Consider the following 53,676-nt stretch of genomic DNA (forward strand, 5'->3'; position numbering starts at 1 on the left):
AGAACGGCCGCCCCCACGCCGTCTTCGTGGACGAGCCCGAGCTCAAGGTGGCCCGCATGAACGTCAGCCGCCAGGAGGGGCGCGAGAGCGTGCTCGAGTTCCACTACCTCCTCGCCCGCCCCCAGGGCGTCGAGTACTTCACCGAGGAACTGCGCCTGTTCCTGTTCACCCACGAGGAGTACATCAACGCCTTCCAGCAGGCCAGTCTGAGCGTCGATTTCGACCCCCAGGGCCTTACCGGGCGGGGGCTTTACGTGGGGGTGAAGGGAGAGTAGGGGGAAGCTTTGAGCCCTCAGCTATCAGCTATCAGCCGTTAGCGGTTAGCTTGTGGCTCGTGGTTTACCCCTCCCCGCACGCGGGGAGGGGGTATCCCCCCAGCCCCCCTTGCTAAGGGGGGTAAAGAAAGGGCGTTTGGCGTCGGGCGTTCGGCTATCAGCTATCGACCCCCGACCCCCGCTAATCCGTCGGCCCCACCACCGAATCCAGTTGCTGCAACCGCAGGAACAGCCGCACCAGGTCCTGGTCGAGGTGGCCCGTGCGGGCGCTCTGCCACAGCTCGAGCGCAGCCGCCTCCCGGCCCAGCGCCGACTTGTAGGGGCGCTCGGAGGTGAGGGCGTCGAAGACGTCGCACACCGCGAAGATGCGGGCGGGGAGGGGGATGGCCTCGCCCTTGAGGCCGTCGGGGTAGCCGCGGCCGTCCCAGCGCTCGTGGTGGTGGCGCACCACCTGGCGGGCGGCGAGGGGCACGAAGGGGAGGTTGCGCACCAGGTCGTCGCCCATGGGGGCGTGGGTCTTCATCAGGGCGAACTCCTCGGGGCTGAGGCGGCCGGGCTTGAGCAGGATGGCGTCGGGGATGGTGAGCTTGCCGATGTCGTGCAGGTAGGCCCCCCAGCGCAGGTCGCGGATGGCGGTGGGGTCGAGGCTGAGGGCCTGGCCCATCTGCGTGGCCATGGCCGCCACGCGGTCGGTGTGCCCCGCCGTCTCGCGGTCGCGGGCCTCGAGCGCCACGCCGATGGCGCGCAGGGCCCGTTCGTAGGCGTCCTCCAGGCGTTGGGTGCGCTCCAGGCGCGCCACCAAGGCCCCGATCAGCCGCGCCCCGCCGTCCATCAGGCGGCGCTCGCTCTCGCTCCAGCCGCCCTTGACCCGGCGGCAGAAGGTCAGGCCGCTTTCCGCGCCGCTCTCGCGGCTGGCCATGGTGACGTAGAAGCTGTAGACCCCTAGGCGGGCGTAGGGCTCCAGCGCCGGGTGGTGGCTGCTGTCGGGGATGTGGGCGTGGCCGCGCTCGAAGAGCCCCAGCTCGCTCAGGGTCTTCACGCTCACCTCGGCGGCCAGCGGCCAGGGCAGCTCGAGCTCCCCCGCCACGCTGCGGGCGTGGACCGTCTCGCCCCGCCGCCGCCCCAGGATCACCAGCTCGGCCCCAGCCAACTGGCGGATGCGCTCGATGGCGCGGTCGAGCACCTGGGGGTAGGTCTCCTCGATGAGGTGGGAGAGGTCGAGGAGGGCCTGCTTCTCCTGGATCTGGGTCTGGAGGCTCTCGCTCACCTGCACCCGCTCGAAGGCGCTGCCCGCCACGTTGCCCACCAGGCTCAGCAGGTGCAGGTCCCGCTCGCCCAGCGCGCCGGCGGCCTGGCGGGCCACGTGCAGCACCCCCACCGGCGTGCCCGCGGAGTCCAGCAGGGGCAGGATCACCAGCGAGCGCGGCCAGCGCTCGCTGGCCCCGTTGCGGTAGATGCGCGGGTCGCTCCAGGCGTCGCGGACGAGGTAGGGCTGCCCGCTCTCCAGCGCGGCCCAGGCCAGGCCGGGGTTGTGGGGGGCCTCGAAGTCGGCGGCGGGGGGTAGCTCGGCCACCAGGTGCAGCCGGTCGCGGGCGCTCACCCGGTACAGGGCCACCCAGTCGGCGTGGCTGAGGTCGCGGGCCACCGCCAGCAGGGTCTGGGCCACCTCCTGGCCGCTGCGGGCGTCGCTGAGCGCGCGGGTCAGGCTGCCGATGACCTCCAGCTCGTGCACCCGCTCGAGCAGGCCCTCGGTGGTGCGCACGCGCTCGAGGGCGTTGGCGGTGAGGTTGCCGATGAGCTCGACGAGCTGGACCTCCTGGGGGGTGTAGCCGTCGAAGGCGTTGCGCCCGCAGATGAGCGCGCCCAGCGGCAGCCCGGCCGAGTCGAAGAGGGGGAGGGTGATCTGCGAGCGGTTGAGACCGCCCTCGCGGGCGGCTTCAGGGGTGAAGCCGTGGGGGTCGTCGGCCACGTCGGGGCTGTAGACGGTCTGGCGCGACTCGAGCGCGTACCAGGCCAGTCCCATGCCGCGCGGCACCCAGAAGGCCTCGACCTGGCTGAACCAGCCCGCCCCCGCCACCACCTCCAGCTCCTGGCGCGAAGGCGTCAGCGTCAGCAGCGCGGCGTGCTCGGACTGCAGCAGCCGGGCGGTCTCGCTCACCACCCGCTCCCCGATCTCCTGCCGGGTCGCGGCGTCCTTGAGGGCCTGGGAGATGTCGGCGATGGTCTGGAGCTCGCGCAGCCGCGCCTGCAGGCCCTCGCTCGAGCGCACCCGCTCCAGCGCGGAGGCGGTGACGTTGGCGATGACCTGCAGCACCCCCACGTCCTTGGGCGAGAAGGCGTTGGGCTCGTTGCGCGAGGCCACCAGCGTGCCCAGCACCTGGCCGTGTGAGTCGTACATGGGCACCACCGCCCTCGAGCGCGGCAGCTCCTGCTGGCGGAAGGCCGTATAGACCCGGGGGTCGTTGAGGGCGTCGGCGCTGAGCACGGGCTGGCCGCTTGTCACCGCCACCCAGCTCAGGCCATGGCCCTTGGGCACGCCCACCCCCAAGTAGGCGGTGAAGCTGCCGCGGGCCGCGGCCATGCGCAGCTCCTGCCCGTCGGGGCTGAGCAGGAAGATGCCCGAGCTCACCGAGCCCATCAGCTTGGTGATCTGGCCGGCCACGGTCTCGAGCACGTCCTGGGCGGCGAGAGCGTCGTTGAGGGCCTTGGAGACCTGCTCGAGCACCTCCAGCTCGTGCAGGCGCTGGCGCAGGGCCTCGGTCTCGCGCACGCGCTCGAGGGCGGTGGCGGCCACGTTGGCCACCACCTGCAGCAGCCGCACGTCGAGGGGGCTGTAGCGCCCGGGGTGGCGGCGCCCCGAGCCCAGCACCCCCAGCGGGCTGCCGTCGGAGGCGAAGAAGGGCACCACGAGCTGCTCGTGCGGCGGGACCTTGTGGCGCCGGCGCGCCGGCGGGAGGTAGGCCCGGGGGTCCTGGGTGGCGTCGGGGGTGTGCACGGGCTGGCGCTGCTCGAGCGCCCGCCAGGCCAGCCCCCTGCCCTGGGGCACCTCCGCCCCCAGGAAGACCTCGAACAGCCCCTGGGCCGCTTCCAGGCGCAACGCGGCGTCCTTGGGGTCGAGCAGCCCGACGACCACGTGCTCGGAGTTCATCAGCCGGGCGATCTCCACCTGCAGGCGCTCGGCGATGCCCCGGCTCGAGGTCGCCCCCCGCAGGGCCTCGGTCGCCGCCTCGATGACCTCGAACTCGCGCGCGCGGGCCTCGAGCTCCTCGCGGTCGCGCCGGGCCACCAGCAGCGCGGTGATCTGCAGCGCGTAGTCGCGGGCGATGTGCACCGAGTCGGCGTCGAAGGCGGCGGGGTCGCTGAGGGAGTCGAGGTTGATCTCGGCCACCGTCTCGCCGCGCAGCACGATGGGCACCGAGAGGTTGGCCTGGATCTGGGTCATGTGCTTGCCGATGCGCTCGACGAGGTGCTGGTTGTTGGGGTCGAGCTCGATGGTGGGGTGGAGCTGTTCGCGGCTGAGGATGCGCGGCTCGCCCCGCCGCCAGCCCTCGGGGTCGCCGTACCACTGCACGGCGGCCTCCTCGCTGGTCTCGATCCCCAGCACCTCCTCGCCGAAGCCCACCTGGGCCACGAAGCGGTAGCGCTCGCCCTGGCGCAGCCGCAGGCTGCCCGCCTCGGCCCCCGGCACCACCGCCACCGCCGACTCGAGGATGCTCTGCCACGCCTCGGCCTCGCTGCGGGTGGCCAGGGCTTCGACGGTGCGCAACAAGGTGGCGTAAGGGGGCTCCGCCTTGGACTCGGCAGGACGTGCCCCGGCGCTGCGGGGGTCGGGGGCCGGGGCCATATCTCTAAATGGTAGTGCATCTTGCATCGGCCGGCGGTGTACTCGGTACAAAAGCCGAGCGAAAGCGCCGGCCACGGGCGCGGGCGTGGCCTGGCCCACGGGGGGCTTGCGCGGGAGATGGGGGGGCGTGCTACACTCTCTGCATTGCACCACTCCGAAAGGAGGTGACCACGATGATGATGAGCCACTGCTTCCTTCCCCAAGCCGTCACTGGCGTCTCTTCCGTGGTTTGCCTCCGTGCCGTTATGTCGGCAGCATAGACAGAACCGATTATCTGTCCGGGGGCACGCCAAAGGCCCCCGGACTTCCGTTTGTGTTTGCTATTCGAGGTTGAATCCATGCTCCACGACACCAAAAGCTGGCTGGACGAAGAGCTCGAGGCCGAGACGGGTCTCGAGGACGACCCCGAGACCCGGCAGCACTTCGCCGGGCGCGCCCACCGCTTAGCCCGCAAGCCCCCCCGCCGCCGCTCGGTCAAGAAGCTGTTGGAAGAGGGCCTCAAAGACCCCCGCGCCCCCAAGTTCGGCGACCCGGGCCTGCAGAGCCTTTACGAGAAAGAACAGTTCAGCGAGCTGCTGTGGGAGCTGCGCAGCGGCAAGGAGGCCACCGTCTACGTGGTGCGGGCCACCGAGAAGTCCTGGCCCGATAACCCCGAGGCCCTGCTGGCGGCCAAGCTCTACGTCGACAGCCGGGTGCGCTCGTTCAAGAACGACGCGCTCTACCGCCAGGGCCGCTTCATCGGCAACCAGCGGATGGAGAAGGCCATCGACCAGCGCAGCCAGTTCGGCATCAGCGCCCAGAACGTGCTGTGGGTGGAGGAGGAGTACCGCCAGCTCCACGCGCTGCACCAACTGGGCGTGCCCGTACCCAAGCCCGTCGCCCACGCGGGCAACGTGATCCTGATGGAGTTCGTGGGCGACGAGGACGGCCCCGCCCCGCGCCTCTCGGAGGCGGGCCTGAGCCGGGAGGAGGCCCAGGAGGCGCTCGAGCAGGCCGTTCGCAACCTGGGCCTGATCCTCTCGGCGGGCAAGATCCACGGTGACTACTCGACCTTCAACCTGCTGTGGCACGAGGGCCGGGTGGTGGTCATCGACTTCCCGCAGATGGTGGAGTGGGACAAGAACCCCCTGGCGATGCAGATTTTGCAGCGCGACGTGCGGGGCCTGTGTCGTACGTTCGGCCACCTGGGCCTCCACCCAAAGCCCGAGGCGGTGCTGCGCCAGGTCTGGCAAATTGCCCATGCCAACCCCACCCGCTTCACCCCCATGGAGGTGAGTTACCTGTGAACATCCGGCCTTTCGACTTCAGCGACGGCGACTACGCGCTCTACGTGCGGCTCAACAACGCGGTGTACCCCGACCGGCCCCGCACCCTGGAGGCCCTTCGCCACTTCGACGCCACCAAGGGCCCCGACGAGATCGCCCAGACCTTCTTCGTGGAGCACGGCGGTGAGGCGGTGGGCTGGTTCGCCTTCATGACCCCCCGCTTCAACCCGGTGCCGGGGCAGCTCGAGGTGGAGTGGGGCCTGCTGGCGGGCCACGAGGGCTTGGCCGAGGCGCTGTGGGGGGTGCTCGAGCGCGAGATCGCCCCCCACCGCCCCGAGGCGCTGGTGAGCCGGGTGCGCGAGGACTGGCCCCAGGCCGCCTTCTACGCCGCGCAGGGCTTCGAAATCTACGACCGGATGTGGGCCAGTACGCTTGACCTCGAGCGCTTCGACCCCGCCCCCTTCCGGCGGCCCCTGCCCGAGCCCGTCAGGATCGGCACCCTGGCCGACCTCGACTACCGCAGCGAGGCGGTGCAGCGGTGCTACTACGCCCTGATCGCGGCCCTGCTGCGCGACGTGCCCTCGGCCCAGCCGGTGGAGGTGTGGCCCTTCGAGGTGTGGCAGGAGCGGGTCATGAGCGACCGGAACATGATCCCCGAGGCCAACTTCATCGCCTTCGAGGGGGAGGCTATGGTGGGGGTGTCGCAGTTGTGGAGGTCGCCGCGCCCGCAGACCCTCCAGACCGGCCTCACCGGGGTGCTGCCCTCGCACCGGCGCCTGGGCATCGCCCTCGCCCTCAAGCTGCGGGCCCTCGAGCACGCCCGGCAGCAGGGCTACCGCTACGTGCGCACCAACAACCACCAGGTCAACCGCCCCATGCTCGCCATCAACGAGGCGCTGGGCTTCGAGAAAGAACCCGCCCAGCTCCACCTCAAGAAAAACCTGCTCGTCCGGGAGGAAACGTGAAAAGCACCGTGAACCCGACCAACCTGACCATCCGCCCCTTCGCCGAGGCCGACTACGCCGCCGCGGTGGAGGTCAACAACGCGGTCTACCCCGATTACCCCGCCTCGGTGGAGGAGTGGCGGCACACCGACCGCAACCGCGACCCCAAGTACCGCTTCGCCCGCTTCGTGGCCGAGGCGGGGGGCCGGGTGGTGGGGGTGAGCCAGTACGGGCAGAGCGCCAGCAACTACCACCCGCGCAAGTTCTGGCTCGAGGTCTTGGTCCATCCCCAGCAGCAGGGCCAGGGCATCGGCAAGGCCCTGTACCAGCGGGTGCTGGACGCGGTGATCGCCTTCGACCCCCTCACGGTGCGGGCCGGGGTGCGCGAGGACCTGCAGCGCGGGGTGCGCTTCCTGCAAGAGCGCGGCTTCGCCGAGGAGCGGCGGGCCTGGGAGTCGCGGCTGGACGTGCAGGCCTTCGACCCCGCCCCCTACCTCCCCCTCCTCGAGCGCCTGGAGGCCGAGGGCTTCGAGTTCAAGAGCATCCGCGAGCTGGAGGCCGACCCCGAGCGCGACCGCAAGCTCTACGAGCTCGAGCTCGCCGCCGAGCGCGACATGCCCGCCCCCGACGCCTACACCGGCTACGACTTCGAGCACTTCGTCAGGCACTACCTGCAAAGCCCCGACCTCTCGCCCGATAGCTGGCTGGTGGCGCTCAAGGACGGGGAGTACCTGGCGGTGAGCACCATCTGGAAGGCGCAGGAGGGCGGCGAGCTCTACAACGGGGCCACCGGCACCCGCCCCGAGTGGCGCCGCCGGGGGCTGGCCCTGGCGCTCAAGGTGAGGAACCTGCTGTGGGCCAAGCGCGAGGGCTACGCCCAGATCAAGACCTGGAACGACTCGAGCAACCGGCCCATGCTCGCCATCAACGAGCGGCTGGGCTTCTGGAAGATGCCCGCCTGGATCACCTTCCGCAAGGACTTCGGGGACGGCGCATGAGCCCCGCCTTCCGGCCCTACCAGCCCCACGACCGCGAAGCCTGCCTCGCCGTCTTCCGCTCCAACGTGCCGCGCTACTTCGCCCCGCACGAGGAGGCCGAGTTCGCCGAGTTCCTGGACGAGCTGCCCTGCACCTACTTCGTGCTCGAGGCCGCGGGCGAGGTGCTGGGCTGCGGGGGCTACTACGTGGCCCCCGAGCGCGGGGAGGGCGGGCTGTGCTGGGGCATGGTGCACCGGCGCCACCACGGCGGCGGGCTGGGCCGGCAGCTGCTGCTGGAGCGCCTGTACCGCCTGGTCCAGCACCCCGAGGTGGCCTTCATCCGCCTGGACACCAGCCAGCACACCTGCGGCTTCTTCGAGAAGCTGGGTTTCGCCACCATCAAAACCGAGTCTAACGGTTATGCTCCAGGCCTAGACCGCTACGACATGCAGCTATGGCTCGAGCCCGCCGCCCGCGCCCGCATCATGGCGGCCTGGCTCGAGGCGCAAGCCCTGCAAGGAGAACCTTCATGATCAAGATTCGCCCCGTACATAAGCCCGCCGATTTCGCCGTGATCGCCCAGGTCCTCACCGCCGCCGAGCCCGAGTGGCCGGTCACCCCCGAGATGGTGGCGCGCTGGGACCAGCAGCGCAACCCCAAGTACCACAGCGCCGACTTCGTGGCCGAGTACCCCGACGCCGGGGTGGTGGCGGTGGCCGGGCTGGGCGAGGACGACTGGGCCTGGGAAGAGGGCAAGTACTGGGTCAACGTGCGCGTACACCCCGGCTTCCGCGGCAAGGGCATCGGCCGCGCCCTCTACGAGCACCTGATGGCCCACCTCCAGACCCAAGCCCCCGTGGTGCCCAAGAAGGTGCTGTGCATGTTCGGGGAGGACAAGCCCGAGACCCGGGCCTTCGTGGAGCGGCGGGGCTTCGTGCTCGAGTGGAAGCGCTACGAGTCGCGCCTGCAGACCCAGGGCTTCGACTTCGCCCCCTACGCCCACATCGAGCAGCAGGTGGCGGAGGCGGGGCTGGAGATCAGGAGCCTGGCCGAGCTGATGGCCGCCGACCCCCAGGCCGCGCGCAAGCTGTGGGAGCTCGACTGGATCCTCTTCCAGGACGTGCCCATGGGCGTGACCTTCACCAAGCGCGAGTTCGAGCAGTGGATGAAGGAGGAGCTCGACGACCCCCACTTCATCAAGGAGGCCAGCTTCGTCGCCCTCGACCCCCGGCGCGACGACCCCCTCACCGGCAGCTTCGTGGGCTACACCAGCCTGATGAAGAACCCCGGCGGCTTCTGGGTGATCGGCATGACCGGGGTGCTGCGCGAGTACCGCGGCAAGGGCTTGGCCAAGGCGCTCAAGCTGCGGGGGATGCGCTACGTGCAGGAGCACGGCGGCGGCGAGATCCGCACCTTCAACGACCCGCCCAACTTCGTGATGTACGGCATGAACCTCGCCATCGGCTTCCAGCCCTACCCCTCGAGGCTGCGCTACATGAAGCGCCTCGACGACCAGCCGGTCGAGCCCTTCGACGAGAGCAAGTACCGGCGGGGCCGCGAGGAGCCCGACTACGAGAAGGCCGAGGGCTAGTCCCGCAGGCCGAACAGGCGGCTGACCATGTAGTCGATGAGCAGGAAGAGCACCACCAGCAACAGCAGCAGCCCCCACCAGGGCATCTGCACCCAGACCACCACGAACAGCCGCTCGAGCACCTTGTAGAGGATGAATCCGAAGATCAGCGTGGTGACCAGGCTGGCCAGAAAACGGCGGGCTTTGTCCACGCCCTAAGAATAGCCGACCGCCGGAGAAAGTATGAAAACGCTCAACCTGACCGTTCGCCCTTTTGAAGAACGCGACTACGCCGCCATCGCCGAGGTGTTCAAGGCGGCCTGGCCCGACGAGGCCCACACCGAGGCCCGCTTGCGCGAGGACGACGACCACGCCCCCGAGGTCAAGTGGGGGCGCTTCGTGGCCGAGCTCGACGGGCGCATGGTGGGCCACGCCGAATACACCCAGTTCGAGGGGATGTACCACCCCCAGAAGTTCGCGGCCTGGGTCACGGTGCGGCCCGAGTTCCGCGGCCAGGGCATCGGCAAGGCCCTCTATGCCCGGCTGATGGAGGCCCTCGAGCCCCACGACCCGATTTCCATCCTGAGCACGGCCCGCGAGGACCAGGCCGCAGCCCTCGCCTGGCTGCAAAAGCTGGGCTACGAGGAGAAGATGCGCTACTGGGAGTCGCGCCTCGACCTGGCCGCCTTCGACTTCGCCCCCTGGGCGGGCCGCATCGAGGCCGTGGAGGGGGCGGGCTTCGAGCTCAGGAGCCTGAAGGAGCTCGAGCCTGATCCCGAGCACCGGCGCAAGCTGTACGACCTCTGGCTCGAGGCCCGCCTCGACGTGCCCCGCCCCGACGCCATGAGCGAGGTGTCGTTCGAGGAGTACTGCCGGTGGGTCTTCGAGAGCCAATACTACCTGCCCGAGGCCCACTTCGTGGCGGTGGAGGGCTCGAGCGGCCGGTACGTCGCGCTGAGCACCCTGTGGAAGACCGACGGCGACTACCTGGCCACCGGCCTGACCGGGACCCGCCGGGCCTACCGGCGCAAGGGGCTGGCGCTGGCCCTCAAGCTCAAGGGCATCCGCTTCGCCAAGGAGCACGGGGCCCGCGAGATCCGCACCGGCAACGAGGCGGGCAACCGGCCCATGCTCGCCATCAACGAGGCGCTGGGCTTCGTCAAGCAGCCCGCCTGGATCGACTTCGTCAAGGTCTTCCGCGAGGGCTGAACGCCCCGGCACCCCCATCAAGGAGCACCCGTCATGCAATTGCAATCGCTGGGTTACCGCACCGACCTGATGTTCCGCCGCTTCGAGGGGGAGGTGGTGGGGCGCGAGCGCTACCTGGCCGTGCGCACCCCCCGCAACCCCGGCTACCGCTGGGGCAACTTCCTGATCTTCGACCGCCCCCCGCAGGCGGGCGACCTCGAGCGCTGGAAGGCGCTCTTCGCCCGCGAGATCGGGACCCCGCCCGCCTACGCCCACTTCGCCTTCGGCTGGGACGGCGCGGAGCCGGGCGAGGTGGGGCCTTTCCTCGAAGCCGGCTTCCGCCTGGAGCAAAGCGCGGTGCTCAGCGCCCGCAGCGTGGTCCAGCCGCCCAAGCTCAATACGGCCTGCGAGGTGCGCCCCCTGCTCAGCGACGCCGACTGGGAAGAGCGCGTCGAGCTGGCGCTGGCCGTCAACGCCGCCGAGCCCCCCGAGAAGCGCGAGGGGGAGGGCTACCGCGACTTCGTGGCTCGCAAGGCCGAGGAGTACCGCCGCATGGTCGCGGCCGGGCTGGGGCAGTGGTTCGGGGCCTACCTCGAGGGCCGCCTGGCCGCCACGCTGGGCCTGTTCGTGTGGGAGGGGCTGGGGCGCTTCCAGACCGTCGAGACCCACCCCGCTTTTCGCCGCCGGGGCCTGTGCGGCACCCTGGTCTACCACACCGCCCGCATCGGCCTGCACGAGATGGGCGCCCAGACCCTGGTGATGGTGGCCGACCCCGGCTACGTCGCCATCCGGATCTACGAGTCGGTGGGCTTCCGCGTCAGCGAGCCCATGTGGGGGCTCGAGTGGCACCCCACCAACGGCTAGAGGAACACCCTATGAGCTTTCGCATCCGCCCTTTCGAGCCCGCCGATTACCCGGCCATGGTCGAACTCTGGAACCTCCACAACCCCGACTGGTCCCGCACCGTGGCCGAGGAGCAGAACAGCGACGCCAAGCGCGACCCCAAGTACCGCTTCGCCCGCTTCGTGGCCGAGGCGGGGGGCCGGGTGGTGGGGGTGGCGCAGCACGACCAGAGCCCCGGCTCCTACCACCCCCAGCGCTTCTCGCTCGAGCTCTACCTGCACCCCGACTTCCTGGGCCGGGGCCTGGGCAAGGCCCTCTACGCCCGCCTGATGGAAGCCCTCGAGCCCTACCGGCCCCAGCACCTGCTGGCCCAGGTGCGCGAGTCCAGCGAGCGCGGGCTGCGCTTCGCGCGGGAGCGGGGCTTCCGCGAACTCAAGCGCGACTTCGTGAGCACCCTCGACCTGCGCTGCGCCGACCTGAGCCCCTACGCGGGCCTGGAGGAGAAGCTGGCCGCCGAGGGCATCCGGCTGGCGTCGTTCGCCCGGTTGCTCGAGGCCGACCCCGACGCCGCCTGCAAGCTCCACGAGCTCTTCTCCGACTTCCGCCTCGACATCCCCCGCGCCGCCCCGCCCACCCCCATCACCCTCGACTTCTTCGTGCGCAACATCCTGCAAGGCCCCGACTACGACCCCCGGCTCTTCCTGGTGGCCCTCGAGGGCGAGCGCTGGGTGGGCATGAGCGGCTTGTTCCGCGTGGGCGACTCCAAGGATCTCGACCTGTGGATCACCGGCGTGCGGCGGGAGTACCGGGGCCGCAAGATCGCGCTGGCGCTGAAGGTGGCGGGGGTCCGGCTGGCGCGGGAGCTGGGCTTCGAGAGCATCCGCACCGACAACGACTCGCGCAACGCCCCCATGCTGGCGATCAACCGAAAGCTGGGCTTCGTGCCCGGCCCCGCCAGCCTGACGCTGCAAAAGGAGCTGTGAGCATGGGCCTCCGCTTCCGGGAAGCGAGTTTCCCCGCCGACTACGCGGCCATGGCGGCGGTGCTGAGCGCGGTCTACCCCGAGTGGCCCCGCAGCGCCCAGGACCTCGAGCGCGACGACGCCACCCGCGACCCCCGCTACTACTGGAAGGTCTTCCTGGCCGAAGAGGACGGGGAGGTGGTGGGGGTGGCGAGCGCCGGCCACCTGAGCGCGATGCACCGGGAAGGCCGTTTCGGGGTGCGGCTGAGCGTGCTCCCGCACGAGCGCAACCGGGGCATCGGCGGCCTGATGTACGAGCGGCTGCTCGAGCACCTGCGCTCCCTGGGCGCCCGCGAGCTGCTCTGCTCGCTCGACGAGCGGCGCGGCGAGGCCCTGGCCTTCGCCCGGCACCGGGGCTTCGAGGAGTTCTGGCGGATGTTCGAATCGCGGCTCGACCCCAAGGCCTTCGACTTCACGCCCTACGCCCTTCTCGAGCAGCGCCTGGGGGCCGAAGGTTACGCCCTGCGCACCTATGCCGAACTCGCCGACCCTCAGGGCGAGCAGAAGTTCTACGAGTTGCATTGGCAGCTCATGCAGGACATCCCCATGGACGAGCCCCCCCAGCGCGAGCCCCTCGAGCAGTGGCGCAAGCAGTGGACCCAAAACCCCCGCGCCCTGCCCGAGGCCTGCTACGTCGCCCTCAAGGACGGGCGGTGGGTGGGCATCTCTAACCTGTGGGCCTACGACGGCTACTACCTCATCGCCCTCACCGGGGTGCTGCGCGAGCACCGGGGCAGGTCGCTGGCGCTGGCGCTCAAGCTGGCCGGGATCCGCTACGCCCTGGAGCACGGGGGCCTCGAGATCCGCACCTTCAACGACTCGCCCAACCGGGCCATGCTGGGCCTCAACCGCAAGCTGGGCTTCGTGCCCCAGGCCGCCACCATCCAGATGCGCAAGACGCTGGCCGCCGAGCTCTGAAGCCGGCCCCTGCCCAGAGGTAAGGACGTGCTATCCCCAAAGCAGGCTGACCGACAAGCCCAGCACGCCCCCGCCCAGCATCACCGCCAGGATGTTGGCCCCGCGGTAGATCAGGAGGGTCGCCAGCGCCATCACCGCGAAGCTCCAGGGCTTGTCCATCCCCAGCTCGATCAGCACCAGCAGCATGCTCAGCGAGAGACCCATGCTCACCGGGACCAGCGCCTTGCGCAGGGCGCGGCTCCAGCGGGCGCGGGCCATCCACCGCCAGCCGTGCACCAGCACGACGGCCCCGGCGGCCCCCGGCAGGAACATGCCCAGCAGCGCGGCCAGCGCCCCCAGCGGCCCGGCGGCGCTCAGGCCGTAGAACACCACCGCCAGCATGTTGGGCCCCGGCACGAACTGGCCCAGCGCGAAGCCGTCGGCGAACTGCTGCGGCGTGACCCAGCCCTGGGCGATGAGGGTGCGGGCCATCTCGGGCAGGTTGGCCATCCCGCCCCCGAAGCTGATGAGCCCCAGCCGCAGGAAGGTGAGGAAGACCTCGAGCCCCTCGCTCACCCCGCCTCGGCCTCCCGCCAGTACAGCGCCACCCCCACCGGCACGGTGAGCAGCAGCACCAGGAGCAGCGACCAGTGCAGCAACCCGTAGGTCACGAACACCACCAGCGCCAGCAGCACCGCCTTGAGCGAGTCCAGCCCGATCCGGGCCTGGCGCAGCACGGTAGCCAGGATCAGCCCGATGGCCGCCGCCGCCACCCCGCTCAGCGCACCCTCGACGCTCGAGCCCGGCAGCGCCCCGAAGCGGAAGTAGGCCAGGCTCAGGAGCAGCATCAGGCTCACGCCGGGCAAGAGCACCCCCGCCAGGGCCGCGACCCCGCCCAAAGCCCCGCCCAGCCGCGCGCCCAGGTGGGCGGCCAGGTTGGCGAACACCGGCCCCGGCAGCACCCGGCACAGGGCAGTGGTTTCGAGGAACTCCCGCTCGCTCAGCCAGCCCCGCCGCACCACCATGAGCTCGTAGATGTGGGCGGTGCCCCCGCCGCCGAAGGCGGTGAGGCCGACGTAGAGAAAAGCGGTAAACAATTGAGGCAACGGCACGCGCACGCTGGAAGTGAGGATACTATGCTCAGGCCCGCCCATCCCGCCGATTACCCGGCCATCGCCCGCATCCACAACACGCTGTGGCCCGAGCACTTCCGCAGCCTGGAGGACTTCGCCCACCTCGACCGCCACAACCCCGTGCGGCGCTTCCTGCTCGAGCTCGACGGGCCGGTGGCGGTGGCCGGCCTGCGTGACCGGGGTGCTTTCTACGAGTTCGAAGTCGGCGTGCTCCCCGAGTTCGAGGGCCGGGGCCTGGGGCGCGAACTCTACGCCCGCTTGCTGCGCGAGCTCGAGGCCCTGCCCCCCAAGCGCACCCTGGCCTTCGTGAAGGAGAGCCACCCCTACGCCCTGGCCTTCGCCGCCCGGCGGGGCTGGCGGGAGTCGCTGCGCGGCTACCACCAGCACCTCGACCTCGCCGCCTTCGACCCGGCGCCCTTCGAGGGCCTGAGGCGGCGGCTCGAGGCCGAGGGCTACGCCTTCCACAGCTACGCCGTCCTCCCCGACCCCGAGCGCCTGTACCCCCTGCTGCGGCAGACCTACCTGGACGTGCCCCGCTCCGGCGAGGCCGAGCCGCTAAGCCTGGAGGAGTTCCGCCGCCGCTTCGTCCTGCACCCCGCCTTCCACCCTCAGACCAGCTTCGTCGCCGTGCGGGAGGGGGAGTGGGCGGGCCTGAGCCTGGTCCGGCGGCGCGGCGAGAGCGGGCTGCACTCGGCCATGACCGGCGTGCTCCCCGCGCACCGGGGCCGGGGCCTGGCGACGGCGCTCAAGGTTTGCTCGATCCTCGAGGCCCGCCGCCTGGGTTTCGCCGAACTCCACACCAACAACGCCGCCGGCAACGCCCCCATGCTGGCGGTCAACGCCCGGCTGGGCTTCGTCCGCGAGCCCGCCCAGATCGAACTCGAACTCACCAAGGAGTCGCTATGGACCTGATCATCCGGCCCTTCACCCCCGAGGACCACCTGCCCGCCCTCGAGATCCACAACGCCATCTGGCCCGATACCCCCCAGACCCTCGAGGACCGGCTCGAGGCCGACGGGCGCCGCCGCGCCGACCTGGTGTTCCGCCGCTACGCCGCCGAGGTGGGCGGCCAGGTGGTGGCGACGGGCTCCTTCCAGCACATGGAGTGGTTCTTCCACCCCCGCAAGTTCGCCATCGGCATGCAGGTCCACCCCCGGTGGCAGGGCCGGGGCGTCGGCGGGCGGCTCTGGCGCCACCTGCTGGCCGAGCTCGAGGCCTTCGAGCCCCTCAGCCTGCACGCCTCGGTGCGCGAGGACAAGAACGGCTGGGCCGTGGCCCGGCACTACGGCTTCGCCGAGGAGAGCCGGGCCTGGGAGTCGCTGCTCGACCTCAGCACCTTCGACCCCGCGCCCTTCGGCGACGCGGTGGAGCGGGTGCGGGCGGCGGGCTACCGCATCCTGAGCTGGGCCGAGCTGGGCGACACTCCCGAGAATCGCCGCAGGCTGTGGGAGCTCGACGTCGAGGTCTCCGAGGACGTGCCCCACACCCACCCCTTCACCATGCCCACCCTCGAGCGCTACGAGCAACAGGTCTTCGGCAGCCGCGACTTCCAGCCCGAGACCCTGCTCGTCGCGCTGTCCCCGGACGGGGAGTTCGCCGGGGTCAGCCAGCTCTGGAAAACCCAGCCCGAGCACCGCCTGCACAACGGCCTCACCGGCGTGCGCCGCGCCCACCGCCGCAAGGGGCTGGCCCTGGCGATGAAGCTGGAGAACGTGGCGCGGGCCAGGGCCCTGGGCAAGCGCGAGATCCGCACCTTCAACGACCAGACCAACCGGCCCATGCTCGCCATCAACGAGGCCATGGGCTTCGTCAAGCAGCCCGCCTGGATCGACGTGGTGCGGGTGCTGCGCTCGGAGTAGACTCCCTGCGGGAGTCGCCGATAGCCGACAGCCACGCCGGGCACGCCCTTCGGTTAATGGCGGGTGCTTCCGCGGGAGGTTAAATACAGGCATGGATTACGTGGTGGGGGATGTTCACGGCTGCTTGCCCGCGCTGGTGGCGCTGCTCCAGCGGGCGGGGCTGCTGGGGCCGCGCGCGGAGTGGACCGGCGGCGAGGCCCGGTTGTGGCTGCTGGGCGACTACACCGACCGCGGCCCCGACGGGGTGGGGGTGATCGAGCTGCTGATGCGCCTGGAGGAGCAGGCCTACCGCGCCGGGGGTGCGGTGCACGCCCTGCTGGGCAACCACGACGTGCTGCTGCTGGAGGCCTACCACTTCCCCGACGAGCCCAGCGGCTTCCGCCACGACGGCATCACCCTCACCTTCCGCGAGCTGTGGCTGCGGGCGCGGGGCCAGCCCGCCGACCTCGAGCGCCTGCGCCCCGAGCACGCCGAGTGGCTGGCCCACCGCCCCGCCCTGGCCCGGGTGGAGGGCACCCTGCTGATGCACGCCGACAGCGACTTCTACCTCGAGTACGGCTCGAGCCTCGGCGAGATCAACGCCAACATCCGCGCGGTGCTCCACTCGCGCGACCCCGTGCGCTGGGACAGGCTCGAGGAGCGCTTCGCCTCGAGGATGGCCTTCTGGAACGGCGGGGCCCCCAAGGCCCGTGGGTTGCTGGCCCTGCTGGGCGCGGGCCGCCTGGTCCACGGCCACACCCCCATCTACAGCGTGCTCGAGCGCCACCCCGAGGAGGTCCGCGAGCCGCTGGTCTACGCCGAGGGGCTGTGCGTCAACCTCGACCACTGCCTGTACCAGGGGGGACCGGGGTTCGTGTACCGGTTGGACTAGGGCGCGGGGGGTAGAACATGTGAGGCGCCGGATGCCGGAAGATGCCCAACGCCGAACGCCCAACGCCCGGCGATGGACCATGGCTGGGGCGAGAACTTTCCCCGAGCGAGGCGTCACCCAGGGTCCTGTGGCCGCTTTTGCTGAGGTCTGATAGCTGATAGCTGCTAGCTTTTCCAACGGAGATTCCATGAGCCTGCCTTACGTCAAACTTTCCGGTTCGCCCTACGACCAGGGCCTTACCCAGGGCCGCGCCCTGGCCGACGCCATCGCGCACAACCTCGAGGTCTACTTCCGCCGCTTCGAGGTCGAGGGCAAGCTGCCCCCTGCCGAAGCCCGGCGGCGTGGGGAGGTCTACCTGGGGGCCATCCGAGGGCAGAGCCCGGCCTATGCCCAGGGCATCGAGGGGATCGCGGCGGGCTCGGGGCAGAGCCTCGTCGACATCGCCACCCTCAACGTGCGCTACGAGATCCTCTACTACCAGTTCGCCCAGGACGACACCGTCGTCTACCACGGCCACGAGGCCCCCAACGGCTGCACCGCCTTCGCCCTGCTGCCCGCCCACAGCGCCGACGGGGCGTTGTGGATGGGCCAGAACTGGGACTGGATCGAGGACGCCAAGGGCGCCCTCCAGCACGTCACCGAGCCCGACGGGACGCGGGTGCTGGCCTTCACCGAGGCCGGGATCTTCGGCGGCAAGATCGGGCTGAACTCGCACGGGCTGGGCCTGTGCATCAACGGGCTGGTGGCGGTGGGCGACAACTGGGCGGGGCTGGGCAAGCCCTTCCACCTGCGCACCTACGAGGCCCTGCGCTCGCGCACGCTGGCCGAGGCCGAGGCCAAGGTGAGCGCCGCCCCGCGCACCGCCTCCGGCAACTTCCTGCTGGGGCAGGGGGAGGTGGCCGTAGACCTCGAGGTTTCCCCCGCCAAGGTGGTGCGCTGGCAGGACGAGCGCCAACTCGTCCACGCCAACCACTTCCTCGACCCCCAGGCCCACGGCATCGAGGTGCCGCCCATCGAGTGGCTCGACCGCTCCGACCACCGCCACCAGCGGCTCGAGGAGCGCCTGCGGCAGGTGGAAAAGCCGGGCCTGGCCGACCTTCAGGAAGCCCTGCGCGACCGCGACGGCGCGCCCTACGCCGTCTGCCGCACCGCCAGCGCCGAGGAGTACGAGCTGGGCGAGCCCTACCGCACCGTGGCCTCGGTGATCCTGAACCTCCGCACCCTCGAGCTATGGATCTCCGACGGCCCGCCCCACGAGAACCCGTACGAGCACTACGCTCTGTGAACCCTTATGGTCATTGACCTCGAACTCGCCCGACGCCTCGAGCGCGTGGACGCGCTCAACTCCGCCGACTACGCCCTCACCCTCGCCCGCCTCGAGCCCGGCAGCCGCGCCGCCCTGGTCCCGCTGGGGCCGGGCTACGCCTTCGGCATGGGGCCCGACTACCCCATCAACAAGATGGCCTGCCTCGAGTTCACCGAGCCCGACGAGGCCCTGCTCGAGCAGGGCGAGGCCTTCCTGGCCGAACTCGGCGTGCCCGCCCGCATCTCCTTCTGCCCGCTAGGCCGCAGCGCCGTGCTGGAGCTGCTGGCGCGGCGGGGCTACCAACCGAGGCACTTCATCAACCTGTACGTGCGCCGGGTCGAGCCGCCCGCCGAGGCCCCCTTGCCCAGAGGCCTCGAGATCGGCCCGCCCCGCGACCTCGAGGAGTGGCTGGCCGCGAGCCGGGCGGCCTGGGAGCTGAGGGGCACCCTGCAGGAGGCGCGCTTCGGGCAGGTCGCGCTCGAGCGCCCCGAGGCGGTGAGCCTGGTGGGCCGCGTGGAAGGCCAGGCCGTAGCGGTGGGGGCCATGCGCGTGCGCGAGGGGATCGCCTTCCTCAACGGCGCGGCCACCGCGCCCGCCCACCGCGGGCGCGGCATCCAGGCCGCCCTGCTGCGCGAGCGGCTGCGCCGGGCCTGGGAGGGGGGGTGCGAGTACGCGGCGATCTCCGCCACCCCCGGCAGCACCTCGGCCCGCAACATCGAGCGCCAGGGCTTCCGCCTGGCCTACACCCGCCTCTCCCTCGAGAAACCGCGGTGAGGGTCCGGGCCAGCCTCGAGGTGCGCCTGCTCAAGGCCCTCGACCCCGAGCGCTTCAGCAAGGTGGTGGGCCTGTGGCCCACCCGCGCCCGCCGCAAGGGCGAGGAGGGGGCCGAGGCCGCGCTTTGGGCGCTGGAAACCCCCTGGCTCGAGGCCCCCGACCCCCGAGCCGCCCTGCGAACCCTCCTCGAGCCCCTGAAAGCCAAGGCTCCCCTGCTGGCCGTGCTGGTCGAGCAAAAGGCCATCCGGGTCGGGTTCTCCTGCACCGTCGAGGCGGCGGGGGCCGCCTCCCTCGAGCTCGACCCCGACACCCTCGCCCTCCTCGCCCGGCTCGAGGCGGCGGTGCGGCTCGAGCTGCGCCCCTCGCCGGTCCCCGACCCCCCGGGCCGGCCCCTGAACTAACCCGCTGGCCTACACTCTAGCTATGGCCCGCATCCACGTCGCCCAGGGCGACATCACCGACTTCGCAGGGGACGCCATCGTCAACGCGGCGAACAACCACCTCGTCCTCGGCTCCGGGGTGGCCGGGGCCATCGCCCGCAAGGGCGGCCCCGAGATCCAGGAGGAGTGCTACCGCCACGGCAAGATCCGCGTCGGGGAGGCCGCCATCACCGGCGCGGGCCGCCTGAGGGCCCGGCACGTCATCCACGCGGCGGCCATGGGCGACGAGCCCGCCACCCTCCAAACCGTCCGCTCCGCCACCCGCCACGCCCTGCGCCTGGCGCTCGAGCACGGCCTCAAAACCGTCGCCTTCCCCCTCCTGGGCACCGGCGTCGCCGGCCTCCCCCGCGACGGCGTGATCGGCGTGATGCTCGAGGAACTCCGCTCCGCCCACGAAAGCCTGGAAGTAACCCTCTACGGCTACTCCCAAGCCGACGCAGACGCGATAAGGGCACAGCTTTAGGGCAGAGGAAGCCAGTGATACCGGATTCAAAAAGATAATCACCCAAACGAAAGACCTTCAGAGGCTATCTTTTTGAATCCTAGAGCACACCCCTCCCTGACGGCCGGCGAAGAAAGCGTATCCCTTCGGTCGGGTCAGGTCGTCCCCATTCGGGAACGAACTGACCGAATCTGGTATGACGTATGGCTCGTGGCCCGTGGTTCGTCAAGGGTCTAGGGCCAAGGCGTCTGGCGTCTTGCGTTTTGCGTTTTGCGTACGACGTACGACCGGCGTTAGGCGTTGGGCGTTCGGCTATCAGCTATCAGCTATCGACCATCGACCCTCGACCTCCCTCACACACGCTCCGCCACCGGCGCCGCAACCGGCACCCCTTCCGCCTCCCCTGGGGGCACCCGGCGGAAGGTCAGCCAGGTGTTGAGGAAGCCCAGCCCGTACAGGAGGGCGCCCACGAAGAAGGGCGTCCCCACCAGCCAGGAGGGCACCTCGGGGCGGGCCACCTGACCCAGCAGGAAGCCGCCGAAGAGCGGGCCCACCATGCCGGTGAGGCTCACCAGGGCGCTCAACGCGCCCTGCACGGCGCCCTGCTCGCGGGCCGAGACCGACCTCGAGATCAGCGCCTGGCTGGCGGGCTGGCTCACGTTGCCGATGGAGCCCAGCAGGATGGTGGCGTACATCATCCAGCCCTGGGTGGCCAGGCCGTAGAGGGTAAAGCTCACGATCCCCGCGCTCTGCCCCAGCAGCACCGAGCGCCGCTCGCCCAGCCGCCCCACCACCACCCGCACCAGCCCGCCCTGCACCAGCATGGCGGTGATGCCCACCAGCACCAGCGAGAGGCTGGTCTGGAGGATGCTCCACTCGAAGCGGTAGGTGGTGTACTGCACCCACACCGTCTGCAGGATCTGGAAGGCCAGGTTGATCAGCAGCACGCTCCCGCTCAGGCCCAGCAGCAGCGGGGTGCGGGTCAGGATGCCCAGCGCCGCGAAGGGGTTGTTGGAGGTGCGGCTCAGGTTGCGGTTCTCCGGCTTGAGCGACTCCGGCAGCACGAACCAGCCGTAGAGCCCGTTGAGGAAGGCCAGCAGCGCGGCGAAGTAGAAGGGCAGCCGCAGGTCGATCTGGCCCAGCACCCCCCCGATGCCCGGCCCCAGGATGAAGCCCAGCCCGAACACCGCCCCGATGAGGCCGAAGTTCTTGGCCCGATCCTCGGGCTTAGAGACGTCGGCGATGTAGGCGTTGGCGGTGCTGAAGCTCGCCCCCAGGATGCCCGCGACCAGCCGGGCCACGAACAGCAGCCAAAGCGCGGGGGTGAGGGCGGCGATGAGGTAGTCGAGTGCGGTGCCGAAGGAGGCCGCCAGCAGCACCGGCCGGCGGCCGTAGCGGTCGCTCAGCCGCCCCAGGACGGGGGCGAAGACGAACTGCATGGCGGCATAGACGGCGATGAAAATGCCGTTGAAATAGGCCCCCGCCTGCACGCTCCCGGCCAACGCCTCGATGAGCTTGGGCAGGACCGGGATCACCAGCCCCAAGCCCATCACGTTGATGAGCACGCTGACGAGGATGAAAACCATGCTGGCCTGACGTTTCACTCAATTCCTCCCGCGAGGCGCGGCAATTCCGGCGCCGCGCGCATGACGTTGTAGGATACCTCGAGCGCGCGGTATGTTCCAGACCCATTCCGGTGCTTGGATCATGTATAAAGCGTAACGGTGGGCGGGCCTTACGCCGGGGCCTTAGCGAGGCCGGAGCGCCGGGGGCCGCCGCGCTCGGGCAGGCTCTCCAGGGCGCGGGCGAGCTGCTCGAGGCTGTAGAGGTTGTGCACGGGTAGGAAGTCGTCCACGAAGGGCAGCGCGGCCACCAGGCCCCGCGTGAGCGGCTGGTAGCCGGGGGTGCCCAGCAGGGGGTTGAGCCAGATCAGGCGGTGGCAGGACTTCTGCAGCCGCTCGATCTCGAAGGCCAGCAGCTCGGGGTCGCCCTGGTCCCAGCCGTCGGAGATCAACAGCACCACCGCGCCGCGCCCCAGCACCCGCTTGGCCCAGGTGCGGTTGAACTCGCGCAGGCTGCCGCCGATGCGCGTACCCCCCGACCAGTCCTTCACCAGCCGACCCACCTCGAGCAAGGCCGCGTCCACGCTGCGCTTTTTCATGGGGCGGGTGATGCGGGTGAGGCGGGTGCCGAAGGCGAAGGCCTCCACCGTGCGCACCCCCTGGCGGTTCTGGGCCTGGGCGAAGGCGTGCAGGAAGTGCAGCAGCATGCGGGCGTAGCGCTCCATCGAGCCCGAGACGTCGGCCAGCACCACCAGGGGGCGGGGCTTGGTCTTGCGCCCCTGCCAGGCCAGCCGCACGAACTCGCCCTGGTGCTTCAGCGCCTTGCGGAAGCTGCGGCGCAGGTCGAGCAAAGCTCCCGAGCCGGCGGGCTGGAGCCTTCGGGTAGGACGTTCGGAGATACGCCAGTCGAAGTCCTGCAGCAGGCGGCGGGCGACCTCGATTTCTTCCGCGCTCATGGCCTCGAAGGAGCGCTGCTTGAGGGTTTCGTCGGTGCTGTAGGTGAGGCTGCGGTCTACCAGGGGAACGGGCGGCTTATCGGATTGCGCTTCGCCCGAGCGGGGCACCGACGCCACCTCCAGCGGGCGGGGCCGGGGTTTGGCGGGCAGCAGCCCCAGCGCGTCCTTGAACAACTCGCTCAGGCTGTTCTCGCTATCGAACTCCCGCCAGAAGCGCACAAACAGCGCGTGGAAGCGGTCGTAGTCCTCTCGCCGGGTGAGCAGGCTGGTCCTGGCGGCGTAGTAGAAGCTGCCGGCGTCGAGGAGGGAAATCTGCTCCAGAGCACGGACGAAGGTCATGGTCTGGCCCGGAGTCACCACCACCCCCCCTTCGCGCAGGAGCCGGGTGAAGCGCACCACGTGGGCCAGCAGGTGACCGCTGGGGAGGGAAGGGGTCATGCGGGGCTGACTGCGTTGCTCTCGGCCCGCTCGAGCAGGTCGTGGGCCATGCTCTTGGTCTTGATCACGTCGTCCTGGTACTTCAGCAGCGCACCCAGGGTCTCCTCGACCACCTGGGGCTCGAGCGCCACCGCGTCCAGCGCCATCAGCGAGGCGGCCCAGTCGAGGGTCTCGGCCACGCCGGGGGCCTTGTAGAGGTCTTCCTTGCGCAGCTCCTGCACGAAGGCCACCACCTGCCTCGCCAGCTTTTCCGGCACGCCGGGCACCTTCTCCCGCACGATGCGGTACTCCTTCTCGAAGGAGGGGTAGTCGATCCAGAAGTACAGGCAGCGGCGCTTGAGCGCGTCGTGGATCTCGCGGGTGCGGTTGGAGGTGATCACCACCACCGGGGGACGCTCGGCCCGCACCGTGCCCACTTCGGGGATGGTGATCTGCCAGTCGGAGAGGAACTCGAGCAAGAAGGCCTCGAACTCCTCGTCGGCGCGGTCGAGCTCGTCGATGAGCAGCACCGGGGCCTTGCCGTCCACGCTCTTGAGGGCCTGCAGCAGGGGGCGCTCGAGCAGGAACTCCCGCCCGAAGACCTCGTGGCGCACCCGCTCGGCCTGGCGCTCGCCGGAGGCCTCGAGCAGCCGGATCTGCATCATCTGGCGGGCGTAGTCCCACTCGTAGACCGCGTTGTTCACGTCCAGGCCCTCGTAGCACTGCAGCCGGATCAGGCGGGTGGAAAGCATGTCGGCCAGCACCTTCACGATCTCGGTCTTGCCCACGCCGGGCTCGCCCTCCAGCAGCAGGGGCCGCCCCAGCTTGAGGGCTAAGAACACCGAGACCGCCAGCCCCTTGTCGGCGATGTAGCGGTGGGCCTCGAGGGCGGCGAGGGTCTCCTCGACGGTGGAGGGCGTCATGGCTCCATTTTCGCCGAATGCCGAGGGCCAAACGCAAGGCGAGCGACACTTAGCTTTCAGCCATCAGCGGTCAGCCGTCAGCTAGTGGCCTGTGGTTACCCCCACCCCGACCCTCCCCGCACGCGGGGAGGGTTTATCCCCCCAGCCCCCCTTGCTAAGGGGGGAACAAGGCGTTTGGCGTTTGGCGTACGGCGTAGGACGTACGACGTCCGACCCGCGCCCGGCATTCAGCACTCGATCCCGAGCGCTAAACCAGCCGCAGCAGCGCCCGCTTGGCCAGCACGTCGATGAGGTGGGCGCGGTACTCGGCGGAGTGGTTGTGGTCGCCCATGAGCTGCGCCGGGTCCACCAAGTTCTGGCAGGCGGCCTCGACGGTCTGGGGGTCGAGGGGTTTGCCGGAGAGGGCCTGCTCGAGCTTGCTCAGGCGCATGGCGTGCTCGCCCGCGCCGGTGAAGGCGGCCCGGACGCCGCTCACCCCGATCACCACCGCCACCCCGGCTACGGCGTAGCGGGAAGCAGGGTGGGGGAACTTCTCGTACGCCATCCGGACAGCCTGTGTGGGGGCATGGGCCGATGGGCTGGCCGAGCTGAGCGGAATGTGGATCTCGGTGAGGATTTCGTCCTGTCCAACAGCGGTGGTGAACATGCCCTGGAAAAACGAGTCTACGTCTACTACCTTGGCTCCACTGGGCCCCTGAATTTTCAGCCTGGCATCCAGGGCCAGCACCACGGCGGGAAGGTCGGCGGCAGGGTCAGCGTGGGCCAGCGAGCCGCCGATGGTGCCCTTATTGCGTACCATCGGATCACCGATCTGCTCGATGGCCTCGGGCAGGGCGGGTATGGTTTGCCTGATCAAGTCCGAGGTTTCAATCTCGTAGTAGGTGGTCGCCGCGCCGATCACCAGGGTGTTGCCTTCACGGCGGATACCCTTCAGCTCGGGCACCCTCGAGATGTCGATGAGGGCCGGGGGAGTCGCCAGCCGCAGTTTCATGGCCGGGATCAGCGAGTGGCCTCCTGCCAGCAGCTTGGCCTCGGGGTTTTGCTGAAGCATCTGCAGGGCCTCGGAGAGGCTTTTGGCCCGGTGGTAGGTGAATTCAGCGGTGTACATGGAACCTCCGTTTGGGTCGTACGTCGTACGCTATACGTCTTACGCCGGATGCTCTTGACATGGGACGTACGGCGTGGCGTATGACGCGCGACTCTAATCAGCGGCCTGGCCCATCTGCCGGCTGTTCTGGATGGCCCGCCAGACTTTTTCCGGGGTGGCCGGCATCTGCAGGTGCTTGATGCCAAAGGGTGAAAGCGCGTCGATCACGGCGTTCATCACCGCCTGCGCGCTGGCGATGGTTCCAGCCTCCCCCGCGCCCTTCACGCCCATGGGGTTCACGGGGGAAGGGGTGACGGTGTGGCCCAACTCGTACCTGGGCAGCATGGCGGCAGTGGGCACGGCGTACTCGAGCAGGTTGGAGCTGCGAAGCTCGCCGTCTTCGTCGTAGTAGCCGTGCTCGTAGAGGGCCTGGGCTACGCCCTGAGCGATGCCGCCATGAAGCTGGCCCTCCACGATCAGCGGGTTGATGATGTTGCCCACGTCGTCCACCGCCACGTAGCGCTTGAGGTCTACCTTGCCCGTGTCCGTGTCCACCTCCACGATGGCGATGTGGGTGCCGAAGGGGAAGGTGCAGTTGGGCGGGTCGTAGTAGGTGGTCTCGTCGAGGAAGGGCTCCACCCCCGACGGCAGGCTGTAGGCCAGCGAGGCTTGCAGGGCGACTTCGGCCAGGGTCTTGGCCTTGTCGGGTGAGCCTTTGACGTAGGCCTTGCCGTTTTCGAAGACCATGTCTTCGGGAGCGGCCTCGAGCATGTGCGCGGCGATGATCTTGGCCTTCTCCTTGATCTTCTGCACGCTCTTGTGCACCGCCGTTCCGCCCACCGCCAGGCTGCGGCTGCCGTAGGTGCCGTAGCCGAAGGGGGCCGCCAGGGTGTCGCCCCACTCAATGGTCACGTCTTCGTAGGGCACGCCCAGCTCGTCGGCCACGATCTGGGCGAAGGTGGTCTCTACCCCCTGTCCGTGCGGCAGCGAGCCGGTGGTCACCACCACCTTGCCGGTGAGGTGGACCCGCACGTTGGCGCTTTCGAACAGGCCCGCGCCCCAACCCTGGCCCACCGCGCCGATCCAGGCGCTGGGGGCCACCCCGCAGATCTCCACGTAGGAACTGATGCCCAGCCCCAGGTAGCGCCCTTGCTTGCGAGCCTCGGCCTGTTCTTTGCGGAAGTTCTCGTAATCCACCATTTGCAGGGCCTTATTCAGCGCGGGTTCGTAGTTGCCGCTGTCGTAAGGCAGCATGCCCAGGCCGTTGTCGTAGGGGAAGTCCTGGGGCTGGATGAAGTTTCTCCGCCGCACCTCGGCTGGGTCCATGCCGATCTCGGCGGCGAAGCGGTCCATCATCCGCTCGATGAGGTAACTGGCCTCGGGACGGCCCGCGCCCCGGTAGGCGTCCACCATCGCAGTGTTGGTGTACACGCCCCAGACCTTGACGTGTGCGGCGGGAATCTTGTACACCCCGGTGGTGATGCGCCCGTAGAGGGTGGTGGGAATCCCTCCGGCGATGGTGGAGAAGTAGCCGCCCAGGTTGGCCCAGGTTTTCACGCGCAGCCCCGTGACCTTGCCGTCACGGGTCCCGGCGATCTCCACCTCGGTGACGTGGTCGCGCCCGTGAGTCGAGGCCTTGTAGTTCTCCGAGCGGTCCTCGACGTACTTGACCGGGCGACCCAGCTTGCGCGCGGCCCACATGGTGAAGGCGTAGTCGGCGTAGCAGAAAATCTTCTGCCCGAAGCCGCCTCCCACGTTGGGCGCGATGCAGCGCAGCTTGGTCTCGGGGATGCCGAAGACGAAGGCGGTCAGCAGCAGGCGGTGAACGTGCGGTGCCTGCGAGGTCATCCACAGCGTGAACTCACCCGTCGCCACGTCGTAGCGGGCCACGCAGCCCCGCGTTTCCATGGGGGTGGGGATCAGGCGCTGGTTGATGATCTCTTCCTTGACCACCACCTCGGCACCGGCGATGGCGGCATCGGCTTTCTCCTTGCTGCCGCACTCCCACTCCATGCAGATGTTGTTAGGGGCTACCTCGTGCAGCAGCGGCGCACCGGGTTCGGTGGCCTTGCGAGCATCCACCACTGCCGGCAGGGGCTCGTACTCCACCTCGACCAGGTCTACGGCGTCGCGGGCGGTATACCTGTCCTCGGCCACCACCAGCGCCACCCCGTCGCCCACGTGGGTTACCTTGCCTACGGCCAGGGCCCTGGGGGTTACCGCGTTGCTCTTCACCCCACCCGCCTGCCAGGCCGCGGGCATGGGGTTGATGTCCATCATGTCCTCGCCGGTGAACACAGCCACCACGCCGGGATAGGCCAGGGCCCTGGACACATCGATGCGCTTGATCCTGGCGTGCGCGTAAGGGCTGCGCACCACCGCCGCGTGGAGCATGCCGGGGAGCTTGATGTCGTCCAGGAAAGTTCCCCGCCCCTGGATCAGCTTGGGGTCTTCGCGGCGTTTGATGGCTTTCCCAACCATCTTGGTCACATCAGCCATATTTGTGCCCCCTTCGGTCGCGCTGATAACTCGTGGTTCATAGCTGATAGCTTTTTCGCTTTTGCCATCGGCTATCAGCCATCGGCATCTCTAGTCGTCCGCCACCGCTCCCGTCACCGGCTCGCCGCGCAGCTTGGCGGCGGCGTATTGTATGGCCAGCACGATGTTCTGGTAGCCGGTGCAGCGGCAGAGGTTGCCCTCGAGCGCGTGGCGAATTTCCCCCTCGCTGGGGTTGGGGTTTTTGTTGAGCAAATCCACCGCCGCCATGATCATGCCGGGGGTGCAGAAGCCGCACTGCAGGCCGTGCTTTTCCCAGAAGCCTTCCTGAACGGGGTGGTAATTCCCATCCTTGGCCAGTCCCTCGATGGTGGTCACGCGGCTGCCGTCGGCCTGGACGGCGAACATCGTGCACGACTTCACCGCCTTGCCGTCGACGTTGACGGTGCAGGCCCCGCACTGGCTGGTGTCGCAGCCGACGTGGGTGCCCGTGAGCCCCAGGGTCTCGCGCAGGTAGTACACCAATAATTGCCGGGGTTCGACCTCGTGCTCGTGCTGGACCCCGTTGACGTTAACGCTGATCCTGACCTTCTCTGCCATAGCGCCTCCTGACGTGCAATAGCCGTGCTCGAGCCTACGCCTCAGGGCTTCCAGGGGGCCCAGGACCCCGCGCCGGGCCCCCCGGCACCTGTGCGCTCGAGCGGATGCCTGTACTTCCGTCGCGACTGCTGAGCGTCAATCTGCACCTCCTGGGAGTCGGGGCTTGACGAGGGGAAAATCACGCTGCGACGAGCCCGGTAGGCCGGTCGCTTCCCGTCCTGAAATAACTGTTCGCCAACCACTATACCCCTTAAACCTCCCGCCTTTTCAAGAAATCCAACGCATTCGCACCATGTGCGAAACGCGATTTTTCACCTTGGTTGTCGAGCGTTTGCGAGGACAAGCACAAAGGCGGGTTAGGAGGTGGGAGGCCCGTGGCTCGTGGTGAAAGGCACCCCAACCCTCCCCGCGCCGGCGGGGAGGGTTTATCCCCCCTGGCCCCCCTTGCTAAGGGGGGAACAAGGCGTCTTGCGTCTTGCGTCTGGCGTTTGGCTATCGGCTATCAGCTATCGGCCATCGGCCATCGACCATCGACCCTCCCGAGCCTCGGCCCAATCTCCTCCCACTCGATCGCCGTCTGCCGCCCCGCCTCGAACTCGGCCTGTACCCACGCGTGCAGGGCTTGCAGCTCGGGGTCGTCCTTGGGCAGCTCGAGGCCGGTGTGCTGCTTGATCAGGAAGATCAGGCCCGCCAGCCCCGACTCCTTGGTGATGCTCACCTCGAGCGGCCTTCCCAGCAGCCCCGGCACGTCGAAGGGGGCGTACATCCACCAGAACTTGTTGAGCCCGTCGGCGTGGATGCCCGCGCGGGTGCGGTGGGCGTCCTTGCCGTAGAGGGGGTACTTGGCGGGGAGGGGTTGGCCCATGCGCTCGTAGAGCTCGGCCAGCGCGTTCAGCGCCCGGAAGTCGGGCTGTTCGCCGGCGAAGTAGCCCATGCCGATGAGGTGCAGCAGCACCCCCTCCAAGGGCGCGTTGCCGGTGCGCTCGCCCTTGCCCAGCAGCGTTCCGTTGACGGCCGCACAGCCGGCCTGCACGGCGGCCAGGCAGTTGGCGACGACGAGGTGGGTGTCGTTGTGGGGGTGGAACTCGAGGTCCTCCGCCCGCAGGCCCAGGGCCCGCAGCTCACGAATCATGCCGGGCACGCTGCGCGGCCAGGCCACGCCCTCGTAGGGCAGGCCCAGGCCCATGGTGTCGCAGACCCGAAACTTCGGGCGCAGGGCCTCGCCGTAGGGCGCGGCGGCCTCGAGCACCGCTTCCACGAAGGGCAGCACGAACCCGCGGGGGGCGCGGGTGGCGTCCTCGAGGTGCAGCCGGGGCCGGATGCCCGCGTCGAGCACGGTGCGCACGGCCTCGAGGTAGGTCCGGGCGGCCTGGGCCCGCCCGCCGGGGGTGAACTTGTGGAAGGTGTGGTAGTCGGAGGCCGAGGCCAGCATCCCGGTCTCCCGCACGCCCAGGCTGCGGATGAGCTCGACGTCCTTGCGGGTCGCGCGGATCCAGGTGGTGGGCTCTACCGGGGCGCCGGAGCGGTGGCGCTCGAGGGCGGCCTCGAGCATGGCCCGGTCGGAAGGCCGGTAGACGAAGAACTCGGCCTGCCGGATGGCCCCGCTTTGGCCCGTGAAGGCGCACATCAGCTCGTAGATGCGCACCCCCTGCTCCACGCTGAGCGGCAGGCCGCCCTGCTGCCCGTCGCGGTGGGTAGTCTCGGTGGTCCAGGCGCTCGATGGGAGGGTGGCGGGGCGCTCCTCCCACACGAACCGCGGGAACCCGTCGCGGGGGAAGGCCTGGGGGAAGTATTCGGGCTGGGAAACGTCCTCGACCTTGCTCATGCCTCGACGGTAGAACCGCCGCACAACGTTGTCAATCTTGACTACAAAATCAAGCTATTCCGAGGTAAGCTGCGGCATGGCCCGATACCTCAGCGCCGAGGAGGCCGCCCGCCGCTTAGGCGTCAGCCGCGCCACCCTCTACGCCTACGTGAGCCGGGGCCTGATCCGCTCCCAGCCCGGCGGCAAGAACCGCGAGCGCGACTACCTGGCCGAGGACGTCGAGCGGCTGCTGCAGCGCAAGGAGCAGCGCCGAAACCCCGCCAAGGCGGTGCAGGAGGCCCTGCACTGGGGCGCCCCGGTGCTCGACTCGAGCCTCTGCCTCATCCGCGACGGGCGCCTGTTCTACCGCGGCCACGACGCGGTGGAGCTTTCCCGCCGCGCCGCCTTCGAGCAGGTCACAGCCCTGCTGTGGACCGGCCGGATGGAGGAGGCCGAGGCGCTGTTTCACAGCCCCTTCAGCCCCCCTCGAGCCCTCGAGCGCCTCCGGGGCGAGCTCAAGGGGCTGAGCCCGGTCGAGGCCTTCCAGGCGGTGCTGCCCTTCGCCGCCGCCCAGGACCTCGCCGCCTACGACCTCAGCCCCCCCGCGGTGAGCCAAGCCGCGACCCGCGTCCTGCGGCTGCTGGTGACGGTAGCCACCGGCCACGACCCCCAGGCCCGTCCCCTGGCCGAAGCGCTCAGCCGGGCCTGGACCCGCGGCACCGCTGCCGCGCCCTTGCTGGACCAGGCCCTGATCCTGTGCGCCGAGCACGAGCTCAACGTCTCGAGCTTCACCGTGCGCTGCGTGGCCTCGGCGGGGGCGACCCCCTACGCCGCCGTGCTGGCGGGCCTGTGTGCTTTCCAGGGCAGCCGCCACGGGCGCATGGTCGAGCGCGTCGAGGCCTTCCTGCGCGAGGCCGAGGCGGCCGGAGCCCGCGCCGCCCTCGCCGCCCACCTGCGCCGGGGGGAGGGGGTGCCCGGCTTCGGCCACAAGATCTACCCCGAAGGCGACCCGCGCGGGCGGGCGCTGCTGGATGCGCTGGACGCGCGCCACGGCGACGCCCCGGCCCTGGCGCTGGTGCGGGAGGTCGTCGGCCAGGTGCAGCAGGAGCTGGGCCAGCAGCCCACCATCGACTTAGGCCTCGCGGCCCTCGCCCGCGTGCTGGGGCTCCCCCCCGGCGCGGCGATGGGGGTCTACGCCATCGGCCGCACGGCGGGCTGGGTCGCGCACGCCCTCGAGGAGTACCGCGGCGGCCGACTAATCCGCCCCAGGGCACGGTACATTGGACCGACTCCGCCCTAAGATAAACCCGTGGACATCCTGCTCGCCGCCCTCATCCTCGGCCTCGCGGTGTACTTCCTATTCCGCATCGGCCGGGCCTTCTGGCCCAAGCGCTTCGGCAGCGCGTCCCTCCCCGGCAGCTCGAGCCGCCTGCGCTGCCCCCTCTGCGGCGACCGGCTCAACAACGCCGAAGTAGAAGCCCTCCGCCAGGGACGGCGCAAATGCCCCCACATGGCCGAGTGCCCTTACCAGCGGAGCCGGTGGTTGAACTAGCGAGGCGAGCTATTGGCCGCAGGCAGGGTTGGGGGCTAAAGGCTAATGGTCTGTGGCTCGTGGCTTGTCAAGGGTCTAGGGCCAAGGCGTCCGGCGTACGACGTAGGACGTACGACGTAAGACCTAAAACGTACGACCCGCGCCCGGCTACCGGCGTTTAACAAAAAAATCGCGGCTCTCGGCCGCTGATATCCTCAGTATAACCGGATATGCAAAAATGTAAAGTGGTATGCAAGAAGCCCGGCCTGGACGGGGAAATTACGCCCCCTCGAGGCGGGCGGGGATCTGGGCGAGGTGGTGGCGCTCGTGGAAAACGGCGGTCTGCAGCCACCCCAGGCCGTTGAGGTCGCCGAAGAAGGCGTGGGTGAAGGTGGCGGGGTGCTCGAGCAGCTCCCCGCTCTTCTCCGCCTCTCCCAGCAGGAAGGCCCGCTGCTCGGCCAGGAGCTGCGCGATCTGGGCCTTGTCCAGGCCGCCCTTGGGCCGGATGACGGCCGGGGCCTGGGCCCTGCCCTCGCGCCACTCCCCCGCCGGCACGCTCACGGCCTCGAGCGCCTCCCCCTGCGCGACGCGGCGCAGGCGGCGGATCACGCGGGCGAAGGAGTTTTCGGCCAGGGCGACGTGCTCCATCAGCAGCGCGACGCTCCAGGTCTCGGGGTCGGGCTGGCGGAAGAAGGCCTCGTCGGGGATGGTCTCGAGGTGGTGCAAAAGCTCGCGCCTGGAGCGCTCGAGGTGGCGCAGGCAGTGGGCTTTATCCCCGAAGCGCTGGAGGAAGGTTGGGTCGGTGAGCATGGGGGCATTCTACGGCGCCCAGGCGGTGCGAGGCGGGCGGCCCCTCGGGGCCGCCCGCGGATGGGCGGGGTTTTAGCTGATGAGGCTGTGGCGGGCCTGCGCGTCGAGGCTCAGCCGGACCACGCCCTTGAGGTAGAGGTCGTGCAGGGCGTGCCCGCCCAGCACCCGCTCGAACTGGTCAATGCCGACCTCGAGTTCGCTGTCCTCCAAACGCAGCCGTATGCGATCGAGCGTCCCCGGAACCCAACGGCATTCGACCTTTTCGCCCGTCCTGCTCTTCGGGTATTTCAGTGACATACGACCCTCCTCCTGATTTGGGTTCGACGTTGGGGATTAAGGGGTGCATCAATTTGTAGCACAAAGCCTACGCAAATACAAACGATTCGTGAGAGGGAAGAATGTCCCCATCGCGTTATTTGAACTCGGTACTTCTTGACGCGAACTAATGGCTGTAAGTGCTTTTAATAAAGATTCATTGGCCTCCTTCTCCTGATGCTTTCATCGGCCCGTGCTTTCAGGGCCAGCTCCAGGAAAGGTGGGATAAGATACTCATCACTATGGTTTCGATCGACCTGTCGGGCAAAAAAGCATTGGTAATGGGCGTGACCAACGAGAGCAGCCTGGGCTGGGCCATCGCCCAGAAGCTCCACCAGGCGGGGGCGAGCCTGGCCTTTAGCTACCAGGGCGAACGCCTGAAGGAGAAGATCGAGAAGCTCACCGCGGGCATGAGCGGGGTGCGCCTGTACGAGGTCGACGTGACCAACGAGGAGGCCATCCGGGCCATGATGGCCGACCTCAAGGAGGCCTGGGGCGGCCTGGACTGCCTGGTGCACTCCATCGCCTTCGCGCCCCGGCCTGCGATGGAGGGCCGCTACATCGAGACCACCCGCGAGGACTGGACGCTGGCCCTGCAGGTCTCGGCCTACTCCCTGCTCGCGGTGGTGCGCGAGGCCGAAGCCCTGCTCAACGAGGGGGCCTCGGTGGTGACGCTCAGCTACTACGCTGCCGAGAAGGTGGTGCCCAAGTACAACGTCATGGGCATCGCCAAGAGCGCCCTCGAGGCCACCGTGCGCTACCTCGCCTACGACCTCGGGCCTAAGAACGTGCGCGTCAACGCGGTCTCGGCCGGGGCCATCCGCACCGTCGCCAGCATGAGCATCCCCGGCTTCCGCAAGATGACCGCCAAGTACAACGCCATCGCCCCCCTCAAGCGCATGATCACCCACGAGGAAGTGGGCAACCTGGGCCTTTACCTGCTCTCGCCGCTCTCGAGCGGCACCACCGGCCAGACGATCTACGTAGACGCCGGCTACAGCATCATGGGCATGGACTTCGGCGAGGAATAGCGTAGAGAGGTGCCGATAGCTGGTAGCCCATAGCCGATAGCTAGGCGTGGAACATTCGCTCACCGTTCACGGTGAGCGCCTTTTTCTCTGCTTGCTGGTGGGGGAGGGGCGGTTTGCGGTGCTTTGATTTGGCGACCGCGGTTCCGCCGTCGGAGGGTGTAGGGGGAGGCCATTCCACGTGGCGAGGGCATCGCGGTACGCGATCCGGCATACGCCGGAAACCTGCTCCCCCTGGGCTCCCCCGAGGGACTCGCAGACATGCCGCCGGGGCCGGCGGCATGCTCGTCTGCGCCACCTCCCTCACCCCCTCCCGCGTGAGCCGCATAGTCACGACTGGGGCACGGCAGCGACCACCGAGCGCCCTTCCACGGGGAAGTGGGGCTGTAGTCGGCCTGCGGGGCGGGCACAACCCCAGTGGATGATCGATTTCAAAAGGCGTTCGGCTATCAGCTATGGGCTATCGACCATCGACCATCGACTATCGCCCCTCCCTCAGCACCCCGATCGGCCCGCCGGCCTCGAGCACGTCCTCCAGCCTCGACAGCGGGATTACGGTCTCGATGTAGTCGCCCAGCACGTGCGGCACGGACCAGTAGACGTGCAAGCCCTTGGGGCTTAGGGCCCACTGGAGGTAGCGAGGGTCGAGGTTTTGCTCGATGGCTTCCCGGGCCGAGGCGTCGTAGGTGCTGGTGGCGATTTCCACGCCGAGTTCGCGCAGGCGGGCCAGGTAGTTGCTGCCTTTTTTGAAGAGCTGGCTGAGGGCAACGCGGTTGCCGGTGGGGGGCTCGAGGGTGTAGGCCTGCACGAAGCCGCTGGGGTGGGCGCAGCCGCCGGGGCCGCAGCCGTAGCCGGTCATGACCACGCTCAGCAGGCGGTCGGTGCCCAACAGGAGCTGGTAGTCGAGCTCGAGGGCGCCCATCTCGAGCTGCCAGCGCTCGATCTCGCCCTTGCGGAAGCGGTCGAGGGCTTCGGCGTAGTCCTGGCGGTACTGCTGGACGAGGCGCGTGGGCTCCTGGGCGAGCGCCTGGTTGACCCGGTTCCAGCCCGCCGCCTTCTCGACGCCGCCGAACTGGGGGTAGAGCACCTCGAGCCCGCTCTTCGCGTCGGCGATGACCCTGGTGGTCAGGCGGGCCTGGGCGAAGCGGTGGTCCTGCCGGGTGAGGCTGACCTTGCCCTTGCGCTTGCCGTCGGGGCTGGTCCAGGTGCCCTCAAGGCTCCCCTCGCCCATCCGCACGTCGAAGCTCCCGGTGAGCTGCCCTCCGGCGTACTCGCGCAGCTTCAGGCGTCCCTGCTCGAGGCTCCCCTCCAGCCGCAGCGGCTTGCCGATCTTCTCGTAGACGTAGGAGCCGGTGGCCTTGCCGCCGCTGGTCTTGAGGTTCATCCGGACGGGCAGGCTCTGGGGGCCGACCTCGAGGCGGCCCCGGAACACCTGCTCGGGGTTGGGGGTCGTGGCCGCCAGGGCGAGGGGCAGAAGGAGGGCCAGGAACAGCCGGTGAAAGCGCATGCCCCAAGCATAGCCAGCCCGGCGCGGGTTGTGTTGCAGTGGGGCCGGTCCAACTTGACAGAAAGGCCCCCCTTTCGCATAGTAGTAGAGCGGCCAGTGACCCGGCTTCGGGTTGCCCATGGAGGGATGGCCGAGCGGTTGAAGGCGGCGGTCTTGAAAACCGTTATGGGCGCAAGCTCATCGGGGGTTCGAATCCCTCTCCCTCCGCCAAACAAGATCAGCCTGGAGAGGTGGGTGAGTGGCTGAAACCACAGGTTTGCTAAACCTGCATAGGGGGTAACCCCTATCGAGGGTTCGAATCCCTCCCTCTCCGCCAAGCAAGAGCCCGTCCGGGCTCTTTTGTTTTTGCGATAATCCGTGGGATGCACCTGCGGTTATTGGGCCAAACCCCCGCCATCCCCTCGCCCGGCCTCGAGCTCCTCGCCTACCTCTGCGCCCGGGGGGAGGCCCTGCGGGAGGAGGTGCGCTCGGTGGTGCCGCTGGGGGCGGCGCTGCAGGCGTTGCACGCGACGCCCTGGGGTGAGGGGGTCGTGGCCCGGGGGGAGAGCTTCGCCTGGGCGGGGGAGAGCGACCTGGGCTCGCTGCGCCGGGCGTTGCGGGGGCGGCGCTGGCTGGAGGCCTGGGGGCTGTACGGCACGCTGCTGCCGGGATTCAGGAGCGGGCATGCGGCCTTTCAGACCTGGCTCGAGGCCGAGCGGGCCTGGCTGCACTCGGCCATGCACGGGCTGAGCCTGGCGCTGCCGGCGGAGGAGGTGTTGCGGCTGAGCGAGGCCGAGCTGAAGGCCCCTTCCGACAAGGAGCGTGCGCTGATGGCCCTGCTGATGCAGGGGCAGGCCCTCCTGCGCCAGGAAAAAGGCAAGGAGGCGGTGCTGGTGCTGGGGCAGGCTTTGGGGATGCAGGAGTTCGGCGGCGGGGAGTTCTCCGCGCTCTCGCTGGCGCTGCTGGCCGAGGCCCACTGGCAGTGGGGCAAGGGGCCCAAGGCCCGCCAGACGGCCGAGAAGGCCCTCCAGCGCGCGGCCGACGCCTACGGCCAGGCCCGGGCCTACCGGGCGTGGCACCTCGTCAGCGGGGACGCGGGGGCGCTCGAGCAGGCCCGGCGGCTGGCCGAGGGCCTGGGCATCGCCGACTTGCTGGGCTAGGCCCCCACCAGCACCGACTCGATGCGCCGCAGCGCCTCGGGGATGTCCTCGTCGGAGAGGTCGCGGTGGGTGACCAGGCGGATCTTGCCGCCCAGCGCGTTGCAGAGAACCCCGGCTTGCGTCAGGCGGGCGGCCAGCCCGGCGGGGTCTTTGGGCTTGAAGTAGACCATGTTGGTCTGCACGGCCCTGAGGTCGACCTCGAGGCCCAGACGCACCAGCCCCTCGGCCAGGGCGCGGGCCATCTGGTGGTCGCGGGCGAGCTGCTTGGGGCCTTCGGTCAGGGCCAGGATTCCCGCGGCGGCGAGCACGCCGGCCTGCCGCATCCCGCCCCCCAGCATCTTGCGGTAGCGCCAGGCCTCGGCCTTGAGCGCCTTGGGCAGCAGCAGCACCGAGCCCACCGGTGCCCCTAGGCCCTTGGAGAGGCAGATGGACACGGTGTCGAAGCCCCGGGCGAGCTCGGCGGCGGCGACCCCCAAGGCCACGGCGGCGTTGAACAGGCGGGCGCCGTCGAGGTGGATGGGCAGCCCGGCCTCGCGGGCGACCTGCTGCACGGCGCGCTGGGCCTCGAGCCCCACCACGGTGCCCCCGGCGGCGTTGTGGGTGTTCTCGAGCGAGATCAGCCCGGTGGGCGCTTGGTGGATGGAGGTGTGGACGGCGGCCCTGACGTCGGCGGGGTCGGGGATGCCGTAGGGGGCCTTCACCAGCCGGATGGTCCCGCCCGCGAGCACCGCCAGCGAGCCCGGCTCGTACTCGTAGATGTGGGCGCCCTCGGGGGCGATCACCTCGTAGCCGCGCCGCAGGTGCAGCATCAGGGCGATCTGGTTGCTCATCACCCCGCTGGGCACGAACAGCCCGGCCTCGAAGCCTAGGGTCTCGGCGGCGAGGGCCTCGAGGCGGTTTACGGTGGGGTCTTCGGAGTAAACGTCATCGCCCACCTCGGCCGCGGCCATGGCCTGGCGCATGGCGGGGGTGGGCTTGGTGACGGTGTCGGAGCGGAGGTCAATTACGTGCATAAGCCTTAGCTTACGCCGGTTGAGGGTCGATAGCCTATAGCCGATAGCCGGGCGCGGGTCGTACGTCGTACGCAAGACGCAATACGCCAAACGCCAAACGCAAGACGCCTTGTCACCCCCCTTAGCAAGGGGGGCTGGGGGGGATAAACCCTCCCCGCGTGCGGGGAGGGAAGGGGAGGGGTAATCATGGGCCACGAGCCATGGGTCACGAGCCTCCCGCTGATGGCTGAAAGCTGACGGCTGATAGCTGCCCGCTAAGGTAAAATCGCGTTTGTGAATGCCTTCAAGCCGCACCTGCGCGGTCTGCCCAGCTACCCCTACAAGAAGGTCGAGGCGCGTGTCAAGCTCGACCAGAACGAGAGCCCCCTCGACCTCCCGGCGGCGCTCAAGCAGCGGGCGCTCGAGCGGCTGGCGGCTTTGCCCTGGAACCGCTACCCCGAGCTGCACGCCGAGGACGTGCGGGCGAGGCTGGCCGAGGCGCTGGGGTGGCCCTTCGAGGGCGTCGTGATGAGCCCGGGGTCCAACCTGCTCATCCAGAGCCTGGTGCAGGCCACCAACTGCGTGCTGGACACGGCGCCCTCCTTTCCCCACTACGCCTTCTCGGCCAAGATCAACGCGGCGCCCTACCACGCGGTGCGGCTGGGGCGGCGCTTCGAGCTGCCGCTCGAGGAGCTGCTGGGGGCCATGGAGGGCGAGCCCGGCGTGCTCTTTTTGCCGGTGCCTCACGCGCCCACGGGGGCGCTCTTCGCCCCGGCCGACGTCGAGGCCCTGGCCCGGCACGCCGCCCAGAGCGGCTGGTTGCTGGTGATCGACGAGGCCTACCACCAGTTCTCGGGCACCGACTACCGCGCGCTGGCCCGGTCCAACCCCCACGTGGCCCTGCTTCGCACCTTCTCCAAGGCCTGGGGGCTGGGGGGCATCCGCGCCGGGTACCTGCTGGCCTCGCCGGAGGTGGCGGCAGTGGTGCAGAACCTGGTCCCGCCCTTCGGCCTGCCGGCGCACACCGCTGCCATCCTGCTCGCCGTGCTCGAGCAGCCGGGTTACGCGACGGAGCGGGCCCAGGCCACCGTGCTCGAGCGCCAGCGCCTCTACCACGCCCTGCTCGAGCACCCCACCTGGAGTGTCTACCCCAGCCACACCAACTTCCTGCTGGTGCGCACCCCCGACGCGGCGGCCGCCTTCGCCGGGCTGGCGGAGCGCGGGGTGCTGGTGCGGCGGCAGGACCACTACGCCGGGCTCGAGGGCTGCCTGCGGGTGAGCGTGGGCACGCCCGCCGAGAACGACGCCTTCCTCGGGGCCGCCTTCGCCCTGGACGAGGTGGGGCATGCGTAGCGCGACGGTCGAGCGGGCCACCGCCGAGACCTGGATCCGGCTCACCCTGGGCCTCGACGGCCCCGTGGAGGGCCAGGTCGCCACGGGGTTGCCCTTCCTCGACCACATGCTCCACGCCTTCCAGCGCCACGGGCGCTTCCGGCTGGTCGTGGAGGCCAAGGGCGACCTCGAGGTCGAGCCCCACCACCTCGTCGAGGACACCGGCATCGTGCTGGGGCAGGCGCTGAAGCAGGCCATCGGCGACGGGCGGGGGCTCGAGCGCTACGGCGAGGCCACCGTGCCCATGGACGAGACGCTGGTGCAGGCTGTGCTCGACCTCTCCGGGCGGCCCCACCTGGCCTTCGCGCCCGAGGAGCTCGCCATCGACGGGGCGCCCGGGGGCGTGACCGCCTACCACCTGCGCGAGTTCCTGCGCGGGCTGTGCAACCACGCGGGCATGACGCTCCACCTGCGCCTGCTGGCGGGCCGGGAGGCCCACCACGTGCTCGAGGCCGGCTTCAAGGCGCTCGCCCGCGCCCTCCACGCCGCCACCCGCCTCACCCGCGACGACCTACCCAGCACCAAGGAAAGCCTGTGAAGACCCTGCTCATCGACTACGGCTCGGGCAACCTCCGCAGCGCGGCCAAGGCGCTCGAGGCCACCGGCTACGGCGTGAAGGTCTCCCACGACCCCGCCGACGCCCGCTCCGCCGACCTGCTGGTGCTGCCCGGCCAGGGCCACTTCGGCCAGGTCATGCGCTCCTTCCAGGCCTCCGGCTTCGAGGGCGCCGTGCGCGAGCACATCGCCGCCGGGAAGCCCTTCCTGGGCATCTGCGTGGGGATGCAGATCCTCTTCGAGGGCTCCGAAGAAGCCCCCGAGGTGGCCGGGCTGGGCTTAGTCCCCGGCACGCTGGCCCGCTTCACGGCCCCCCGGGTGCCCCAGATGGGCTGGAACACCGTGGAGTACAGGGGCGCCTTCGAGGCCCTGTCGGGCCGCTACTTCTACTTCGTACACTCCTACTACGCGCCCGTGCTCGAGGGCAGCGTGGGCGTCAGCGAGTACGCGGGCACCCGCTTCACCGCCGTGTACGCCCACGGCAACGTGGTGGCCCCGCAGTTCCACCCCGAGAAGAGCGGCGAAAGCGGGCTGAGCCTGCTGCGGGCCGTTCAGGACTACTTCAAGCGGCTTTGAAGGCCCGGATCAGGGCCACCGGCGGGCGCAGCGACTCCCAATAGGCCAACTCCGGCTCGGGGTTGGGGAGGGGGTATCCCCCCAGCCCCCCTTGCTAAGGGGGGAACCAGGCGTTTTGCGTTTTGCGTCTTGCGTCTTGCGTTTCGCGTTCGACGTTGGGCGTTGGGCGTACTACGCACGCCCCGCGCGGCACCTCCGCCTACTTCGTCTGCAACAGGTCTTGCTGGGTCACCAGCCGCCCCTGCGCCCCGATGGCCGTCGCGGCCAGCGCTCCGGCCAGGTTGCCCAAGCGGGCAGCCGTCACCAGGTCCCGGCCCTCCATCACGGCGTGGGCGAAGGCGGCGGTGAAGGCGTCGCCGGCCCCCGTGGTATCCACGACGTTCTCCACCGGGAAGGGCTCGACGAGCTCCTGCTGCTTGGCGGTGACCACGATGGAGCCCATCGCCCCCACCTTCACCACCACGTTCTCGAGGCCGTACCCCTGCAGCGCCCCCACCCCCTCGCTGATGGAGTCGGTCTCGGTGAGGGCCAGCAACTCCTGCTGGTTCATGGTGATGTAGGGCACGCCGCGCACGTACTCCAGCAGGGTTTTCCCCACCGAGCGTACCGCGCCCGTGCCGAGGTCGACGAAAATGGGCAGCCCGCGCTTGCGCGCGGTGTCGAGGGCCTTGACGGCGTACTCGCGCTGCGGCCCGCCCACCAGGGCATAGGCCGAGAGCACCAGGGCGTCCACCTGGTCGAGGTGCTTGGCCTTGAACTCGGCCGCGTCGAGGTAGCGGCTGGCGCCCCCGGCCGAGATCATCGAGCGCTCCCCGCCCGGCACCACCAGGATCAGGATGCTCGAGGTCTGGCGCTCGGGGTCTTCCTGCAGGTAGCGCAGGTCCACGCCGGTGCGCTCGAGCTCGCTCAAGGCCACGCGGCGGAAGGGGTCTTCGCCCACCCGCCCCGCCAGGAACACCTTGTGCCCCAGGCTGGCCAACTGCGCCGCCAGGGTACCCCCCGCCCCCCCCGGCTTCATCAGGGCCCGTTGCGCAGGCACCTCCTCGCCGGGTTCCGGAATTCGTTCAAGAAAGTAGATTAGGTCTACGGAGACGTCTCCCAAAACAAAAAAACGCATAACTCCGGCCTCCCTGCGCCTTGGAGTTCCTGGGTAACAAGGTCATTGTACCGCAGGAAGCCTTATCGCTTCGTTTCGGAGTATACGTCGGACAGGTTGGGAAATCCATAACAAGGGGTTCGCTGCTGGCTGAGTGCTAGGCGTGGGTCGTACGTCGGACGTCGTACGTCCTACGCCGAACGCCGAACGCCAAACGCAAGACGCAAAACGCCAGACGCCTTGGCCCTCGACCCTGGACCATCGACTATCGACTATCGACTATCGACCATCGACTATCGACCATCGACTATCGACCATCGACCCCTGAGAGCACTCCCTCGAGCGCGCGGAATTGCTCGAGGGAGAGGGCTTCGCCGCGTACTTGGGGGGGGAGGGAGAGGCGCTTTAGGGCTTCGGTGACGCGGGCTTCGGGGTAGCCCTTGCTCACCAGGGCGTTGCGCAGGGTCTTGCGGCGCTGGTTGAAGGCGGCCTCGACCAGGCGGAAGAGGGCGGGGTCGTCGGGGACGGGCTGGGGGTCGAGGCGGACGAGCGAGCTGGTGACCTTGGGGGCGGGGTGGAAGACGCCGGGGGGGAGGTCGAAGAGCTTCTTGGCCTTGGCGTGGTGCTGCACCCGCAGGCTCAGCACGCCGTAGGCGGGGCTGCCGGGCTGGGCCACCATGCGCTGGGCCACCTCCTTCTGCACCAGCGCCATGATGCGGCGGAAGCGTCCCGAGCGCAGCAGCTCGGTCAGGAGGGGGGTGGCGACGTTGTAGGGGAGGTTGGCGGCGAAGAGGCTTTGCGGGGGCACCTGGGTCCAGTCGAACTCCAGCGCGTCGCCCCAGATCACCCTCACGTCGAGCCCGGCCAGGGTCTCGGCGTGGACGGGTTCCAGGCGCCGGTCCATCTCCAGAGTCACCACCTTGGCCCCCGCCAGGGCCAGCGCCCTCGTGAGGGTGCCCAGGCCCGGCCCCACCTCCCACACCGTCTCGCCCGGGGCGAAGCCCACCGCCTCGACGATGCGCCGGAGGTAGTGCGCGTCGACGAGGAAGTTCTGGCCGAAGCGCTTGTCGGCCCGCAGCCCGTGCCGCTCGAGCAGCTCCCGCACGGTGGAGAGGGAGGTGAGGTTCATTGCGGCGTCAGGGGCTGCACGTGGGCGACCTGCACCTCGAGGTGGTCGTCGTCGAGGTAGAGCTCGAGGTACTGGTCCTGGTCGAAGGCGTCGATGAGGGCCAGGTGCTCGAAGACCTGGATGCCCTCCTTCATGACGGTGTGGCCGTAGACCCCGAACTTGTGGCCCATGCGGGTGACGTAGTCGGGGTTGTGCTGCCACCACTCCTTCGCCTCGCGCCCGTTGTAGAACATCGCGTCGTAGGTCTGGAGCCAGGGGACCGGGCCCACGTGCGAGAAGTTGACGCCGTAGAGGTTGATCTCGGTGGGGAAGGAGAGCAGCCAGGCCTTGAGGTCTTCGGGCATGTCGATGCCGCCGTGCTCGGGGTGGAACTCGTAGTGCTCGAGGTAGGCGTTGCCCAGCACGAAGTCGCCGGTGGCGGCGGCGTGGTCGTGGTTGCCCAGCAGGATGGTCACGTGCTCGGGCGCGGCCTCCTGGTAGCGCTTGACGCGGTACATCTCGCGGATCTGGGCTTTGGCCGCCATGCGCAGGTGGACGGGGTCGGCGGGGGAGAAGTCGTCGAGGCCGGTGAGGCGCCTGTAGTGCTCGAGGGTCTTGGGGTGCATGAGGTCGCCCATCATCACCACGCGGAAGCGGCCCTCCTGCACGGGCTCGGTGGGGAGGAAGTCGTCGCCGGCGAGGTAGGCCCCGCGCAGCGCCCGCCACAGCCGGGGGAACTCCGCGTGCAGGTCGCCGATGGCGATGACCTTGATCATGACTTCCCTTTGAGCAGCGCGCGCAGCTCGCCGTAGAGCTGGCGGGTCTCGTCGAGGTTCTTGCCGTAGCCCTGGTACTTCATCACCACGCGGGCCACCTCCTTGCCCAGCCCCATCTCCTTGAGCCGGTCGATGAGCCGGTCGATGAGCTCCTGCGGCTCGGGCTTCTCCGGCTCGGCCGGGGCTTCGGGGGCTTGGGGCGCCTCGGCGCTGCTGGGCCGGGGGGCGGGGCGCTCGGGCTGGGGGTGGCCGTCGATCTGGGGCGGGGTGAAGCGCCCGGTGTCGGGGTCGTGGTCGACCCACTGCTTCTCGAGGCGGTAGAGGTAGCGCCCGATCCCGAACTTGACGGCTGCGCGCTTGAGGGCGTCGGAGAAGGCGGCCTTGAGGCTCTCGCCCTCGCCCACGTCCTCCTTCGAGACCCCCAGCACGCTCAGGCGGCAGCGCACCGCGAAGCTGCCCTCCTGCGCCGTGAGCACCTCGTAACTGTCCTGCCAGCCCTCCGGCCCCACCGCCTCGTCGAGCCGGTCGAGCACGTTGCGCGCGTCGATGTAGGGCACCACCATGGCCCGGCGCTTGTCCTTGGAGAGGGCTTCCACCCGCCACTGCACTTCACCCGGAGCGAAAGGCTCGGCCAGAATTTCCCAGGCATCGGAATTCATTGGCTTTCATTTTACTCAAATTTCCCGTTTGTGCCGCGTCAACCTCCCGTTTACCCCCTTCACACCCGCGGTTTACCCCCGCCGGGCTAGGCTGGCCTCATGAAGCGCTGGTTCGTCTGCCTCCTCCTGGCGCTGGGCTCGCTGTCGCTGGCCCAGCAGATCACCGTTTACGGCCCCTCGATCACCCTCAGCGCCGAGCTGCGCATCACCTTGGTGCCCAACCTCGTCGTCGTGCAGCGCTTCCCCGAGCCCCAGGGCGTGGTGGTGGTCTACCAGACCAGCCGCCTCGAGCCCGTTTTCGGCTACCACGACCGCGACCTGCGCTCGCGCGGCTGGCAGCGGGTGAAGTACGAGTACAAGAAGGGCAGCTACAAGGCCGAGTACCGCCGGGGCAAGGGCAAGGCGCGGCTCGAGGTCAAGGACAAGAAGGGCCGCGTGGAGGTCCGGGTCAAGGAAGGCTAGACAGCCCCCGCCGCCCCCGCTAAGATAGTGAGCGCGGGCGAGGGGCTGTAGCGCAGCTGGGAGCGCGTCGCAATCGCACTGCGAAGGTCAGGGGTTCGAATCCCCTCAGCTCCACCAGACCAGGGCGGGATCCCTCGAGGGATCCCGCCCTCCGTTTTCCCCTTCAGTGGCAGAAGCCCGCGGGGGCCTACCCGGCCCTACAAGACAAAACCCCTTAGCCAGCCGTGCCCAACGCAGCTATCGACTATCGGCTATCGGCTATCGACTTCACTCACCCCCAGCCCAGCGCCTTACGCGCCTCCGGCGAGAGGCGCGCCGGGGTCCAGGGCGGGGTCCAGACCAGCTCGACGGTCACGTTCTCGACGCCGGGGAGCCCCGTGAGCGCCCGGCGCACGGCCTCCTGCATGGACTCGTGCAGGGGGCAGCCGGGGGTGGTGAGGGTCATGCGCACGTGGGCGGCAGGGGGTTTGACCTGGATCTCGTAGATCAGGCCGAGGTTGACCACGTCGAGGCCGAGCTCGGGGTCGTAGACCTGGGTGAGCAGGCGGCGGGCTTGTTCTTCCAAGGGGTTCATGAGCGGAGCACCTCCTCAAGGGCGTACGCGCATAGCAGGCCCCCGGCCGCGCACACCCACAGGGCGGGCGGCCAGAAGGGCGTCAGCAGCGCGCCCAGCCCGAGCAGCAGCCCGGCGGCGTCGGCGGCGCGCTCGGGCAGCATGTCTTTGAGGGCGGGGACGGGCTCGAGGCCCACCCGGGGCGCGTAGCGCTGGGTCCAGACCAGGAAGGGCACGATCTTGTAGAGCATGCCGCTCACCACCAGCCCCAAGAAGCCCAGGCCGAACCACAGCCCGGCCCGCAGGGGCTCCCCGGCGAGCAGGGCCCCCAGGGAAAGCGGCAGGAAGGCCAGCCCGGCCAGGTAGTGCCGCACTCCCACGTCCAGCGCCCGCTTGACCCGCTGGCGCAGGATGCGCCAGGTGTCGTAGAAGGCCAGCACGAGGCCCAGCGCCAGCAGGCCCAGGCCCATCGGCTGCCCCAGGGCCAGCCCCAGCAGGCCCAGGTTGAGCACCCACAGCAACAGCCCCAGCACGCCCTCGTCGGTGCCGTGGCTGAGGGTGAACATCGAGACGAGCTTGTGCCCGACGCCCAGGATGGAGAGCAGGAACACACCCACCAGCCCGGCCAGCACGTGCCAGGCCATGCGCTCGGGGTCGTAGAAGCCGTAGCGCAGGGTGAGGGCTTGCAGCATCCCCAGCAGGGGGGTGAGGGCCAGGTAGAAACTCACCCAGGCCAGCGCGGTGGCGACGGGGCTCCACCTCGAGGCCCGCCGGAAGGCCAGCGCCAGGTGCCCGGCGAAGAGCAGCAACCCCAGCAGGACCAGGCCGCCGCCCAGCGCGACCCAGCGGGGGTCGGCCTGGAGGAAGCCCAGGGTTTGCAGGGGCAGCCCCGCCCCCCACAGCGCGAGGGTGGGGTAGCCCAGGGCGGGGCGGGGGAGGGGGGACTCGAGCACCACCGGCACCAGCGGGTGCAGCGCGCCCACCAGCACCCCCACGCCGAAGCCCAGGAACAGCAGGTGGCTCGAGGCCAGCAGCACCGGGTGGCGGACGGCCTGCAGGGCTTCGGGGTGGATCGCCAGCAGCAGCAGGCCCCACAGCAGGAAGGCCGTCCCCGCCGCGAAGAAGCCCAGCGGCAGGCTGAGCGGCACCGCGGGGGTGGGGGTGAGGCTGGGGGCCCGGCCGGTCATCGCTTCCACCTTAGTTCTGCGGGGGCCGAGGGGCCATGACCCACGTCAAGCCATCATCTGGTCGAGGGTGTAGCTGCCGAGCACCTCGCGCACCTTGCGGCTGCTCTCGTTCCACACCGGCTTGAGGTAGCAGAAGCCCCGCCGCTGCTCGGTGGCGCAGCGGGGCTTGGTCTGGCAGGTGTCCATCACCACCGGCCCGGACAGCGCCTCGATGACGCTGAGCAGCGAGATGCTCTTGGGGTCGGCCTTGAGCCACACGCCCCCCCCGCGCCCGGGGCGGTTCTCGATCAGCCCGGCCTTGGCGAGCTTGGCGAGCACCTTCGCCAAGAAGGCGGGCGGGGCTTGCAGCCGCTGGGCGATCTCGGCGGCGGGGATTCCGGGGCTCTCGGCGGCGCTCATCAGGGCGTGCACGCCGTAGCTTTCTTCGCGTTTTAACAGGGTGCGTAAGGCTCTCATGGGCCCTCCTTACCTAATTTGCTCGAGCCCTTTTGGGACATTATTCCCAAGCCATCTGTCCCGACGCTCGTGGGCTAATCTTATCTCAGACAAAAAGGTCCGAGTTTAGGGCCGAAAGGAAATAAGATGATCGAGACGAAAAAAACCCAACGCAACGCCGCCCCCCTCATCCTCATGCTCATCCTCGGGGCGCTGGCCTCGGCGGCGGTCCTGCTCACGGTCCAGATCATGGCCGGCAAGGGCGGCAACGCGGCGCAGGCCCCGGCGCCCGCCCAGGCCCAAACCACCGCCCCGGCGGCCGCGGCCCCCGTCGCCCTCGAGCCCGTCCCTGCCAACCTGCCCAAGATCGCCTACGACCCCACCGACATCCCCGCCCCCATCGGCAAGCGCGCGCCGCAACTGGTCAAGGTCAACATCGAGGCGCTCGAGGTCGAGGCCGAGCTGGCCCCCGGCGTGAGCTACACCTACTACACCTTCGGCGGCAAGGTGCCCGGCCCCTTCGTCCGCGTCCGGGTGGGCGACACGGTCGAGGTGACCTTCACCAACAACGCCAAGAACAGCATGTACCACTCCGTCGACTTCCACTCGGCCACCGGCCCCGGCGGCGGCGGCGCGGTGACGCAGGCGGCCCCCGGCGAGACCAAGGTCTTCAGCTTCAAGGCCCTCAACCCCGGCCTCTTCGTCTACCACTGCGCCACCCCCCTGGCCGCCCACCACATCACCAACGGGCAGTACGGCCTGATGCTCGTCGAGCCCGAGGGCGGGCTGCCCAAGGTGGACCGCGAGTTCTACGTGATGCAGGGCGAGATGTACACCGCCGCCCCCTACAACACCCCCGGCCGCCAGAGCCTCGACATGCAGAAGCTCCTCGACGAGCGCCCCGAGTACCACGTCTTCAACGGCTCCACCACCGCCCTCACCGAGGACTACCCCCTGAAGGCCAAGGTGGGCGAGAAGGTCCGGCTCTTCTTCGGCGTCGGCGGCCCCAACGTGATCTCCACCTTCCACGTCATCGGCGAGGTCTTCGACACCGTCTACGACCAGGCCTCCCTCAGCAGCCCCCTCACCGACACCCAGAGCGCCATCACCGGCCCCGGCAGCGCCTCCATCGTCGAGATGAAGCTCGACTACCCCGGCAAGTACATGCTCGTCGACCACGCCCTCTCCCGCGCGGCCCGCGGCCTGGTGGGGCACCTGATGGTCGAGGGCAAGGAAGACCCCAGCGTCTTCCACACCCAGACCCCCGTGACCAACTCCGGCGGCCACTAGAGGCGCCGATAGCTGCGGGCGGGTGCGGCGATTCGCCGCACCCGCCGCTTTTGCTCCATGCCCCCTTGACAAGGGGGCTATTTATGATGACCATAATATTATGGTCATCATAAATAAGGAGGCGGCATGGCGCTCGAGCTTTATGACGCGATCGTGATCGGCGGGGGGCCGGGCGGGTACGTCGCGGCGATCCGGCTGGGGCAACTGGGCCTGAAAACCCTGGTGGTGGAGAAGGAGGCCATGGGCGGGGTCTGCCTCAACTGGGGCTGCGTGCCCTCCAAGGCCCTGATCTCGGCGGCCGGGCTGGCCCACAAGGCCCGCCACGCCCAGGCGATGGGGGTTCAGGCGGGCGAGGTGCGCGTAGACGTGCCGCAGATGCAGGCCTGGAAGGACGGGATCGTGCAGCGCATGACCGGCAACGTCGCCAGCCTGGTCAAGAGCAACGGCGGGGAGATCGCCTACGGCACCGCCCGGCTGACCGGCGCCAGCACCGTCGAGGTGCTCACGCCCGAGGGGGCCCGGCGCGGCTTCACGGCCCGCAAGGGGGTCGTGGTGGCGACGGGGGCCCGCATGGTGCGGGTGCCGGGCCTCGAGCCCGACGGCGAGGTGGTGATCACCGCCCGCGAGGCGATCAGCCTCCAGAGCGTGCCCGAAACGCTGCTGGTGGTGGGGGGCGGGGTGATCGGCCTCGAGCTGGGCTCGGTCTACCAGAAGCTCGGCAGCCGGCTGGTCGTCGTGGAGATGGCCGAGCAACTCCTGCCCAGCCTCGACCCCGACGTGGTGCGGGTGGTGGCGCGGCGGCTCGAGGCCGCCGGGGCCGAGCTGCTCACCCAGTCCAGGGTCGTCGCGCTGGAGAAGCGTTCGGGGAAGGCGGTGGTCACGCTCGAGCAGCAGGGCCAGCGCCGCACCCTGGAAGCCGACAAGGTGCTCGTGGCGGTGGGCTTCGCCCCCAACTCGCAGGGGATCGGGCTCGAGGAACTGGGCGTCGCCCTCGACGCGCGGGGCCACGTCCTCACCGACGAGCGCGGCGAGACCACCGTGCGGGGGGTCTACGCCATCGGCGACGTGGCCGGGGCGCCCTACCTGGCCCACAAGGCCTCCAAGGAGGGCGAGGTGGTGGCCGAGGTGATCGCCGGGCACCATGCCGCCAAGGACTGGCACTACATGCCCGCCGCGGTCTTCAGCGACCCCGAGATCGCCACCGTGGGCCTCAGCGAGCGCGAGGCCAGGGAGCAGGGGCTCGAGGTGCGCGTGGGCAAGTTCCCCTTCAGCGCCTCGGGCCGCGCGCAGGCCCTGGCCGAGACCGACGGCTTCGTCAAGGTGATCGCCGACGCCCGCACCGACCGGGTGCTCGGCGTGAGCCTGGTGGGCCCGGAGGCCAGCGAACTGCTGGGGGAGGTCACCGCCGCGATGGAGATGCACGCCTCCGCCGAGGACCTCAGCCTCATCGTCCACGCCCACCCCACCCTCGCCGAGGCGGTGATGGAGGCGGCCAAGCACGCCCGGGGCGAGGCCATCCACATCCTCAACCGCCGCCCGGCCCGCCCGGTGGCCTGAACGACCTGAACCAGGAGGTTCGTATGTCCGACGCCGTGATCGCAGACCTGACCATCCCCCAAGCCGTGGACCTCTTCCTCACCCCGGCCCGCCGGGGCGAAGCCACCTACCCCGAAGTCTTCGAGCAGGCCACCCTCCTGCGCGTGCCCTACCGGCAACGCGTCTTCCTGCGGCCCGAAGGGGAGGCGGTCGAAGTGCAGGCGTACGCCTGGGGGCCTGCCCAGGCGCCAGGGGTGCTGTTGGTGCACGGCTGGGAGAGCCATGCCGGGCGCATGGGGGGCTTCGTGGAGCCCCTGCTGCGGCAGGGCTACCGGGTGCTGGCCTTCGACGCCCCGGCCCACGGGCGCTCGGGGGGCCGGCAGGCCAGCATGGCCGACTTCGCCGGCGCCATCGAGGCGCTCTCGAGCCGCTTCGCCCCCGTCGTGGGCCTGATCGGGCACTCGCTGGGCGGCGGGGCCGCGCTGTGGCACCTGGCCCACACCCCTGCTGCCCCCCTGCGCAAGGTGGTTGCGCTGGGGGCTCCGGCCCGCATCGCCGACCCGCTGCGGGGCTTCGCCAGGGCCCTGGGCCTCTCGCGCGAGGCCACCGCCGAGCTGTTCGCGGCTTTCGAGCAGCGTTTCGGGCAGCCGGTGGAGTTCTTCGGCATTGACCGCTTGCGCTTCCCACCGGAGGTGGAGGTGCTGCTGGTGCACGACCGCGAGGACGACGTCATCCCCTACGCCCACGCCGAGGCCTTGCAAGGCGGCATCCCTGCCGCGCGGCTCCAGTCCACCACCGGGCTGGGCCACCGGGCTATCCTGAAGGAGGAGAGCGTGATCGCGCAGGTGGCCCGCTTCCTGGGCGGGCCCTGAAGGAGGTGGGATGCCCTATTCGAAGGAACACAAGACCAGGGTGCGGGAGAAGATCCTGGAGTGCGCCACCGGCGCCTTCCGCCAGCACGGCCTCGAGGCGGTGACGGTGCCCGAGGTGATGAAGCGGATGGGCCTGACCCACGGCGGCTTCTACGCCTACTTCGAGAGCAAGGACGCGCTGGTGGCCGAGGCCTGCCGCCGGGGGCTGGAGGAGACCCTCGAGGCCTTCTTCCGCTCGGCCGAGGAGGCCCCCGAGGGCACGCTGCACGCGGTGATCCGGCGCTACGTGAGCCGGGCCCACCGCGACCACCCCGAGGCCGGCTGCGTGATCCCGGCCCTGGGGGGCGAGGTGGCCCACCACCCCTCGCCCCAGGTGCGCCAGGCCTTCACCGAGTCGGTCGAGGGCTTTTTGGGGGCGCTCGAGCGGGCGCTGCCGGCCGAGCTGCCGCCCGAGGAGCGCCGGCAGCAGGCCATCGCCCTGGCCGCGGGGATGGTCGGCGCGGTGCTCATGGCCCGCGCGGTGGCCGACCCCGAGCTGAGCGACCGGATCATCCGGGCGGGCCGCGAGCACCTGCTCAAGACCTTCGCCGCCCGGTAGCGGCCCGGGGGTTTGACCCAAGTCATCGCGCGGGGGCGGGGCTTGGGCCAGAGTGGGGGGCGTGAAGGAGGCAAGCATGAAAACCCTGGACGTTCGCACCATCGCCCCCCGTGAGCGCCACCCCACCATCTTCAACCTCTTCGACGGCCTCGAGCCCGGCCAGGCCTTCGAGCTCGTCAACGACCACGACCCCAAGCCGCTGTACTACCAGTTCAGCGCCGAGCGCAACGGGCGCTTCGCCTGGGAGTACCTCGAGCAGGGCCCCGAGGTCTGGCGGGTGAGGATCGGCAAGCGAGGCTGAAGGCCGTGATCCGCCCCGAGATGCGGGTAAGCCAACTGCTCGACGAGCACCCCGAGCTGCTGGAGGTGCTCATCGAGGCCAGCCCGGCCTTCGCCAAGCTCAAAAACCCCCTGCTGCGCCGCACCATGCCCCGGCTGGTGACCCTGGCCCAGGCCGCGCGGATCGGGGGGCTCGAGCCCGCCGCGCTCGTCGAGCGGCTCAACCGGGCGCTGGGCGTGGAGACGCTGGCGGCGGAGGCGCCTTCGGTGAACGCGGAGTCGAGGCTGGGCACCCCGCCCCCCGAGTGGCTGGGGGCGCCGCTGGGCTTCCGCCTGGACGTGCGGCCCATCCTGGCCGCCGGGGGCGAGCCCTTCGGGGCCATCATGGCCGCCGCCCGCGAGGTGGCCCCGGGCCAGCGCCTGTGCCTGGAGGCCCCTTTCGAGCCGCTGCCGCTGTACCGGGTGATGGAGCGCAACGGCTTCAGCGCCTGGTGCGAGCAGGCCGGCCCCGAGCACTACCGGGTCCACTTCCTGCGCCGCATGGGGCCGGGCGCCGCGCCCCGTGGCCCCCGTTCGCTCGGCGACGCGGACTGGGCGGTCTACGCCGCCGAGGTCAGCGTCGAGGCCAACCTCGAGCCCCCCCTGCCCATGATGCGGGTGCTGGAGGCCCTGGCCCGCCTCGAGCCCGGCCAGCGGCTGCTGGTGCACCACGTGCGCCGCCCGGTGCACCTGCTGGCGCGGCTGGAGCAGGACGGCCACCCCTATGCCCTGCGCGAGCTCGGCCCGGGCCAGGTCGAGCTGCTGATCGAGAAAGGGAGCTGAGCCATGCCCCACGTGATCGCCGAGCCGTGCATCGGCGTGAAGGACCGCAGTTGCCAGGAGGTCTGCCCGGTGGAGTGCATCTACGACGGGGGTGAGCAGCTTTACATCCACCCCGACGAGTGCATCGACTGCGGGGCCTGCGTGCCGGTGTGCCCGGTCTCGGCCATCTACCCCGAGGAGGACCTGCCCGAGCAGTGGGAGAGCTACATCGAGAAAAACCGCTCCCTCTCGAGCGGGCCCAACCTCCACCGCCGGGAGGGCTGAGCCGTGGCCTACGTGATCGCCGAGCCCTGCCGCAGCCAGCGCTGCGCGGCCTGCTACGCGGTCTGCCCGGCGGAAGCCATCGGCGGCGGCTACCACGACCCGCAGATGTACATCGACCCCGACCGCTGCATCGAGTGCGGCCTGTGCCAGGAGGCCTGCCCCAGCGGGGCCATCTTCCTCGAGGAAGACCTCCCCGAAGCCTGGGCCGAGTACGCCCGGCTCAACCGCGAGCACTTCCGCCGCAACCGTGCCTGAACCCTGAGGAGCCCCCGTGTCGTTCTGGCAATTCCTGTTCGTGCGCTCGAGCCTGTTCTACCTGCTCTACACCGCCCTCACCGGCTCGGCCTTCTACCTCTGGCCCGCGCTGGTGGGCTACTTCAAGACCACCCACGTCCACGCCGGGCTGGTGGGCTTCTTCCTCTCGATGGTGATGGGCGTGGCCTACTGGATGATGCCGCGTCCCGGCCAGATCCGCCAGGAGGGCCTCGAGGGCCTGACCTACGTGCTGCTCAACGCCGGGCTGCTGCTGCGGCTGGTGCTCGAGCCGCTGATGCTCTACACCGGCAACGCCGACCTGCGTTTGGCGCTGGCCGCGAGCGGGCTGCTGCAGGCCGGGGCGGTGGCGGTGTTCGCCTACGCCATGAGCCAGCGGGTCTTCACCAAAGAGCGCCTGTTCCAGATGGCCGAGGAGCGCAAACGCCGCCAGCAGGCGTCTTCCTGAGCCTCGAGTTTGTTTTTCCCCTCCCTGCCAGCGGGGAGGGGTTGGTTTGCGGTGCTGTGGTTTAGTGACCCCCGCTCCGCCGTCGGAGGGTGCGAGGGGGAGGCCATTCCACATGGCCTCCCCCTCGCACCCTCCGAGGGACTCGCAGACATGCCGCCGGGGCCAGCGGCATGCTCGTCTGCGCCACCTCCCTCACCCCCTCCCGCGTGAGCCGCACACCCCGGCCGGGGACGGGCCCGCAGGACGAGCGGATGTCCCCTGGGGAGTGGGGCTGTAGTCGGCTGTCGGGCTGGGCACAACCCCAGTGGATGATTTATCCCAACAAGGCGTTTGGCGTTCGGCTATCGGCGTTCGGCTATCAGCTATCGACCATCGACCATCGACCATCGACTATCGACTATTGACAACTCCCCCCCACACAGTTGTTCCGCAACTCGTTCGGCTTCGCGATCACCCCCTCGACCTGGCTCTGGGTGTACGAAAGCCCGGCGCGCTCGAGCTCTTCCTGGCTGGGGAGCAGGATGCGTACCGGCGTCTCGCGCAGGTGGCCCAGGCGGTTGTTCTCGATGCGCACCTGGCCGAGGCCGGCGGTGGGGAGGCAGACTTTGAAGGTGTCGGTGACGGCCTCGAGGGTCACGACGTCGTCGAGTTCGGCGATGGCGTTGCCGCGGATGAGGTGCCTGATCTGGGGGTAGTGGCCGACCTCCTCGGGGAAGCGCCGGGAGCACATGGGGTTGACGGCGACGAAGTGGTTGACCAGGCCGGGGACCTCGTTGGCCTCGACCAGGCTGTCGGCGGCGGTCATGGCGATGGCGGTGTTGATGTTGGGGTAGGTGTTGTGGGCGAGCACCAGGTAGCGGCCGTTGCGGTACTCGTCGGGCTGGACGCCGTCGCGGGGGAGGTCGGTGTCTTCGGTGAAGTCGTCGTTGGTGAGGAAGAGGTTGGAGGTGCTCTTGGTGCCGGCCATGTCGGAGTAGATGACCCCGCCGCCGTGCAGGCCGTCCATGTAGGTGGCGATGGAGTAGGGGGCGCCGGGGGCGGCCTCGAGGAAGCGCCCGCCGCGCACCCAGACGTTGTTGACGGCGCTGGCGGCCTCGAGCTGCCCGGCGTGGTGGGAGTCGGGGTCGATGGTGTTGTTGCGGAAGGTCACGTTGTCGAGCACCACGTCGCGCGCGGAGCGCACGTTGACCAGCGGGGCGATGAACTCGCCGTTCCCGTCGAAGGTGATGTTTTTGATGTAGACGTTGCCGGGGAGGTCGCGCAGCACCTGGAGGCAGTCCTCGTAGTAGGGGTGGTAGTAGCTGGCCTTGCACAGCGAGGACTCGTCGTAGGTGCGCACCTCGGGCTCTTTGGAGCCCTTCGGCATGGCGAACTGGATGCCGCTGATGAGGATGCGGCCCTTCACCACCACGGTGCCGGGCTCGTCGGCGACGAGCTGGATGTTGCTGTAGCCGCGCGTGACCACGCTGAAGCGGGCGGTGGGGTCGGTGGGGTGGTCGTGGACGAGGGGCCAGTAGTAGGTGCCGGGCTCGAGGCGGATGGTCACGCCCTGGTCCTGGTATTTATCGATCACGGCCTGGACGTCGTCCCCGGGGCGCAGGGTGACCACGTTGCCGAAGGGCGCGACGCCGCCGATGGGGATGCCGCCCTTGGCGTCGGGGTTGAGGGGGTGGCGGGCC

At 69.7% G+C, this 53,676-nt stretch carries 57 protein-coding genes and 3 tRNA genes (1 of these 60 cut by a window edge); 37 read left to right on the top strand and 23 right to left on the bottom strand.

Annotated features, from left to right (window positions below; genetic code table 11):
* Positions 1-275, top strand: a 275-nt coding sequence (locus MEICH_RS23875; protein ID WP_036218384.1) for a hypothetical protein, incomplete at its 5' end; no start/stop codon positions are given.
* Between the two features lie 181 nt (positions 276-456).
* Here MEICH_RS23875 and MEICH_RS27840 read toward each other — a convergent pair.
* On the bottom strand, positions 457-4,119 hold the full coding sequence (locus MEICH_RS27840; protein ID WP_084542202.1) for a GAF domain-containing protein: 3,663 nt from the start codon (positions 4,117-4,119) through the stop codon (positions 457-459).
* Between the two features lie 338 nt (positions 4,120-4,457).
* Here MEICH_RS27840 and MEICH_RS23885 point away from each other — a divergent pair, with 338 nt between their 5' ends.
* From MEICH_RS23885 to MEICH_RS23895, 5 genes are read left to right on the top strand one after another with little or no spacing between them, the layout of a single operon-like run.
* A complete protein-coding gene (locus MEICH_RS23885) occupies positions 4,458-5,405 on the top strand; it encodes an RIO1 family regulatory kinase/ATPase domain-containing protein (protein WP_051303961.1) in 948 nt (315 codons plus the stop codon).
* The gene (locus MEICH_RS30425) at positions 5,402-6,349 is read left to right on the top strand and encodes a GNAT family N-acetyltransferase (protein ID WP_027891874.1); all 948 of its coding nucleotides are present in this window, start codon (positions 5,402-5,404) and stop codon (positions 6,347-6,349) included. The genes MEICH_RS23885 and MEICH_RS30425 overlap by 4 nt, the downstream gene beginning before the upstream one ends.
* The gene (locus MEICH_RS0106095; protein ID WP_051303964.1) at positions 6,346-7,326 is read left to right on the top strand and encodes a GNAT family N-acetyltransferase; all 981 of its coding nucleotides are present in this window, start codon (positions 6,346-6,348) and stop codon (positions 7,324-7,326) included. Before MEICH_RS30425 ends, MEICH_RS0106095 begins: the two co-directional genes overlap by 4 nt.
* Entirely contained in the window at positions 7,323-7,838 is a 516-nt protein-coding gene (locus MEICH_RS23890; protein ID WP_051303966.1) for a GNAT family N-acetyltransferase, read from the top strand. Before MEICH_RS0106095 ends, MEICH_RS23890 begins: the two co-directional genes overlap by 4 nt.
* Complete coding sequence (locus MEICH_RS23895) at positions 7,835-8,896, top strand: GNAT family N-acetyltransferase (RefSeq protein WP_157202635.1); 1,062 nt, start codon at positions 7,835-7,837, stop codon at positions 8,894-8,896. Before MEICH_RS23890 ends, MEICH_RS23895 begins: the two co-directional genes overlap by 4 nt.
* Here the strand turns inward: MEICH_RS23895 and MEICH_RS0106110 are convergent.
* Entirely contained in the window at positions 8,893-9,087 is a 195-nt protein-coding gene (locus MEICH_RS0106110; RefSeq protein WP_027891876.1) for a hypothetical protein, read from the bottom strand. The genes MEICH_RS23895 and MEICH_RS0106110 overlap by 4 nt on opposite strands.
* Before the next feature lie 31 nt (positions 9,088-9,118).
* Here MEICH_RS0106110 and MEICH_RS0106115 point away from each other — a divergent pair, with 31 nt between their 5' ends.
* From MEICH_RS0106115 to MEICH_RS23905, 4 genes are read left to right on the top strand one after another with little or no spacing between them, the layout of a single operon-like run.
* Positions 9,119-10,084: a GNAT family N-acetyltransferase gene (locus tag MEICH_RS0106115; protein WP_027891877.1), complete on the top strand. Its 966-nt coding sequence runs from the start codon at positions 9,119-9,121 to the stop codon at positions 10,082-10,084.
* A gap of 33 nt (positions 10,085-10,117) precedes the next feature.
* Positions 10,118-10,927, top strand: coding sequence for a GNAT family N-acetyltransferase (locus MEICH_RS0106120; RefSeq protein WP_027891878.1), 810 nt, complete (start codon positions 10,118-10,120; stop codon positions 10,925-10,927).
* An 11-nt stretch (positions 10,928-10,938) separates the two neighbouring features.
* Positions 10,939-11,889: a GNAT family N-acetyltransferase gene (locus tag MEICH_RS23900; protein WP_051303968.1), complete on the top strand. Its 951-nt coding sequence runs from the start codon at positions 10,939-10,941 to the stop codon at positions 11,887-11,889.
* A gap of 2 nt (positions 11,890-11,891) precedes the next feature.
* Positions 11,892-12,845, top strand: coding sequence for a GNAT family N-acetyltransferase (locus MEICH_RS23905; protein ID WP_051303971.1), 954 nt, complete (start codon positions 11,892-11,894; stop codon positions 12,843-12,845).
* A 30-nt stretch (positions 12,846-12,875) separates the two neighbouring features.
* Here MEICH_RS23905 and MEICH_RS0106135 read toward each other — a convergent pair whose 3' ends face one another.
* Positions 12,876-13,400, bottom strand: coding sequence for a chromate transporter (locus MEICH_RS0106135; RefSeq protein WP_027891879.1), 525 nt, complete (start codon positions 13,398-13,400; stop codon positions 12,876-12,878).
* Positions 13,397-13,942 (bottom strand): chromate transporter, encoded by a 546-nt coding sequence (locus tag MEICH_RS0106140; protein ID WP_027891880.1) that lies wholly within the window; start codon positions 13,940-13,942, stop codon positions 13,397-13,399. The genes MEICH_RS0106135 and MEICH_RS0106140 overlap by 4 nt, the downstream gene beginning before the upstream one ends.
* Positions 13,943-13,960: 18 nt before the next feature.
* Between MEICH_RS0106140 and MEICH_RS0106145 the strand changes: the two genes are divergently transcribed.
* The 7 genes from MEICH_RS0106145 (at position 13,961) to MEICH_RS0106175 (ending at position 19,670) form a co-directional block, all read left to right on the top strand.
* Positions 13,961-14,869, top strand: coding sequence for a GNAT family N-acetyltransferase (locus MEICH_RS0106145; RefSeq protein ID WP_027891881.1), 909 nt, complete (start codon positions 13,961-13,963; stop codon positions 14,867-14,869).
* Positions 14,860-15,816 carry a GNAT family N-acetyltransferase gene (locus MEICH_RS0106150; protein WP_027891882.1) on the top strand — a complete coding sequence of 319 codons (957 nt, stop codon included), beginning with the start codon at positions 14,860-14,862 and terminating at the stop codon, positions 15,814-15,816. Before MEICH_RS0106145 ends, MEICH_RS0106150 begins: the two co-directional genes overlap by 10 nt.
* Before the next feature lie 91 nt (positions 15,817-15,907).
* Complete coding sequence (locus MEICH_RS0106155) at positions 15,908-16,687, top strand: metallophosphoesterase (RefSeq protein WP_027891883.1); 780 nt, start codon at positions 15,908-15,910, stop codon at positions 16,685-16,687.
* 187 nt (positions 16,688-16,874) lie between these two features.
* On the top strand, positions 16,875-17,972 hold the full coding sequence (locus MEICH_RS0106160) for a C45 family autoproteolytic acyltransferase/hydrolase (RefSeq protein ID WP_027891884.1): 1,098 nt from the start codon (positions 16,875-16,877) through the stop codon (positions 17,970-17,972).
* A gap of 6 nt (positions 17,973-17,978) precedes the next feature.
* Positions 17,979-18,767, top strand: a complete 789-nt coding sequence (locus MEICH_RS0106165; protein WP_027891885.1) for a GNAT family N-acetyltransferase — start codon at positions 17,979-17,981, stop codon at positions 18,765-18,767.
* On the top strand, positions 18,764-19,168 hold the full coding sequence (locus MEICH_RS0106170) for a DUF4279 domain-containing protein (protein ID WP_027891886.1): 405 nt from the start codon (positions 18,764-18,766) through the stop codon (positions 19,166-19,168). The genes MEICH_RS0106165 and MEICH_RS0106170 overlap by 4 nt, the downstream gene beginning before the upstream one ends.
* Positions 19,169-19,190: 22 nt before the next feature.
* Entirely contained in the window at positions 19,191-19,670 is a 480-nt protein-coding gene (locus tag MEICH_RS0106175) for a macro domain-containing protein (protein ID WP_027891887.1), read from the top strand.
* A gap of 332 nt (positions 19,671-20,002) precedes the next feature.
* Here MEICH_RS0106175 and MEICH_RS23910 read toward each other — a convergent pair whose 3' ends face one another.
* The 7 genes from MEICH_RS23910 to MEICH_RS0106210 form a co-directional block, all read right to left on the bottom strand.
* Positions 20,003-21,253, bottom strand: a complete 1,251-nt coding sequence (locus MEICH_RS23910; RefSeq protein WP_084542204.1) for a TCR/Tet family MFS transporter — start codon at positions 21,251-21,253, stop codon at positions 20,003-20,005.
* 131 nt (positions 21,254-21,384) lie between these two features.
* Positions 21,385-22,605: a vWA domain-containing protein gene (locus MEICH_RS23915; RefSeq protein ID WP_036218387.1), complete on the bottom strand. Its 1,221-nt coding sequence runs from the start codon at positions 22,603-22,605 to the stop codon at positions 21,385-21,387.
* On the bottom strand, positions 22,602-23,507 hold the full coding sequence (locus tag MEICH_RS0106190) for an AAA family ATPase (protein ID WP_027891888.1): 906 nt from the start codon (positions 23,505-23,507) through the stop codon (positions 22,602-22,604). The genes MEICH_RS23915 and MEICH_RS0106190 overlap by 4 nt, the downstream gene beginning before the upstream one ends.
* Before the next feature lie 247 nt (positions 23,508-23,754).
* Positions 23,755-24,615 carry an FAD binding domain-containing protein gene (locus MEICH_RS0106195; RefSeq protein WP_027891889.1) on the bottom strand — a complete coding sequence of 287 codons (861 nt, stop codon included), beginning with the start codon at positions 24,613-24,615 and terminating at the stop codon, positions 23,755-23,757.
* 93 nt (positions 24,616-24,708) lie between these two features.
* Positions 24,709-27,093, bottom strand: a complete 2,385-nt coding sequence (locus tag MEICH_RS0106200) for a xanthine dehydrogenase family protein molybdopterin-binding subunit (protein WP_027891890.1) — start codon at positions 27,091-27,093, stop codon at positions 24,709-24,711.
* Positions 27,094-27,183: 90 nt separating this feature from the next.
* Positions 27,184-27,690 carry a (2Fe-2S)-binding protein gene (locus tag MEICH_RS0106205; RefSeq protein ID WP_027891891.1) on the bottom strand — a complete coding sequence of 169 codons (507 nt, stop codon included), beginning with the start codon at positions 27,688-27,690 and terminating at the stop codon, positions 27,184-27,186.
* 502 nt (positions 27,691-28,192) lie between these two features.
* On the bottom strand, positions 28,193-29,515 hold the full coding sequence (locus MEICH_RS0106210; RefSeq protein ID WP_027891892.1) for a pyruvate carboxyltransferase: 1,323 nt from the start codon (positions 29,513-29,515) through the stop codon (positions 28,193-28,195).
* Positions 29,516-29,591: 76 nt separating this feature from the next.
* Between MEICH_RS0106210 and MEICH_RS0106215 the strand changes: the two genes are divergently transcribed.
* Together MEICH_RS0106215 and MEICH_RS0106220 are read left to right on the top strand one after the other, a co-directional pair.
* Positions 29,592-30,794 carry a citrate synthase family protein gene (locus tag MEICH_RS0106215; protein ID WP_027891893.1) on the top strand — a complete coding sequence of 401 codons (1,203 nt, stop codon included), beginning with the start codon at positions 29,592-29,594 and terminating at the stop codon, positions 30,792-30,794.
* Positions 30,795-30,803: 9 nt separating this feature from the next.
* Positions 30,804-31,046, top strand: a complete 243-nt coding sequence (locus MEICH_RS0106220) for a hypothetical protein (protein WP_027891894.1) — start codon at positions 30,804-30,806, stop codon at positions 31,044-31,046.
* Positions 31,047-31,304: 258 nt separating this feature from the next.
* Here the strand turns inward: MEICH_RS0106220 and MEICH_RS0106225 are convergent, their stop codons facing one another.
* The gene (locus MEICH_RS0106225; RefSeq protein WP_027891895.1) at positions 31,305-31,835 is read right to left on the bottom strand and encodes a DinB family protein; all 531 of its coding nucleotides are present in this window, start codon (positions 31,833-31,835) and stop codon (positions 31,305-31,307) included.
* A gap of 72 nt (positions 31,836-31,907) precedes the next feature.
* Complete coding sequence (locus MEICH_RS28460; protein ID WP_157202636.1) at positions 31,908-32,045, bottom strand: hypothetical protein; 138 nt, start codon at positions 32,043-32,045, stop codon at positions 31,908-31,910.
* Positions 32,046-32,392: 347 nt separating this feature from the next.
* Here MEICH_RS28460 and MEICH_RS0106235 point away from each other — a divergent pair, with 347 nt between their 5' ends.
* Positions 32,393-33,181, top strand: a complete 789-nt coding sequence (locus MEICH_RS0106235) for an enoyl-ACP reductase FabI (protein ID WP_027891896.1) — start codon at positions 32,393-32,395, stop codon at positions 33,179-33,181.
* A 478-nt stretch (positions 33,182-33,659) separates the two neighbouring features.
* On the opposite strand, the gene MEICH_RS0106240 is transcribed toward MEICH_RS0106235, so the two are convergent.
* Positions 33,660-34,685: a DUF3298 domain-containing protein gene (locus tag MEICH_RS0106240; protein ID WP_027891897.1), complete on the bottom strand. Its 1,026-nt coding sequence runs from the start codon at positions 34,683-34,685 to the stop codon at positions 33,660-33,662.
* 120 nt (positions 34,686-34,805) lie between these two features.
* Between MEICH_RS0106240 and MEICH_RS0106245 the strand changes: the two genes are divergently transcribed.
* The 3 genes from MEICH_RS0106245 (at position 34,806) to MEICH_RS0106255 (ending at position 35,824) form a co-directional block, all read left to right on the top strand.
* A tRNA-Ser gene (locus MEICH_RS0106245) sits at positions 34,806-34,895 on the top strand.
* Between the two features lie 14 nt (positions 34,896-34,909).
* Positions 34,910-35,001 (top strand) — tRNA-Ser (locus tag MEICH_RS0106250).
* 46 nt (positions 35,002-35,047) lie between these two features.
* Complete coding sequence (locus MEICH_RS0106255; RefSeq protein ID WP_027891898.1) at positions 35,048-35,824, top strand: hypothetical protein; 777 nt, start codon at positions 35,048-35,050, stop codon at positions 35,822-35,824.
* On the opposite strand, the gene MEICH_RS0106260 is transcribed toward MEICH_RS0106255, so the two are convergent.
* Positions 35,821-36,837 (bottom strand): threonine aldolase family protein, encoded by a 1,017-nt coding sequence (locus tag MEICH_RS0106260; RefSeq protein WP_027891899.1) that lies wholly within the window; start codon positions 36,835-36,837, stop codon positions 35,821-35,823. The two genes, MEICH_RS0106255 and MEICH_RS0106260, sit on opposite strands and share 4 nt — an antisense overlap.
* 273 nt (positions 36,838-37,110) lie before the next feature.
* Here MEICH_RS0106260 and MEICH_RS0106265 point away from each other — a divergent pair, with 273 nt between their 5' ends.
* Genes MEICH_RS0106265 through hisH form a run of 3 tightly spaced genes read left to right on the top strand, consistent with a single transcriptional unit; the run spans position 37,111 to position 39,339 of the window.
* On the top strand, positions 37,111-38,169 hold the full coding sequence (locus tag MEICH_RS0106265) for a pyridoxal phosphate-dependent aminotransferase (RefSeq protein WP_027891900.1): 1,059 nt from the start codon (positions 37,111-37,113) through the stop codon (positions 38,167-38,169).
* Complete coding sequence (gene hisB / locus MEICH_RS0106270) at positions 38,162-38,746, top strand: imidazoleglycerol-phosphate dehydratase HisB (RefSeq protein ID WP_027891901.1); 585 nt, start codon at positions 38,162-38,164, stop codon at positions 38,744-38,746. The genes MEICH_RS0106265 and hisB overlap by 8 nt, the downstream gene beginning before the upstream one ends.
* Positions 38,743-39,339 carry an imidazole glycerol phosphate synthase subunit HisH gene (gene hisH / locus MEICH_RS0106275; protein WP_027891902.1) on the top strand — a complete coding sequence of 199 codons (597 nt, stop codon included), beginning with the start codon at positions 38,743-38,745 and terminating at the stop codon, positions 39,337-39,339. The genes hisB and hisH overlap by 4 nt, the downstream gene beginning before the upstream one ends.
* A gap of 199 nt (positions 39,340-39,538) precedes the next feature.
* On the opposite strand, the gene MEICH_RS0106280 is transcribed toward hisH, so the two are convergent.
* The 4 genes from MEICH_RS0106280 to MEICH_RS0106295 form a co-directional block, all read right to left on the bottom strand.
* Entirely contained in the window at positions 39,539-40,456 is a 918-nt protein-coding gene (locus tag MEICH_RS0106280) for a carbohydrate kinase family protein (RefSeq protein ID WP_027891903.1), read from the bottom strand.
* 286 nt (positions 40,457-40,742) lie between these two features.
* A complete protein-coding gene (gene rsmA / locus MEICH_RS0106285) occupies positions 40,743-41,564 on the bottom strand; it encodes a 16S rRNA (adenine(1518)-N(6)/adenine(1519)-N(6))-dimethyltransferase RsmA (protein ID WP_027891904.1) in 822 nt (273 codons plus the stop codon).
* Positions 41,561-42,319 carry a metallophosphoesterase gene (locus MEICH_RS0106290; RefSeq protein ID WP_174422430.1) on the bottom strand — a complete coding sequence of 253 codons (759 nt, stop codon included), beginning with the start codon at positions 42,317-42,319 and terminating at the stop codon, positions 41,561-41,563. The genes rsmA and MEICH_RS0106290 overlap by 4 nt, the downstream gene beginning before the upstream one ends.
* Positions 42,316-42,978: a Rad52/Rad22 family DNA repair protein gene (locus tag MEICH_RS0106295; protein WP_027891906.1), complete on the bottom strand. Its 663-nt coding sequence runs from the start codon at positions 42,976-42,978 to the stop codon at positions 42,316-42,318. Before MEICH_RS0106295 ends, MEICH_RS0106290 begins: the two co-directional genes overlap by 4 nt.
* 99 nt (positions 42,979-43,077) lie before the next feature.
* Between MEICH_RS0106295 and MEICH_RS0106300 the strand changes: the two genes are divergently transcribed.
* Positions 43,078-43,440 carry a hypothetical protein gene (locus MEICH_RS0106300; RefSeq protein ID WP_027891907.1) on the top strand — a complete coding sequence of 121 codons (363 nt, stop codon included), beginning with the start codon at positions 43,078-43,080 and terminating at the stop codon, positions 43,438-43,440.
* A gap of 41 nt (positions 43,441-43,481) precedes the next feature.
* Positions 43,482-43,557: transfer RNA gene (locus MEICH_RS0106305), tRNA-Ala, on the top strand.
* 154 nt (positions 43,558-43,711) lie between these two features.
* Here the strand turns inward: MEICH_RS0106305 and MEICH_RS0106310 are convergent.
* From MEICH_RS0106310 to MEICH_RS0106320, 3 genes are read right to left on the bottom strand one after another with little or no spacing between them, the layout of a single operon-like run.
* A complete protein-coding gene (locus MEICH_RS0106310) occupies positions 43,712-44,014 on the bottom strand; it encodes a metal-sulfur cluster assembly factor (protein ID WP_027891908.1) in 303 nt (100 codons plus the stop codon).
* Positions 44,011-45,180 carry a hypothetical protein gene (locus tag MEICH_RS0106315; protein ID WP_027891909.1) on the bottom strand — a complete coding sequence of 390 codons (1,170 nt, stop codon included), beginning with the start codon at positions 45,178-45,180 and terminating at the stop codon, positions 44,011-44,013. Before MEICH_RS0106315 ends, MEICH_RS0106310 begins: the two co-directional genes overlap by 4 nt.
* Before the next feature lie 45 nt (positions 45,181-45,225).
* A complete protein-coding gene (locus tag MEICH_RS0106320) occupies positions 45,226-45,636 on the bottom strand; it encodes an RrF2 family transcriptional regulator (RefSeq protein WP_036218390.1) in 411 nt (136 codons plus the stop codon).
* Positions 45,637-45,762: 126 nt separating this feature from the next.
* On the opposite strand from MEICH_RS0106320, the gene nirK reads away from it, so the two are divergent.
* From nirK to MEICH_RS0106365, 9 genes are all read left to right on the top strand, one after another.
* A complete protein-coding gene (nirK, locus tag MEICH_RS23920) occupies positions 45,763-46,905 on the top strand; it encodes a copper-containing nitrite reductase (RefSeq protein WP_084542205.1) in 1,143 nt (380 codons plus the stop codon).
* A 126-nt stretch (positions 46,906-47,031) separates the two neighbouring features.
* On the top strand, positions 47,032-48,462 hold the full coding sequence (gene lpdA, locus MEICH_RS0106330; protein WP_027891911.1) for a dihydrolipoyl dehydrogenase: 1,431 nt from the start codon (positions 47,032-47,034) through the stop codon (positions 48,460-48,462).
* Positions 48,463-48,485: 23 nt separating this feature from the next.
* Positions 48,486-49,313, top strand: coding sequence for an alpha/beta hydrolase (locus MEICH_RS23925; protein WP_051303975.1), 828 nt, complete (start codon positions 48,486-48,488; stop codon positions 49,311-49,313).
* 10 nt (positions 49,314-49,323) lie between these two features.
* On the top strand, positions 49,324-49,911 hold the full coding sequence (locus tag MEICH_RS30430; protein ID WP_027891912.1) for a TetR/AcrR family transcriptional regulator: 588 nt from the start codon (positions 49,324-49,326) through the stop codon (positions 49,909-49,911).
* 76 nt (positions 49,912-49,987) lie between these two features.
* Positions 49,988-50,212, top strand: a complete 225-nt coding sequence (locus MEICH_RS0106345) for a DUF2249 domain-containing protein (protein ID WP_036218392.1) — start codon at positions 49,988-49,990, stop codon at positions 50,210-50,212.
* 20 nt (positions 50,213-50,232) lie between these two features.
* On the top strand, positions 50,233-51,012 hold the full coding sequence (locus tag MEICH_RS0106350) for a DUF2249 domain-containing protein (protein ID WP_051304206.1): 780 nt from the start codon (positions 50,233-50,235) through the stop codon (positions 51,010-51,012).
* Between the two features lie 3 nt (positions 51,013-51,015).
* Positions 51,016-51,276 carry an indolepyruvate ferredoxin oxidoreductase subunit alpha gene (locus tag MEICH_RS0106355; protein ID WP_027891915.1) on the top strand — a complete coding sequence of 87 codons (261 nt, stop codon included), beginning with the start codon at positions 51,016-51,018 and terminating at the stop codon, positions 51,274-51,276.
* 3 nt (positions 51,277-51,279) lie between these two features.
* Positions 51,280-51,531 (top strand): indolepyruvate ferredoxin oxidoreductase subunit alpha, encoded by a 252-nt coding sequence (locus tag MEICH_RS0106360; protein WP_027891916.1) that lies wholly within the window; start codon positions 51,280-51,282, stop codon positions 51,529-51,531.
* 16 nt (positions 51,532-51,547) lie between these two features.
* On the top strand, positions 51,548-51,997 hold the full coding sequence (locus MEICH_RS0106365) for a hypothetical protein (RefSeq protein WP_027891917.1): 450 nt from the start codon (positions 51,548-51,550) through the stop codon (positions 51,995-51,997).
* 397 nt (positions 51,998-52,394) lie between these two features.
* Here the strand turns inward: MEICH_RS0106365 and MEICH_RS0106370 are convergent, their stop codons facing one another.
* Positions 52,395-53,676 carry the 3' portion of a VOC family protein gene (locus tag MEICH_RS0106370; RefSeq protein ID WP_027891918.1) on the bottom strand. Its footprint extends 164 nt past the window's final position, so only the last 1,282 of its 1,446 coding nucleotides appear in the window; the start codon falls outside the window, past its right edge — the gene reads right to left on this strand; its stop codon occupies positions 52,395-52,397.

Origin of the sequence: Calidithermus chliarophilus DSM 9957 (assembly GCF_000430045.1) — a bacterium.
Lineage (GTDB): Bacteria > Deinococcota > Deinococci > Deinococcales > Thermaceae > Calidithermus > Calidithermus chliarophilus.

Coding starts and splice junctions, on each gene's coding strand:
- MEICH_RS27840 (WP_084542202.1), bottom strand. CDS start 4,119: ATGGCCCCGGCCCCCGACCCCCGCAGCGCCGGGGCACGTCCTGCCGAG.
- MEICH_RS23885 (WP_051303961.1), top strand. CDS start 4,458: ATGCTCCACGACACCAAAAGCTGGCTGGACGAAGAGCTCGAGGCCGAG.
- MEICH_RS23890 (WP_051303966.1), top strand. CDS start 7,323: ATGAGCCCCGCCTTCCGGCCCTACCAGCCCCACGACCGCGAAGCCTGC.
- MEICH_RS23895 (WP_157202635.1), top strand. CDS start 7,835: ATGATCAAGATTCGCCCCGTACATAAGCCCGCCGATTTCGCCGTGATC.
- MEICH_RS0106115 (WP_027891877.1), top strand. CDS start 9,119: ATGAAAACGCTCAACCTGACCGTTCGCCCTTTTGAAGAACGCGACTAC.
- MEICH_RS0106120 (WP_027891878.1), top strand. CDS start 10,118: ATGCAATTGCAATCGCTGGGTTACCGCACCGACCTGATGTTCCGCCGC.
- MEICH_RS23900 (WP_051303968.1), top strand. CDS start 10,939: ATGAGCTTTCGCATCCGCCCTTTCGAGCCCGCCGATTACCCGGCCATG.
- MEICH_RS23905 (WP_051303971.1), top strand. CDS start 11,892: ATGGGCCTCCGCTTCCGGGAAGCGAGTTTCCCCGCCGACTACGCGGCC.
- MEICH_RS0106145 (WP_027891881.1), top strand. CDS start 13,961: ATGCTCAGGCCCGCCCATCCCGCCGATTACCCGGCCATCGCCCGCATC.
- MEICH_RS0106150 (WP_027891882.1), top strand. CDS start 14,860: ATGGACCTGATCATCCGGCCCTTCACCCCCGAGGACCACCTGCCCGCC.
- MEICH_RS0106155 (WP_027891883.1), top strand. CDS start 15,908: ATGGATTACGTGGTGGGGGATGTTCACGGCTGCTTGCCCGCGCTGGTG.
- MEICH_RS0106160 (WP_027891884.1), top strand. CDS start 16,875: ATGAGCCTGCCTTACGTCAAACTTTCCGGTTCGCCCTACGACCAGGGC.
- MEICH_RS0106165 (WP_027891885.1), top strand. CDS start 17,979: ATGGTCATTGACCTCGAACTCGCCCGACGCCTCGAGCGCGTGGACGCG.
- MEICH_RS0106175 (WP_027891887.1), top strand. CDS start 19,191: ATGGCCCGCATCCACGTCGCCCAGGGCGACATCACCGACTTCGCAGGG.
- MEICH_RS23915 (WP_036218387.1), bottom strand. CDS start 22,605: ATGACCCCTTCCCTCCCCAGCGGTCACCTGCTGGCCCACGTGGTGCGC.
- MEICH_RS0106190 (WP_027891888.1), bottom strand. CDS start 23,507: ATGACGCCCTCCACCGTCGAGGAGACCCTCGCCGCCCTCGAGGCCCAC.
- MEICH_RS0106195 (WP_027891889.1), bottom strand. CDS start 24,615: ATGTACACCGCTGAATTCACCTACCACCGGGCCAAAAGCCTCTCCGAG.
- MEICH_RS0106200 (WP_027891890.1), bottom strand. CDS start 27,093: ATGGCTGATGTGACCAAGATGGTTGGGAAAGCCATCAAACGCCGCGAA.
- MEICH_RS0106205 (WP_027891891.1), bottom strand. CDS start 27,690: ATGGCAGAGAAGGTCAGGATCAGCGTTAACGTCAACGGGGTCCAGCAC.
- MEICH_RS0106210 (WP_027891892.1), bottom strand. CDS start 29,515: ATGAGCAAGGTCGAGGACGTTTCCCAGCCCGAATACTTCCCCCAGGCC.
- MEICH_RS0106215 (WP_027891893.1), top strand. CDS start 29,592: ATGGCCCGATACCTCAGCGCCGAGGAGGCCGCCCGCCGCTTAGGCGTC.
- MEICH_RS0106225 (WP_027891895.1), bottom strand. CDS start 31,835: ATGCTCACCGACCCAACCTTCCTCCAGCGCTTCGGGGATAAAGCCCAC.
- MEICH_RS0106235 (WP_027891896.1), top strand. CDS start 32,393: ATGGTTTCGATCGACCTGTCGGGCAAAAAAGCATTGGTAATGGGCGTG.
- MEICH_RS0106240 (WP_027891897.1), bottom strand. CDS start 34,685: ATGCGCTTTCACCGGCTGTTCCTGGCCCTCCTTCTGCCCCTCGCCCTG.
- MEICH_RS0106255 (WP_027891898.1), top strand. CDS start 35,048: ATGCACCTGCGGTTATTGGGCCAAACCCCCGCCATCCCCTCGCCCGGC.
- MEICH_RS0106260 (WP_027891899.1), bottom strand. CDS start 36,837: ATGCACGTAATTGACCTCCGCTCCGACACCGTCACCAAGCCCACCCCC.
- hisB (WP_027891901.1), top strand. CDS start 38,162: ATGCGTAGCGCGACGGTCGAGCGGGCCACCGCCGAGACCTGGATCCGG.
- MEICH_RS0106280 (WP_027891903.1), bottom strand. CDS start 40,456: ATGCGTTTTTTTGTTTTGGGAGACGTCTCCGTAGACCTAATCTACTTT.
- rsmA (WP_027891904.1), bottom strand. CDS start 41,564: ATGAACCTCACCTCCCTCTCCACCGTGCGGGAGCTGCTCGAGCGGCAC.
- MEICH_RS0106290 (WP_174422430.1), bottom strand. CDS start 42,319: ATGATCAAGGTCATCGCCATCGGCGACCTGCACGCGGAGTTCCCCCGG.
- MEICH_RS0106295 (WP_027891906.1), bottom strand. CDS start 42,978: ATGAATTCCGATGCCTGGGAAATTCTGGCCGAGCCTTTCGCTCCGGGT.
- MEICH_RS0106300 (WP_027891907.1), top strand. CDS start 43,078: ATGAAGCGCTGGTTCGTCTGCCTCCTCCTGGCGCTGGGCTCGCTGTCG.
- MEICH_RS0106310 (WP_027891908.1), bottom strand. CDS start 44,014: ATGAACCCCTTGGAAGAACAAGCCCGCCGCCTGCTCACCCAGGTCTAC.
- MEICH_RS0106315 (WP_027891909.1), bottom strand. CDS start 45,180: ATGACCGGCCGGGCCCCCAGCCTCACCCCCACCCCCGCGGTGCCGCTC.
- MEICH_RS0106320 (WP_036218390.1), bottom strand. CDS start 45,636: ATGAGAGCCTTACGCACCCTGTTAAAACGCGAAGAAAGCTACGGCGTG.
- nirK (WP_084542205.1), top strand. CDS start 45,763: ATGATCGAGACGAAAAAAACCCAACGCAACGCCGCCCCCCTCATCCTC.
- lpdA (WP_027891911.1), top strand. CDS start 47,032: ATGGCGCTCGAGCTTTATGACGCGATCGTGATCGGCGGGGGGCCGGGC.
- MEICH_RS23925 (WP_051303975.1), top strand. CDS start 48,486: ATGTCCGACGCCGTGATCGCAGACCTGACCATCCCCCAAGCCGTGGAC.
- MEICH_RS30430 (WP_027891912.1), top strand. CDS start 49,324: ATGCCCTATTCGAAGGAACACAAGACCAGGGTGCGGGAGAAGATCCTG.
- MEICH_RS0106345 (WP_036218392.1), top strand. CDS start 49,988: ATGAAAACCCTGGACGTTCGCACCATCGCCCCCCGTGAGCGCCACCCC.
- MEICH_RS0106350 (WP_051304206.1), top strand. CDS start 50,233: ATGCGGGTAAGCCAACTGCTCGACGAGCACCCCGAGCTGCTGGAGGTG.
- MEICH_RS0106355 (WP_027891915.1), top strand. CDS start 51,016: ATGCCCCACGTGATCGCCGAGCCGTGCATCGGCGTGAAGGACCGCAGT.